The organism is Ideonella sp. sgz306126 (genome assembly GCF_056032705.1).
Window position 1 is genome coordinate 1 of sequence record NZ_JBVYWP010000009.1, and the last position, 56,401, is coordinate 56,401.

Consider the following 56,401-nt stretch of genomic DNA (forward strand, 5'->3'; position numbering starts at 1 on the left):
ATCACGCCCTTGGCGTTCAGGTCGTCGATCGCCATGCGCGCGCCGTTTTCATTGTCCTTGCCCAGGTGGGCAATCGCCCCGCTCGTCGGGCCCACATGACCGATCTTGACGACCAGGTCGTCGGCATACGCCGTACCGGCCAGCACGACGGCCGCGGCCGCAACGATCACATTCAGTTTGATTTGCATGGGTAGAAACCTCCAGTTGGGGGATGTCGAATCGGGGGAACAGCAAGTCTGTCGCTCACGCTCAACGGGCAGAAGATACTCCAAAACAGCCACCGTCCCCATCCGTACCAAACCTGAGCGGCGGTCGCTCGACGGGCCACCGAAAGGCCCCGTCGGACAGGCCGTCGCCGGCTCCTCAACGCATGGCCATCGGCGGGCGATGACGCGGCGCAAGGACCGGGTCACGCGCTCTGCGGCCGATGGACCAGGATGTGGCCCAAGCCCTTGTAGCGCACCCACCTCGCCTGACCCGCCCGGCGCTCGGCATCGTCGGCGGCGACGATCTCGGCGATCCGCTCGTAACCCTCGAACATCTCGACCGCCTCGGCGCCCAGGTTCACCGCGCTCGTGCAGGCCAAGCCGTCCTTGGGGCGATCGAGCAGCCAGATGGGCGTTCGCAGGGCATCGGCCGGCGCCGCCGCATCGCCCTGCAAGCGCAGGTGCGCCATGAAATCCAGCGGCCACTCCGACCACAGCGCCAGATCCAGGCGCGCCAGCACGTCGGGCGGCCCGAACACCGCCATCCGCTCGCCTTCCCGCGACTTCTTTCGCAGCAGCCGGCAGGCAAAGGCCACGGGGTTGTCCACGCCCGTCAAGAACACCACCTCGGCCACGGAACGCCTCGCCGCGGTCAACGCTCGGCGCGGGCCAGCACGAAGTGGGTCAGCAGGCCCACCGGCCGGCCGGTGGCGCCTTTGGCAGCGCCGGAGCGGTGCGCCACCCCGGCGACATCCAGGTGAGCCCATGGGTATTGGCCGGCAAAGCGCTGCAAGAACTTGGCCGCCGTGATCGAGCCGCCCGGGCGGCCGCCGACATTGCCCATGTCCGCGAAATTGCTTTTCAGGGCCTCGTCGTACTCGTCGTCCAGCGGCATCCGCCAGCAGGGATCCAGCGCCGCCCGCGACGCCTCCAGCAGGTCCTCGGCGAGCGCGTCGTCCGACGCGTAGAGTCCGGCGTGATGGTGCCCCAGCGCGATGATGCAGGCGCCGGTCAAGGTGGCCACGTCCACCACGGCCGCCGGCTTGAAGCGTTCTGCATAGGTCAGCGCGTCACACAGGATCAGACGCCCCTCGGCGTCGGTATTGAGCACCTCGATCGTCTTGCCCGACAAGCTGGTGACCACGTCGCCCGGCTTGGTCGCGCGGCCGCTGGGCATGTTCTCGCAGGTCGGGATCAGCGCCACGACGTTGATCTTCGGCTTGATTTCCGCCACCGCGCGCATGGTGCCGAGCACGCTCGCCGCGCCGCCCATGTCGAACTTCATCTCGTCCATCTCCGGCGCCGGCTTGATCGAGATGCCGCCGGTGTCGAAGGTGATGCCCTTGCCCACCAGCACCACCGGCGCCTTCTTGCGCGGCGCGCCCCGGTATTCCATGATGATGAAGCGTGGCGGCTCGTCGGAACCGCGCGACACCGACAGGAACGAGCCCATGCCGATCTTCTCGATCGCCTTGCGATCCAGCACCTTGACCTCGAGTCCGTGCTCCCGGCCCACGCGCTCGGCCTCTTCGCCGAGCCATGTCGGCGTGCAGTGATTGCCGGGCCGGTTGCCGCACTCGCGGGCCTCGGTCACGCCGGCCGCGATCGCCTTGCCCAGTGCCAGGCCGGACTTGGCGCCCGCCAGTTCGCCCGCAACGCACAGCAGGCTGACCCGCGCCGGCGCGTTGGCGGGCTCCGCACTCGGTTTGGTGTGGCGGTAGACGTAATAGGTCTGCTCCAGCGCCAGCGCCAGCATTTCGGCGTGGGGCGCCTCGGTGTCCGCGCCCAGCAGCCGCACGGCCAGGTGCTCGAGCGAGCGGCCCTTCAGCCCGCCGAGAGCCGCGGCCATGGCCTGGCGGAACGACTTGGGCGAGCCGTCTTTGGCCCCCACCAGCAGCACCCGGGCCGCCTTCATGCCGGCCACGCCGTGCAGGTACAGCATCTGGCCGGCCTTGGGTTGGAAATCCCCCTGCTTGATCGCTGCCTTGACGACGGCGTCCAGCGGCTTCTCCGCAGCGGCGCCCGATCCCGTGGCAGGCACCACCACGATCAGCGCATCCGCCGCGAATCCCGCCAATCCGCCGGTCGCCAGCGCGTGAGCATGCAAGTTCATAATCTGTCTCGATGAAAGTGATTTTTTGATGTTATTCGATTCGTCGGTCCGCAAGGAGCTGGCCCGGGGATTCGGGGCCACGCTCGTGGTGATCCTGACCATCGTCTTCACGATGATGCTGATTCGCACCCTGGGCATGGCCGCCGACGGCGTGGTGTCGCCCCAGGACGTGGCGCTGCTGCTCGGATTCACCGCGCTGGGGCAATTGCCGACGATGCTGGCGTTGTCGCTGTTCATCGCGGTCGTCATCACGCTGGGACGGATGTACCGCGACAGCGAGATGGCGGTGTGGTTTTCGAGCGGCATCGGCCTGGCGCGCTTCATTCGGCCGGTCCTGCGCATGGCCTGGCCGGTGCTGGTGCTGGTCGGCGTGCTCGGCCTGTTGATCTGGCCCTGGGGAAATCAGAAAGTGGCCGACATGCGCACCCGCTACGAACAGCGCTCCGACCTGTCCCGCGTGGCGCCGGGCACCTTCCAGACCTCGCGCGACGGCAACCGGGTGTTCTTCGTCGAGCGCAAGGGAGAGACGGCGGGCCTGGGGCGCAACGTGTTCGTCCTGAGCCGCTCCGGCACGCAGGAGTCGGTCACCACGGCCCGTGCCGGCCGCATTGAAACCCAGGGCTCGCAACGCCAACTGGTGCTGGACGGCGGCAACCGCAACGAGCAGGACAGCCGCAACGGCGAACGCGTGCATACCCAGTTCGGCACCTACCGCATGCGGGTCGGCGCCAACGTGGTCAGCGCCGCGCAGGCCCGCTCGCCCAAGACCTTGCAGATGACCGAACTGATCCGGGACCCTTCGCTGTCCAACCAGGGCGAGCTGGTGTGGCGGCTGGGCCTGCTGTTCGGTGCCGCCAACCTGACGCTGCTGGGCATCGGCACCTCGGCCACCAACCCGCGACGGGCCAGCAACTGGAACCTCCTGTTCGCGCTGCTCACCTTCGTCGTCTACTACAACCTGCTCAACCTCAGCCAGGCGTGGGTCGCCTCGGGCCGCCTGGGCATGCCGGCCGCGCTGATCAGCCTTCATGGCGGTGCCTTCGGCCTCGCGCTGCTGCTGATCTGGTGGCGCGACCATGCCGCGGTCTGGGCCCCGGGCGCCGCGTTGAAGGCCGGAGCCGCGCCGACATGAAAACCGTTCGGGCCCTGCTGTACCGGGACGTGGTCTGGTCGGTCGTGTTCGTCTCGCTGGCCTTCATGTCCTTGTTCTTCTTCATCGACTTCCTCGACGAACTCGAGGATGTCGGGCACAACGGCGTGACCATCTGGAGCGCCGCGCTGACGGCGGTGCTCTACATGCCCGGCCGGCTCTACGAGCTGTTCCCGATCTCGGTGCTGATCGGCACCATCTACTCGATGGCGCGCCTGGCGCAGTCCTCCGAATTCACCATCCTGCGCACCGGAGGCCTGGGCCCCGGGCGGGCGTTGTCGCTGCTGCTGACGCTGGGCCTGGCGCTGGCGCTGGTGACGTTCGTCGTCGGCGAGTTCGTGGCCCCGTTCGGCCAGCAGCAGGCCCTGGCGCTGCAGACCCGCCTGCGTGGCGGCCAGGACCTGGGCGGCACCGGCGCCTGGCTCAAGGAACACCGGGAGGTGTCGGGCAGCATGCGATCGTTCTCGATCAACGTGCTGGGCACCGATGGCGACGGCGTGATGCGGCATATCCGGATCTTCGAGCACGACGCCCAGGGCCACCTGGTCTCGCGCATCGAGGCCGCCAGCGGTCGCGCCGCACACACGGCCTCGGGGGCGGTCTGGCACCTGACCCAGGTTCAAGACACCGAATGGCCGGCCGACGACGCCGCCGATGCCGATGCGCCCGTGGTGACCCGCAGCCTGCCCGAGCTGGACTGGCCCACCACCCTGGACGAGCGGGTGGTAGCCGCCGCCGTCTCGCCGATCGAGAGCATGTCGACCCTGGCGCTATGGCGCTACAGCCGCCACCTCAATGACCAGGAACAAACCGCCCAGCGCTATGAGCTGCAGTTCTGGAAACGCGCGCTCTATCCGTTCGCCTGCATCGTGATGATGGCGCTGGCCCTGCCCTTCGCCTACTTGCACGCGCGCTCGGGCGGCGTCAGCCTCAAGGTCTTCGGCGGCATCATGCTGGGCATCTCGTTCGTGCTGCTCAACAACGTGGTCGGGCACCTCGGCCTGTTGCGGGACTGGACCCCCTGGTTCGCCGCGGCCGTCCCCAGCCTTGTCTACCTGGCCATGTCCTTGGCGGCGTTCGCCTGGCTGGTCCGCTTCAGGTGATCCCATGAATGGCATGATCCTCTTCGCCCACGGCGCACGCGATCCCCGCTGGGCCCACCCCTTCGAACGCACGGCCCAGCTGATCCGCGACCAGGCCCCGGGCTTGAAGGTGCTCAATGCGTACCTCGAGTTCATGAGCCCTGACTTGAACGCGGCGGGACGTCAGCTCGCCGATGCGGGCTGCCGTCGCATCGACGTGGTGCCGCTGTTCCTCGGCGCCGGGGGGCATGTCCGCAAGGATTTGCCCGAACGCCTCCAGGTGCTCCGCTCGGAGCGGCCCGACGTGGTGTGGCGGTTGAATGCCGCCGTCGGCGAGCATCCCGAGCTGCTGGCCGCGATGGCGCGCATCGCCATCGATCTGAGCCGCCAGGCGTCGGAGCCCTCGCCGTGAATCTCCACCAGCTGCGCTTCGTGCAGGAGGCGGTCCGCCGCAATCTCAACCTGACCGAGACGGCCAAGGCATTGTTCACGTCGCAGCCCGGCATCTCGAAGGCGATTCTCGAACTCGAGGAAGAACTCGGCATCGACATCTTCGTGCGCCACGGCAAGCGCCTGCGCCGCATCACCGAGCCGGGCCTGCAGGTACTGAAGTCGGTGGACGTGATTCTTCGCGAGATCGCCAACCTCAAGCGCATCGGAGAGGAGTTCTCCAAGCAGGACGCAGGACGCCTGTCGATCGCGACCACCCATTCCCAGGCGCGCTACGTGCTGCCCGAGCCGGTGACGCAGTTGCGCAAGAAGTATCCCAAGGTGCAGGTCAGCCTGCACCAGGGCTCGCCCGAGCAGGTGGCGCAGATGCTGCTCGACGACACGGCGGACATCGGGCTGGCCACCGAGTCGCTGGCCGACATCGACGAGCTGATCACCCTGCCCTGCTACGAATGGCAGCACGTCATCGTGGTGCCGGCCGAGCACCCGTTGGCCGGCGTGGAGCGCATCAGCCTCGAACAACTCGCCGACCATCCGCTGATCTCCTATCAGCCCGCCTTCACCGGTCGGCGCCGTATCGATCAGGCTTTCGCGCTGCGCCGCCTGACCCCCAACATCGCGTTGGAGGCGATCGACTCCGACGTGATCAAGACCTACGTGCGTGCCGGCTTGGGCGTGGGCATCGTGGCCGAGATGGCGATGCAGGGAGAGCCCGCCGGCAGCGGCCTGGTCGCGATGCCGGCCTCGCATCTCTTCGGCCAGAACACGACCCGCGTTGCCTTCCGGCGCGGCGCCTACCTGCGGGGCTACGTGCTGGCCTTCGCCGAGTTGCTGTCGCACCGGCTGACGCGCCACGTGATCGATCGGGCGATGGCGGGCCAGGGAGAGGACTATGAACTCTGACACCTCCGCGGGCGCCGCCCCGCCTCGGCTGGCGAGCCGCCTGCCCGAGGTCGGCACCACGATCTTCAGCGTGATGTCGGCCCTGGCGCAGCAGCACGGCGCGGTCAACCTGGGTCAGGGCTTTCCCGACTTCGACTGCGATCCCCGGCTGATCGACGCGGTGCATGCGGCGATGCGAGAAGGGCTCAACCAATACCCCTCGATGCTGGGTGTGATGCCTCTGCGCCAGGCCGTCTGCGACGGCATCGAAGCCCGGCACGGCCGTCGCTACGACCCCGAGACCGAGATCACGATCACCGCGGGTGCGACACAGGGCATCCTGACCGCCTTGTTGGCGCTGGTGCACCCCGGCGACGAGGTGCTGGTGCTGGACCCATGCTACGACAGCTACGTGCCGGCGATCCGGTTGGCTGGTGGCACGGCGGTCCGCGTGCCCTTGCGCAGCGCCGACCTGCGGCCGGACTTCGCCGCGGTCGAGGCGGCGATCGGCCCGCGCACCCGCGCCCTGATCGTCAACACGCCGCACAACCCGACCGGCACGGTCTGGACCCAGGATGAGCAGCGGCAATTGGCGGCGCTGCTGGACGCCACCGACGTGCTGCTGCTGTCGGACGAGGTCTACGAGCACATGGTGTTCGATGGCCGCGGACACGTCAGCGCCTGCCAGCACCCGGCGCTGGCCGCCCGCAGTGTCGTGATCTCCAGCTTCGGCAAGACCTTTCACGTCACTGGCTGGAAAGTGGGCTACGTGGCCGCGCCGGCGGCGCTGATGGCCGAGTTTCGCAAGGTGCACCAGTTCAACGTCTTCACCGTGAACACCCCGATGCAGCACGGCCTGGCCCGTTTCATGGCCGATGCGTCGACCTGGCAGGGGCTGGGCGCCTTCTATCAGCGCAAGCGCGACCTGTTTCGCAGCCAACTCGCGGCGCGGACCCGATTCAGGCTGCTGCCTTGCGAAGGCAGCTACTTCCAATGCGTCGGCTACGAAGCGATCAGCGGTCTGCCCGATGTCGCGTTCTGCGAGTGGCTGACCCGCGAGGTGGGCGTGGCGGCTATTCCGCTGTCGGCGTTCTACGACCGGGCGCCGGAACAGTCGACGATCCGTTTTTGCTTCGCGAAGCAGGACGCCACGCTGCAAACGGCGCTGGACCGCCTGGCCCGGCTGTGACCCCGTCGCACGCCGGGGCGCGCACGGCCGGGCCGGCGGGTCAACGCTTCGGATCGTGCGGAGGCGTCGGCAGGTCGAGCGAGAACGAGGTCAACTCGTACGGCGCCTTGCCCGCCTCGCCGGTTGCTGGTGCCGCCGCGTCGCCGAGCGCGGCGTGGTCCTGAGACGCGGCCGCGTCATCCAGCGGCAACAGCAGATCGACGTCGGCCGCGGACAGGCCTTCTTGCTGGTACAGGTCCCGCGCGAGCGAATACAGCAGCAGCACGTCCTTGTAGGCCGGCAGATCGAACAGCGCCTGCCGCTCGTCATTGCGGAACAGCATCGCCTCCAGGACGGCCATCGAGTTCAGCGGCGAGGACCATTGCGCCTGCAGGTTGGCCACGACGTCCGGGTAGTCCTCCAGAGACCGTCCATGCAACGGCCCTGTCTCCCAATCGGGTGCATAGGCGTTGAAGCTGCGATTGAACCGGGCACGGATCCGCTCATATGCCGATCGATCGCCCTGGCGGCGATAGATCTCCAGCAGCTTGGTATAGGGCAAGGGGCTTTGCCCCCGCGTGCCGCGCAGGTGCGACATCAGCAGGTCCACTGCGGCATCCTCCTGGCCCAAGGCGATGAAGAAATCGGCCTGCTGTTCCAGATCCAGCAACTCTTCCACCGACACGGCCCGCGCCGGTGCCGCCGTGCCATCGACGATCGATCCGAAGGCGCCGCGATCGGGCAGCTCGGGCGGCGGTCCGGGCAAGGTTTCGGTGCGTTCGCTGGCGGCCAGATCGTCGTCTTCGACAACCTCCGCCAGCCGTGCCGCGGGCGGCGCCGCGCGAAGTGTCCTGGCCAATTCGGCGTCGGGCCGCGGCGGCGGCATCGCCGCGTCGGCCGGCGGCAGGCCGGCCGCCTCCGAGGCGGCCTCGCCGCTCCACCAGACCGGCGCCGCCGAACTCTTCTTGTCGCCACCTTGCCCCACCGACCGCAGGCGCAAGGCCAGCCAGGCGGCCACACCGGCGGCCAGCAGCAGCAGGCCCAGCAACCAAGGCAGCATCCGGCTGCGGGCTTCCGCCGCCGCCAGCCGTGTCCGCAGCCCGCTCTCGCTGGCCTGGGTGGCTTGCGCCTCCCGGGTCAGCGCCGCGAGGGACTTCTCCAGCATCTGCAGGCGATGGGCGTCGACCGCGTCGCCGTCCGCCGCGTCCGAATCGGCGCGGGCAGCCGCGCTGGCCGCATCCGACGGCATAATGACCGGATCGTCCAGATCCATGCGCAGCCGGGGCCCGGCCACGTCCAGCAGCAGCACCGCGACATGCTGATCGCCCGGCACCCCGGCACGCTCGGCTTGCCGGGGCGCTGCACGCGGCACCGCATGCCGGGGCGTCCGGGCAGCGGCATGCGCGAAGGCTCGCCGTGGCTGCCGCGCCGGCACGGGAGTCTCCGCCAGGCTCGCGTCGGCGGCCGTGGGCGCAACCGGTCGGGCCACCGCCACCGGGGCAGCCAGCCCCACGGCCGGCGCAACCGCGGAGGCGGTCAGCGCCATCACCGGCGGATCTGCAAAGACCGTGAACCGGCGCATGAACCGCCTTTCACAGCCGGCACTGACGCTGAACTCGACGATCGGTTCGGTGACCGGCCCGACCGTGCCGATGCGCGCCAGCCACTGGCTGGGGTCCGGAGTCGGCTGGACCGACACCCGGATCTGGTTCGGCAGCAGGACGGTGTCGCCTGCGGTGATCTCGGCCTTGACGCACTCCGCGAACATGCGCTCGCCGCCATCAAGATGGATGGGCACCTGCACGTTCAACGGCTGCCCCAGCACGGCCGACGGTGACACCTGACCGAAGCCAACCGCGCCGACATCGGGCGCCGCCGCCAGGACGGCGCAGCAGAGGAACAGCGTAGGTCGGTGAAAGGCCATGCCTTAGACGGGAGGAAGCGCGCAAAAGTTTCAGTCCACTCTAACACGATTGGATACGATTTCAGGCCGCCGATCGGAGGATGTCGCGCTGGCGCAAGCCCCCATTTCCGCCGTCGATCGACCGCGATCGCCGAGGTCTCTCGACCCCTCGCGCAACGGCTTGCTTCGCCAGCAGGGCCATCCCGCCGCGCCGCCTTCGAGACCGGTCAACGTGGACAATGATCCCGGCGCCAAACCTGCCGCTGTCACGCCCGAGACAAGACATGAACCCCCTGATTCTTACAATCGAAGAACGACAAAACATCGACCACGGTGCATGGTTCTGTTCCCTCTCACCCGCCCTGCGCAGCGCCATCCTGGCGCGCGCCAGCGTGCGACGGCTGAGCGATGGCACCTCCCTGGCGGCGCGGGGTTCGCCGGCCGAAGACTGGATCGGCGTCGCCCGAGGCGCGGTGCGGGTCAGCTCGGTGTCGCTGGCGGGCAAGCAGGTCAGCCTGACCTATGTCGAACCCGGCACCTGGTTCGGCGACATCGCCCTGTTCGATGGCCTGCCGCGCACGCACGACGCGACCGCGCATGGCGCGACCACCTTGCTCAATGTGCGCAAGGCCGACTTCAAGGACTTGCTGTCACAGCATGTGGAGTTGTACGAAGCCTTGCTGCGCCTCAATTGCCGGCGCCTGCGGCTCATGTTCAACCTGATCGAAGACTTGAACACGCGCCCGCTGGCCGCGCGGCTGGCCAAGCAGTTGCTGCTGCTGGCCAAGAGCTACGGCATCAGCCAGGGCGAGGAAATCCGCATCGGGCTGCAACTGGCGCAGGAAGATCTGGCGCAGTTGCTGGGCGCATCGCGCCAGCGCGTGAACCAGGAACTGAAGGAACTCGAGCGCGACGGCGTGCTTCGGGTCGAACCGACCCGCCTGGTCGTGCTGTCGCGCGACAAGCTGCTCGCGGCGGCCGAACGCTAGGCGCAGGCGTGGGCGACAGCCCCGAACGAGGATGAACGCGATGGACCATTTCACCGGCACCCGCGCCGTTTCGACCAGCCACCAGTTCAGCGTGGCCGCGTTGCAGGCCTATCTGGAGCAGCACCTCGAGGGCTTCTCCGCGCCCTTGACCGTCGAGCAATTCAAGGGCGGCCAATCCAACCCGACCTACAAGCTGATCACGCCCGGCTGCGCCTACGTGATGCGCACCAAGCCCGGCCCGGCCACCCAACTGCTGCCGTCCGCCCATGCGATCGAGCGCGAGTTCCGCGTCATGCGAGCCTTGCACGGCAGCGGCGTGCCGGTGGCGCGGATGCACCTGCTGTGCGAAGACGAAACGGTCATCGGCCGGGCGTTCTACGTGATGGAGTTCGTCGATGGCCGCGTGCTGTGGGATCAGTCCCTGCCCGGCATGACCCCGTCCCAGCGCGCCGCCGTCTACGACGAAATGAACCGCGTCATCGCCGCGCTGCACAGCGTCGATCCGGTGGCCGTCGGCCTGGGAGACTACGGCAAGCCGGGCAACTACTTCGAGCGCCAGATCGGTCGCTGGAGCAAACAGTACCTGGCCTCGGTGACCGGTGCGAACCCGGCGATGGACCGGCTGCTGGCGTGGCTTCCCGCGAACATCCCCCCCGGTGCGCGCAATGAATCCGAGGTCGCGATCGTGCACGGCGACTACCGGATGGACAACCTGATGTTCCATCCCGACCAGCCGAAAGTCATGGCCGTGCTCGACTGGGAGTTGTCCACGATCGGCCACCCGCTGGCGGACTTCAGCTACCACTGCATGTCCTGGCACATCCCGCCGGGCACATTCCGCGGCATCGCCGGGCTGGACCATGCGGCACTGGGCATCCCTGCCGAGCAGGACTACGTGCAGCGCTACTGCGAACGCACGGGCCGCACCGATGCCGCCCAGTTGGCGCAGGACTGGAATTTCTACCTCGCCTACAACCTGTTCCGCATCGCCGCCATCGCGCAAGGCATCGCCAAGCGGGTTGAAAACGGCACCGCCGCCAGCGCGCAGGCCAAAGCCACCGGAGCAGCCGCCCCCGCGCTGTCCGATCTGGCCTGGCGCTTCGCGCAACAAGCCTCGTCTTGAACACCCCCAGCCCACCAGGAGACACCATGGACTTCGGCTACTCACCCCGCACGCAGGAACTCCAGGCCGCCGTCAAGGCGTTCATGGCCGAGCACGTCTATCCGGCGGAAGCGCGCTTCCTCGCCGAACTGGAGGCCAACACCCAGGCCGGCAGGCGCTGGACGCCGCTGCCGGTGATCGAGGAGCTCAAGCCCAAGGCCCGGGCTGCCGGCCTGTGGAACCTGTTCCTGCCCGAGAGCGAGCTCGGTGCCGGGCTGCTGAACCAGGAATACGCGCCGCTGGCCGAGATCATGGGCCGGGTGCCCTGGGCCAGCGAAGTCTTCAATTGCTCGGCACCCGACACCGGCAACATGGAAGTGCTGGTGCGCTACGGCAGCGCCGAGCACAAGAAGCAATGGCTGGAGCCGCTGCTGGCCGGCCAGATCCGATCGGGCTTCGCCATGACCGAACCGGCGGTGGCCTCGGCCGACGCCACCAACATCGAAGCCCGCATCGAGCGCCAGGGCGACGACTACGTGATCAACGGCCGCAAGTGGTGGACCAGCGGCGCCGGCGATCCGCGCTGCAAGGTGCTGATCTTCATGGGCAAGACCGATCCGGACGCGCCGCGCCACTCGCAGCAGTCGATGATCCTCGTGCCGATCGACGCGCCCGGAGTGACCGTGATCCGGCCGCTGTCGGTGATGGGCTACGACGACGCGCCGCACGGCCACATGGAGATCGATTTCGTCAACGTCCGGGTGCCGGCGAGCAACATCCTGCTGGGTGAAGGGCGCGGCTTCGAGATCGCCCAGGGTCGGCTGGGCCCGGGCCGCATCCACCACTGCATGCGCCTGATCGGCCTGGCCGAACGCTCGCTCGAACTGATGTGCCAGCGCGCCACCCGGCGCGTGGCCTTCGGCCGCCCGATCGCCCAGCAAGGTGTGACCCAGGAGCGGATCGCGGAAGCCCGCTGCATGATCGACCAGGCCCGGCTGCTGACGCTGAAGGCCGCGTGGATGATGGACGTGGCGGGCAACAAGGCCGCCAAGGCCGAGATCGCGATGATCAAGGTGGTGGCACCCCAGATGGCGTGCCAGGTCATCGACTGGGCGATCCAGGTTCACGGCGGTGCCGGCATGAGCCAGGACTTCCCGCTCGCGTACTTCTACACCCTGGCCCGCACGCTGCGCTTCGCCGACGGCCCCGACGAGGTCCACCGCAACGCGATCGCCAAGCTCGAACTCGGCAAGCACGCCGCCTGACGCGACAAGTTCAGGGCCCGGGCACCTGCGCCGAGAGGCGCGCCTGGGCCAACGCCGTGTCGAACAGGCGAACGGCGGCGGCCAGCACCGGCACCTCGGGCCTGGCCACCGCCAGACGCAGTACCAGCTGGCCGTGCCGCACCACCAGCGAGAAACAGCTCAACGCATCGGCCAGTTCGGCCGACCGCATCGCCTGCAGGGCCGCCCCGGTCGGTCCGGCGAGCCACTGCTGCAGCCACTGCGGTACGTTGCCGGTGGCGGCCAGGTGCTCCCTCAGGGCGCCCATCTCCTGACCGTTCAGGCGGGCGGCCATCGCCAGCCACCGCACTTCTTCCGGTGTGGCGTCGTCGAGGCGGGTCTCGACGCCGCGGGTGAATTCGCCGAACAGCTCGCGCTCCAGCGCGTCCATCAGCGGCCGCGGCATGACCACCGCATAGCTCATCGGGTCGATGCCGGTCTCGGCGCGCAGACGCAGTTCGTGCGATCCGATGTAGCGCCGCTGGGCAGGGCCCCACTCCAGCCGCCAGCCGCCTGGAGGCCCCTCGATCACGAAGCCGTCGTGCTCGCGCGTGGGCTTGAACACCCAGCCGCCCTCACGGGCCCAGGCCTCCACCGCCGGCCCGCTGTACGGTGCTCCATGGCGGCCCAGCCAGCGCTGCAACAACTCGAACATGGTTGGTTTAGAGTCGGGCCTCGCCTCAAGCCCTTGGAGACAAGATCATGCTGGAAGTGTATTCGTGGGCCACGCCGAACGGCCACAAGGTTCACATCATGCTGGAGGAATGCGGCCTGCCCTACCGCGTGCATGCCATCGACATCGGCGCTGGCGACCAGTTCAAGCCCGAGTTCCTGAAGATCAGCCCGAACAACAAGATCCCGGCGCTGATCGATCCGGACGGGCCGGACGGCCAACCGATCTCGCTGTTCGAGTCGGGTGCCATCCTGCTCTATCTGGCCGGCAAGACCGGCCGCTTCCTGCCGCAGAGCACGCGCGCCAAGTACGAGGTGCTGGAATGGCTGATGTTCCAGATGGGCGGCGTCGGCCCGATGCTGGGCCAGGCCCATCACTTCCGCATCTACGCGCCCGAGAAGATTCCCTACGCCATCGAGCGCTACACCAACGAGGCCAGGCGCCTGTACAAGGTAATGGACACCCGGCTGGCCAAGTCCACCTATCTGGGCGGGCCCGATTACAGCATCGCGGACATCGCAGTGTTTCCGTGGCTGAGGAGTTGGAAGAACCAGGGCATCGACTGGAACGACTACCCGCACCTCAAAGGCTGGTTCGACGAGATCGCCGCGCGCCCCGCCGTGATGCGCGGCGTCGAGGTCCTGGCCGACCGGCGCAAGCCGATCACCGGCGACGCCGAGCGCGAGATCCTGTTCGGCAAGCGCCAGGCCCGCCAGCAATAGCCGCCTAGAATCCGCGCCGCGACTGCCCGTAGCTCAACTGGATAGAGCAGCTGCCTTCTAAGCAGCAGGTCGGGGGTTCGAGTCCCTCCGGGCAGGCCACGCACTCCCATCGGTCCGACAAGAGTGGGCGCGGCGGCGCCTCGCGGACTCAACTCTGCCGCCATGGTGCCGAAATCAGGTCAGGCCCGGCCGCATCGACGCGGCCGGCCGCCCCTGCCATGTCGCCCCCCGAAATGCCTGGATCTGCAACGCCCGCCGCCGCAGGCCCGACCTTGCTCCTGGTGGACGACGAGCCTTCGGTGCTGAGCGCGCTGCGGCGCCTGTTCAGGCCGACGGGCTACCGGATCCTGCAATCCACGCGCGCGTCCGACGCCCTGGGCTTGCTGCAGACCCAGGCGGTGGATCTGGTGATTTCCGACATGCGGATGCCGGAGATGGACGGCGCGCGCTTCCTGGAGGCCGTCCGGGCGCACGACCCCGGCGTGGTGCGCATTCTGCTGACCGGCTTCTCGGACATCAGCGCCACCATCGCGGCCATCAACCGCGGCGAGATCCACCGCTACATCGCCAAACCCTGGGACGACCAGGCGCTGCTGCTGACGGTGCGCGACGCGCTGGCGCAACGCGACCTGCTGCAAGAAAACACCCGGCTGCAGGCACTGACCCAGGCCCAGAACGCCGAATTGCGCGAGCTGAACCTGCACCTGGAGCGACGCGTGGCGTCGCGCACGGCCGAGCTGGAGCAGGTCAACGCGATGCTCAACAAGACCTACGAGGAGCTGCGCGGCAACTTCGAGACTGCCGTGCTGGTGTTCTCCAGCCTGATCGAAATGCGCCAGAACGGCATGGCCGGTCACTCGCGCCGCGTCGCGCTGCTGGCCCAGCGCGTCGCCGAGCGGCTCCAGCTCGACCCGCGCTCGGTGCGCGACATCTACTTCGCGGCCTTGTTGCACGACATCGGCAAGATCGGCTTCCCGGACCGCATGCTGGGACAGGCGGTGTCGACCTACGGACCCGATTCGCTGTCGCGCTACCGGCATCACCCCATCGATGGCGAGGCCGCGCTGCAACCGCTGCCGCAGATGCGCGGCATCGCGCAGATCATTCGCCAGCACCACGAGCGGCTGGATGGCCAGGGGTTCCCGAGCGGCCTGGCCGGCGACGAGATCGTGATCGGGGCGCGCATCGTCAGCGCCGCCAGCGACTACGACGACCTGCTTCACGGCACCTTCGGCCTGGAGCACCAGACGCCGGACTCGGCGCAGAAGATGCTGCGCGGCGGCGTCGGAACACACTACGACGCGCCGGTCGTCGCGGCCTTGCTGGAGGTGCTGGCGGAGATGGCGGAGGAGGCCGCAGCCGAGCTGATGCTGGGCCCCGACGAACTCCGGAACGGCATGGTCCTGGCCCAGGACCTGGCGACGCCCAAAGGCCTGGTGCTGCTGCGCTGCGGCCTGTGTTTCGACGACGTCACGATCCGCCAGGTGAAGAACTTCGCGCAGCGCGCCGGACAGGCGCTGCGCCTGCCGATCCGTCGCGACTCCCTGCCCCGCCCGGCAGCGTCGCCCGCGCCGACCCACCGGAGCGCAGCATGACCGACGCGCCGAGTCGCACGCTGCTGCTGGTGGACGACGAGGACAGCGTGCTGTCCGCGCTGCGCCGCCTGTTCCGGCGCGACGGCTACCGCATCCTGACCGCGCCCAGCGGCGCCGACGCGCTGGCGCTGCTGGCCGACCACGACGTGGACGTCATCGTCTCCGACCAGCGCATGCCGGGCATGGACGGGGTCGACTTCCTGCGTCAGGCCAAGCGGATGCGGCCAGGCAGCATCCGCATGACCTTGTCGGGCTACACCGATCTGCAATCGATCATCGACGCGGTGAACGAAGGCGCGGTGTTCAAGTTCCTGACCAAACCCTGGGACGACGACCGCCTGCGCGACCATGTCGCCAAGGCCTTCCGGCACAAGGAGATGGCGGACGAAAACCGTCGCCTGACGGCCGCGCTGGAGCGCGCCAACGCCGATCTGGCCGATGTGAACCACCGGCTCGAACACCATCTCGCACGGCAACAGCAGCAGGCCAGCCTGGTGCAGGCCAGCGCCGGCAGCCTGCGCGACATGGTGGACCTGCTGCCTGCGGCGCTGTTCGGCATCGACCCCGAGGGCACGCTGGTCTTCATGAACCACCGCGCCGGCGACCTGATGCCCGCCGCGCTCGCCAGCCTGGGCGGCGCCCCGGCCCCAGACCTCGCGGCGCTGTGGCAAAGCCTGCCGTGCCAGGGCGGCGCGGGGCCCGGCCCGGCGCACTGGGTGCCGCTGGGCCCGCACGGCGCCTGGGCCTGGCGCCAGGCGATGCCGGACGCCTCCGTCAGCCGAGGCGAACTGCTGACGCTGCTGCCGTGCAACGCGGAGACCCGTCCATGACGCTCCTCAGCGCCCCCGATCCGCTGCTCGCCCTGGCCCGCCAGGTCACCGACTTGCCGCCGCTGCCGCAGGTCCTGGTCGATCTGATGCGCCTGCTGCAGACGCCGGACTACTCCGAACGGCAATGCGTGGCGCTCATCGAGCACGACCAGGCCTTGGCGGCCCGCCTGCTGCGCCTGGCCAATTCGGCCTTCTACGGCGTGCCGGGCCGGGTCGGCAGCATCGGCGACGCCTTGCGCATCCTCGGCGTGCGGACCGTCTCGGGGGCACTGACCGCGGTGGCGCTGCGCAAGCACCTGCGGGTCGAGGCCTGCCCGGCGTTCGACATGGACGGCTACTGGCGCCACACCATGGCCACCGCCATGGCCGCCCGGGCCCTGGCGCTGCGCCTCGACCGCGATGCCGACGAGGCGTTCCTGGCCGGCTTGCTGCACGACGTCGGGCAACTGGTGCTGGCCGCGTTCAGCCCCGAGGCCGCCGAGCGAGCGATCGCGCGGGCCCGCCATGATGGCCTGGACGCCGACGAGGCCGAGCGGCGGGAGCTGGGCTTCTCACACCCGCAGCTCGGCGCGCAGGTGGCCCGGCACTGGCACTTTCCGGACGCCATCTGCCGGGCCATCGAGTGGCACCACCGGCCGCGCGAAGCGGCTGGCGGCGAGCGCATCAGCGTCTCCGGGCTGGTCTGCTGCGCCGACCGGCTGGCCCATGCCATGCAGCTCGACGGCAGTCTTCCCGCCGCCGCGCTAGGTCAGGTCGTGGCATGCCCAGACCTGGGCCTGGACGACGACACCCTGAGGCAGCTCATGGCCGAGACCAAGCAAGCCGTACATGATCTGTGCGCGGAAATGCACGCCCCCTGAGACCGGTCAAGGCCGCCCTACCCGACGAGGATCCGATGACAACCCTGCTTCTGGTGGACGATGAACTGTCCGTTCTGGCGGCCTTGAAGCGCAGCCTGCGGGCCCGCTTCGGCAGCGACATCCGCATGGAGTTGTGCAGCGATGCCGCAGCCGGCCTGCAGCGCGCGATGGAACGCCCGTTCGACATCGTGGTGTCCGACCTGCGCATGCCCGGCATGGACGGCCTCACCTTCCTGGCCCGGTTCGCCGAGATCCAGCCGCACAGCGTGAAGCTGATGCTGACCGGCAGCGCCGACTTCGGCACGGCGCAGCGCGCGGTCAACGAGATCGGCATCTTCCGTTATCTGACCAAACCCTGGCAGGACGCCGAGCTGGCCGAGCACATCCAGGTTTCGATCGACCATGCACGCCAGAGCGCGCAACAGCGGGACCGCGCGGTGGCCTGGGCGGCCAGCCAGGGCCAGATCAGCCCGCAGGAGCTTGAGCGCCGCCGACTGGAGCAGATCGAACCCGGGCTGACCCGGGTCGAATGGGGGCCCGACGGCGCGGTGATCATGCCGCCGCTGCGCTAGCGGCGGCCGTCAGAACGCCACAGGCATGCGCGGCAGCCAGACCTTGAAGCGCGAACCGCGGCCCAGCTCGCTGCTCACCTCGATGCGGCCGCCGTGTTTCTTGTGCACGATGTCCCACGAGATCGACAGGCCCAGGCCGGTGCCCTTGCCCACCGGCTTGGTGGTGAAGAAGGGCTCGAACAGCCGGTCGAGGTTCTCGGGGGCGATGCCGCGGCCGGTGTCGGCGATCTCGACCCAGACGCCGGCGTCGTCGTGGCCGCTGCGCAGCGTGATCACGCCGTGCTCGTCCATGGCCTGCGCGGCATTGACCAGCAGGTTCATGAAAACCTGGTTGATCTGACCTGGAATGCAGCGCACCGGCGGCAAGGGGGCCAGCTCGCGCCGCACGTCGGCCTTGTACTTCAGCTCGTTGGCGGCCACCTTGAGGGTGCTGTCCAGCCCCTTGATCAGGTCGGCGTCCACCATCTCCACCGAATCGGCATGGGCGAAGTCCTTCAGCGCCTGGACGATGTTGCCGACCCGCAGCAAGCCCTCCTGGGACTCGTCCAGCAGCGTCGCCAGGTCGCCGCGGATGTAGGCCAGGTCCTCTGCCTGGGCCAGCGCCTCGAAGCGCGCCCGGGTCTCGGGCGCGGCGGCCAGCATTACCTCGCAGCCGTCGACCAGGCGCAGCAGCTGGTGGCTGTAGGCGCCCAGCGTGCCCAGGTTGGACTTGACGAAGCCAATCGGGTTGTTGATCTCGTGCGCCACGCCGGCAGCCAGCTGGCCGATCGCGGCCATCTTCTCCGATTGCAGCAGGTTGCGGGTGCGCTCGGTGACCTCCGCCTCCAGGCGGTCATTGGTCTGCCGCAGCGCCTTGTTCTGCTGCGACAGCACCTGGTAGAGCTGGCCCATCGCGGTCAGCAGCACCGCGCTGCCGGTGTCCTGCGGCGACTGTTCCGCCGCCAGGGCTTGGTCGGCCGTCGCCCCGGCAGCGATGGCGGCCACCTGCCGGGCCATCGCCAGATCCTCGTCCAGGATGTGGAAGGTCAGCCACGACGACAGAAATCCGTGCAGCACCTCGGGCGCGTTCGGCACCGACGCACGGCTCTTCCACAGACCGCCGAGCTGCTCGACGAACTGGCGGTGGTGCAGGCAATGCTCGGCCACGTGGCGGGGGCTCACGCCGGCGGCCGCCATCACCCGCTCTTCGTCCGCGAAGTGGAATTGGGCGTAGGCCGCCAGGTCGTCGAACAGTGCCAGGATGCCGGCCTGGGTGGCGCTGCCGTCGATCAAGGCCTCGCCCAGGCGGTTGATGATGCCCACCAGGCGCCGGTGCTGCTCGTCGACGGACGCGATGCCCGATTCGAACTGCGGCCCCCATTCGAATGCCTTCATGATGTGCCCTTGCTCTGCGCAGCGCCGCCCCGCGCAGGCCGGCGCCGATCTGTCGATCGTCCTCCCGGACGCGCCGATCCGAGCGCCGGAAAAGCCGGGCCCGGCACCGGCAAATCCGCTGCATCCGCGCCGCCGAGACGGCGGCCGCGATCAAGCCAGCGCCGAACGATCGACCTTGACACAGCCCGGTGACACCATGTGCCCGCCCCAGCCCGCACCTCGCCGAGGGCGCGGCATCCGAGCCTGGTCTTGCCGGTTCGCCCTTACCGCTGGCGCGCGGCGCCCGTGCCGGCATCGGGCGCCTGGGTGATGGGACAGGCTTCGGCCTGGCCCCAGGAGCCGGCGCAGAGGCGACGTCGGCACCGCAGGGCCTGCGGACCACCAAGTCGCCGACACCGTCGGACCAGGCTGGCGATCGACGGCATGTCGGCGTCCGAACCGGCGCGCGCCGGGTGGGCTCGCAGCGCGCCCGCAGGGCCGTCCGAGTGTCGCAACAGGGCAGCGATGACGTCCACGTCGGCATCGTCCGATGGAGCACCACCGGCCCGCACCGCCGTGCCTCCGTGTCGGCGAGCGGCCGGTGCTGCGCCGCGATGGATCTTCGCCACGGCGGATGCCGGCGCGGTCCCCGCAGCAGGGTGGCCAGCGGCAGCCTCAGCCGCGGCAAACGATCGCTCGGGTCTGCCGGCCCCGCTCGCCGCGGGGATCTTGCCGACCGGCTCGGCCGCGATGCCAACCGCTTCGGCCGGCGGCTCGATGGTCTCGATCGGTGCCGGCGTCGCCGCGGCCGGCGGTGCCGCCGCCGTGGCGGCGGCCGTTGGCGAACCCGGCCTGTGGAGAGGCGGCGGTGGGGCGGAGGCCTTGGACACCGAAGAACCGCCGCCGGGCCACCAGAACGCCACCGCCCCCGTCATCGCCGCGGCAACCCCCAGGGTCCAGGCCACACCGGTCCAGCCCGGCGACGATGCGGCTCTTGGGCGCTCCCTTGCGCGACCTTCGATCGCAGACATGATCGACGGATGGGCGGCGCCACTCGCATGCTCGCGGACCGGCGAGGAGAGCAGCGAAGGCCGCTGCGCGGACGCGGCGCTGCCCGTGGCGCCGCCACCGTGAGGTGCGGAAGCGGTCAAGAGCGACTCCCTGTCGTATTTTCTTTGACGCGGACATTCTAGGTCGGGCCAGTCCGCCGACCCGTTCCCCCGTAAGGGGGCTACTCAGCCCCTGGTGGGCTCGGCACACTGCGGCCTGCCATTTGCGCGCCGTCTTCCCTTCCGTGTTGCTTCTCGCCGTCCTCGCCTACTTCCTGCTGGTTTGTGCCGCGCTGGCCCTGATCGCGTTGCCTGCCGCACGGGCTCAGGTTCGCGTCCGCCTGGGGGACCTGCGACACCAAAGCCGGGCCTGGCTGCTTCTGGTGGCCGCCCGCGGTTGTCGCTGCGCCAACGCCGCTGTCGCACCGGTGGTCGATGGCGCGCGGCAGGCGACGGTGTGGGCCGCGGCCTATCGCTGGCATGTCGGTGCCGCCGTGCTGCTGCTGGCGCTCGCACCAGGCAGCGCCCTGGTATGGCGTCAGAGGCATGCCTTCGATGGCTACGACGACACGGCCAGCCATGACGTGGACCCCCGCATCGCCGGGCTGCTGAGCGGCGAGCAGTTGGTTCCTCCTCCTGCGTTGCCACCGGACTGGTTCATGACCACAGAAGTGGAGCAGGCCCACCCGATGGCCGGAGGTGCCAGCCGGCAGTGGGAATTGCTGGATGCGGAGTTTCGCCAACGGGTGTTGGCCGTGTTCCAGCTGATGCACCAGCAACACGGCTACGACATGGTGTTGATCGAGGGTTATCGAAGCCCGCAGCGCCAGGCCCAGCTGGCCGCCATGGGCGCGTCGGTCACGCTGGCCGCAGTCGACCAGAGCTATCACCAATATGGCTTGGCCGCCGACTGTGCGTTCCTGCGCAACGGCCACATCGTGATCTCGGAACGCGACCCTTGGGCGGCGCGAGCCTACGAAGTTTACGGCCAGGTCGCGGCCTCGGTGGGCCTGAACTGGGGTGGCCAGTGGCGCAGGCTCAAGGATCTGGGCCACATCGAATTGCAGCGCCCCCATGTGCTGGGGCGGCGTTGAAGATCAGCGGACCGGTCCCGCGCCGTCGCGGCGGCGCAGAACAACGACAGCGAAGACCGCACAGAGACAACACCAGGGAGTGAGCGCATGGCACAGCCATTCATCGTCGTCGGCGACAAGACCGACCACGGCGGACAGGTCATTGCAGGGGATCCCACGTCGACCGTCGGCGGCAGGCCCATCGCCCGCGTGGGTGACGCCGTCACCTGCCCGCGACGCGGTCACGGCGGCACCACGGTGATCGCCACCGGCGATCCAACCTGCCTGATCGCCGGCCTGCCTGCGGCGCGCCATGGCGACAGGACGGCCTGCGGCGCGACGCTGCTGTCCTCCCAAGCCAGCACGACGGACTGAGCGTTGGCGTCGCACGCCTCGGCCAGGTCCCTCATGAGCGCCATCTTCCGGGCTGCCGCCCTGTTCGTGGCCACCTGCAGCCTGGTCTGGCTGGCGGTGCTGTGGCATTGGCAAAGCAGCCATCGCGTGATGTCGACCACCGACATCGCGGCCTACCTGGGTGGCTTGCCGCTGACCGTCTTCGCGTTGCTGTTGCTGATGCGCTGGGCGTGGCGTTCGGCATCGCGTCGAGCAGCCACCCGGACGGCCGCTGCCGCGGCACCGTCGGGCGCCGCGCCGCAGCATCCCGCCGGTCGCGGCGGCGGCGCGGACGCCTCGGTCCGCCCGCCGCTGCAGGTGCTGAGCGCGCAGCTGTGCTGCAGCGTCGGCGACAGCGTGGACGCCTTGCTGGAGGCCACCGCCGCCGGCGAGCCGCGCCCCATGCCGGACCCGCTGCTGCGCGACGACCTCGGCTTGCCGGTGATGTGCGCGCGGATTGCCGCGATCGACCTGGGCGACACCGAGGATCTGTGGCAACAGGCGCTTCGGACCGCCGCGGCCGCCTTGGCTGGGCCGGCCCAGACGCATGTCGACGAATCGGTGCATCGCGCCGTCGCGGCGCTGGCCAGCCCGCTTCAACGCGCGCTGCAGGACCTGGCACCCTGGGCCGGCCGTCTGGATGCGCCCGCCGGGCAAGCGAGGGCGTCCGCCGCGCACTCCGCCGAGCCCGGATCGGGGACGTCGATGCTACGCATCCTGCCTTGCTGGCCTGCGCATTGGGGAGCGCTGGAGCGCACGGCCGCCCGCGCCATGCTTCAACACTGGATTCAGCAAGGTCCACCGCCGTGGGGGCCGTCCAGCGTCATCTGGATGGCCGATGTAGAAAACGGCGAAGAAGCGCTGTGGCCCCGAATCGATCACCTGTTTCAGGCCATGGAGCGGGACCGGTGCGCCGACCTGCTCCTGGTGACTGCTTGCCATAGCGACCTGAGCGAGAGCCGAATCGCGGTCCTGCGCGATCAAGCCAGCCTCTACACGGCCGCATCGCCCCGTGCGCCGATACCGGGCGAAGCCGCGGCGGTCATGGTGCTGGCGGGTCCCGCCTGGCGGACCGACGGCCAGACCGTCCTGGCACAGCTGCTCGGCGCGGCCGTACGGCAACGCGACCACCCCGTCGATGCGCCCGGCCGAGTCGACCACAGCGCGCTGGTCGCCACGTTGCAGCAGGCGCTGGACGCGAGTTCGGTGCAGCCAGACGCCGTGCTGTGCCTGTGCAGCGATGCCGACCAGCACACGGCTCGGGCGACCGAATTGCTGGGGTCGATGCTGGACCGATTGCCGCAGCTGGACGCCGCGCAAGACACCCATCTTGCCGGCGCCTTGCTGGGTCAGATCGGTGTCGCAGGCGCCGTGCTGGTGCCGGTCCTCGCCGCCCGCCTGGCCCTGCTGCGCGATGGCCCCTGCCTCGGGCTGTGCGTTGGTGCGCCACGCACACGTCTGGCGGTCGTGGCCCGGCCCTCGCCGTCGGCGGCGTGATCTCCCGCCGCCTGCCCCTCCTTGTTCGCTGCCGCCACGGTCCCTCTCATCGGAACCACTTCATGACCCGCTTCTGGACCCTGTTGTTCGACACCCGCGTGCTGGGCGTGCTCGGTCTGGCGGCCCTGGCCACCTTTCTCTTTCTCGGCGCCGACGCGCTGCAGGTCGCCGCCCTCTGGGCCGGCCTGGCCCTGCTGGCGGCCCTGGCGTTGTGGGGTGCGTTCTGGCTGCTCCGCCGCCATCGCGCCATCCGGTCCGCCCGGGCACTTGAACAAGCCATCGACGAGCAGGCCGATCGAACGGCCGCCGCCGGCACGGCACCGAAGCGGGAAGAGCTCGCGGCGCTGCGCGAACGCATGGCCGACGCGGTCAGGACCATCAAGAGTTCCAAGCTCGGACAAGCTCGCGGCCGTGCCGCGCTGTACGAGCTGCCCTGGTACATGGTGATCGGCAACCCGGCAGCGGGCAAGAGCACGGCCGTCGTCAAGTCGGGGCTCACCTTCCCGTTCGCCGACGCCAGCGGCAGCATCATCCAGGGCATCGGTGGCACACGCGACTGCGACTGGTTCTTCACCAACCAAGGCATCCTGCTCGACACCGCCGGACGCTACTCGGTGCACGAGGAGGATCGCAGTGAATGGTTGGGGTTCCTTTCGCTGCTGAAGAAGCACCGGCCCAAAGCCCCGATCAACGGGATCGTGATCGCCGCCAGCCTGGCCGAGCTGTCCGCCAGCAAGCCAGAACAGGCGATCCAGTTGGCCAAGAACCTTCGCCAGCGCGTGCAGGAACTGACCGAGAACCTCGAGGTCTTCGCGCCGGTCTACCTGGTGTTCACCAAGACCGACTTGATCGCCGGCTTTGCGGAATTCTTCGAAGACCAGGACCGCGACGAGCGCGAACGCGTCTGGGGCGCCACGCTGCCCTACGAGAAGGCCACGCGCGATGACGCGGTCACAGCTTTCGACAAGCACTTCGACGAGTTGCACGAAGGCCTGAAGGAACTGTCGCTGGCCCGCATGTCGCTGGGCCGGGGTCAGTCCCTGCCGCCGGGCGTGCTGACCTTTCCGATGGAGTTCTCCGCGCTCAAGCCCTCGCTGCGCGCCTTCGTGGCCACGCTGTTCGAGGAGAACCCCTATCAGTTCCAGCCGATCTTCCGCGGCTTCTACTTCACCAGTGCCCTGCAGGAAGGCGGCTCCACCAGCCGCGCCAGCGACCGGTTGGCACGGCAGTTCGCCCTCGAGCCCCGGACCGAACACCCGACCGCGATGCTGATGGCCGACAACGGCTTCTTCCTGAAGGACTTGTTCGCCAAAGTCATCTTCGGCGACAGCGGCTTGGTACGGCAGTACGCGAGCCGCGCCAAGCAGCGGTGGCGCCTCGGGGCGCTGGCTGGCGGCGTGCTGCTGCTGGCCACGATGCTGGCCGCCTGGAGCGCGTCCTACCTCGGCAATCGCCAGTTGACGGCGCATGTGCAGGCCGATCTCGACCAGATCGTCAAGATGCAGCAGGACCAACCCGACCTGTCGTCGCGCCTGCAGGCGCTGGAGCTGCTGCAGGACCGGATCGAGCAGCTGGAACGCTATCGGGAGGCCCGTCCCCTGAACATCGGCCTGGGTCTGTACCAGGGCGATGCGATCGATGCGCGTCTGCGCGCCGAGTACTTCAGCGGCATTCGACAGCTGATGCTGGAGCCGGTGTCGCAGGCGATCGAAACCTATCTGGGCGAGGTCAACGCCGCGCCGGACCGGATCAAGCCGATGGGAGAAGCACCGGCCTCTGCCGCCCGATCCAGCGCCGATCCGTCGGCCGCGCCAGGGGACGTCAAGCGCTTCGTCAACGCCTCGCCCGACGACGCGAGCGACGCCTACAACGCGCTCAAGACCTATCTGATGCTGGGCGACCGGGAGCATCTCGAAGCCGGCCACCTGGCAGACCAGATCACCCGCTTCTGGCGCGGCTGGCTGGACGCCCATCGCGGCGCGATGCCCCGCGAGCAGATGATACGCAGCGCCGAACGCCTGATCTCGTTCACCACCCGCCATCTTCAGGATCCCGACTTCCCGCAACTGCAGAACAAGCTGGCGCTGGTCGACCAGACCCGCGACAACCTGCGCGAAGTCGTTCGCGGCATGAAGGGGATCGAGCGCGTCTACGCCGACGTCAAGGCCCGCGCCGCCACACGGTTCGCTCCGGTCACCGTGGCCGGCCTGATCGACGATCGCGACAAGAACCTCGTGGCCGGCAGCGACACCGTGCCAGGCACCTTCACCAGAGAAGCCTGGGATGGCTACGTCCTGCAGGCGTTCAAGGACGCCGCCAGCAAGGAATTGCAGAGTTCGGACTGGGTGCTCAAGACCGCGGCTCGCGACGATCTGAGCCTGGAAGGCAGCCCGGAGCAGATCCGCAAGCAGCTGACCGAACGCTACAAGACCGATTATGTCCAGGCGTGGCGCCGCTTCATGCAAGGCGTTTCGGTCACCGATTTCGGCAGTTTCGATCAGGCGGTCGAACGCATGAACCGCTTCGGCGATCCGGCCGACTCGCCGATCCGCAAGCTGCTGACCAAGCTCTTCGACGAAACCTCCTGGGACAACCCTTCGCTGCTCAACGAGCGCCTGGGCAAGGCGCAGCACGGCGTGCTCGACTGGATCAGGCAATCCCTGTTGCGCATGAGTCCGTCGCCCGTGCAGATCGACGTCAAGCTGGAGGCCGGCGAGGCGAAAGTCCCGATGGGGCCGATCGGCAAGGAATTCGCGTCGCTGTCGCGCCTGATGGTGTCGCGCGAGGACAGCCCGCCGTTGATCAACGGCTATCTGCAGGCCTTGTCCAAGCTGCGCACCCGGTTCAACGAGATCAAGAACCAGGGGGACCCCGGACCAGGCGCACGCAGCTTGATGGCCGGCACGCTGAGCGGCAGCGGGTCGGAGCTGGCCGACGCCTTGAAGTACGTCGACGAACAGATGCTGGTCGGCATGCCCGACACGGCCCGCGCAGCCTTGCGGCCCCTGCTGGTGCGCCCGCTGATCCAGGCTATGGGCGTGGTGGTGCCACCGACCGAGACCGAGATCAACCGGATCTGGTCCGCGCAGGTGAACGACCCGTTCCAGCGCACGCTGGCCGACAAATACCCGTTCGACACCCGCTCGCGCCTCGAGGCCGGCCCGCAGGAGATTGCGAAGATCTTCGGCCCCGACGGCGCGATCGCCAAGTTCGCCGGCGACAGCCTGGGGCCGTTGGTGCTGCGTCGCGGCGACGTGCTGAGCGCCCGCACCTGGGCCGACCTCGGTCTTCACCTGCGACCCGAATTCACCGACCGCTTCGGCGCCTGGGTGGCGCCGCTGAATGGCGCGGCCGCCGCGACCAGCGGCCCGGCGACCGAGGCCACGGGCGGTGGGTCCGCGCCGGACCAGACGGTGTTCCAGATGCTGCCTCAGGGATCGCCCGGCATCGCCGAATACAGCATCACGATCGACGGTCAGACCTTGCGCTACCGGAACGCGGCTCCGGACTGGGTGAACATGGTCTGGCCCAGCGCCACCGCCAACCCGGGTGCGCGGATCACCGCCCTCACGAACGACGGTCAGTCGATCGAACTGCTCAATGAGCCAGGCCGGTTCGGCTTGAACAAGCTGATCCAGCTCGCCCAGGTGCGCAAGCTGGAAGGCCGGCTCAATGAACTCACCTGGAGCCACGGCCTCTATCACGTGGTCGTCCACCTGCGGCTGATCCGCCTGCCGGGCGAGGCCCCCGGCGCCGCCAGCACCGCGGCCGCAGCCAACCCCTTGCCCAGCGGTGCCGGCCGATTGCAGGGGCTGCGCCTGCCGGCCTTGGTGGTCGGAACGGCCTTCGCCGGATCCTCGCCCGCGGCGACCCCGGCCGCGGCCTCCGGAGTCTCGCCATGACCGCCAGCACCCCGGCCCCGCTGCTCTACTTCGGCAAGCTGCCATCGCGCGGCGACTTCGTGCGCTGCTCCCACGCGCCTGGCCTGATCCAGACGCTGGATCGCTGGCTCAGCGGCAGCATCGAGGCGCTGGCGACCGATCCCCGCTGGAAGCTGCTGTACGACCGCGCAACGCCGATCGATTTCGCCTTCCTGGGCTCCCGTGGCACCCGCTGCATGGCGGGTCACCTGATCGCCAGCAACGACGAATCCGGCCGTCGCTTTCCCTTCATCACGGCAGGCGTGCTCGACAACCTCGAACCCGGCGGCTTCCTGCGCCATTGTCCGATGGCGCTGTCCAGGTCGTGGCAGGAACTCCGGCAGATCGCGCAGCACGCGCACGCCACACGGGATGCCGGGCCGCTGCTCAATGAACTGGCCCAACGACAGATCGACCTCGCCGTCGACCGCGCGGTGCACGACGCGGCCTTCGAGTCCTTTCTGGACCATCAGACGGTGGGCTCGCTGGAGACCCAGTTGAGACATGCCGGTCACCAGATCTCGCTTCGGGGCACGCTGCTGGGGTTGGGCTTGCTACTGCATCCCGTACCGGCCAGCGGCGCGCACCGCCTGGACAAGGGGTTGACGCTGCCCCTGCCCGCCGACCCCTTGCTGCAGCCCCTGGCGAGCAGCCTGTGGCTGGACCTGATCGCCGGCTTTCTCACTCGAGCCGACTTCGAGCTCGCGCTGTTCGTCCCCCGCGCCAGCCCACCGCCCCCCTCGTTGTCGATCGGCTTCGACGGCGCCGCCCCGACGTCCCTGCGCGCACTGATGGACCGCGATGCCAGCGGTGACGCCTTCATCGACGCGTGCCAGTCCGACTGGGTCGAAGCGTTCGTCGAACAGGATTACGCGGTCAAGAAGCTGTCCAGCTACCTCAAGCAGGCCGGCTTGTCCCTGCGTCAGGCCCGCGACACCTTCAACGAAGCCTTTCTCGGAAGCTGAACATCATGCCGATCCTTCACGTCATCGGTCGTGCCGCCCGACACTGCCTGCTGGCCGGAGCCAGTGTCTCGCTGGCGCCCGCGTGGAGTGCGACGCCTCCCGCAGCGATGGCCAGCGCTCCCGGCGAGGCAAGCGCCCAGGGTGCGCCCGTGGTTCTGGCCGGCACCGTGCCCGACGAAGCCACCCACCAGGCGATCCTGGCGCGGATGCGCGAGCTGTACCCGGACGCCCCGGTGATCGACCAGATGGGCGTGGATCGACTGGTGGCGCCGCCGAACTGGTCGCAAGACGTTCAGCGCCTGCTGCGACCCGGCCTGCGACAGGTGCATGGCGGCCGGCTGAGCATCGATGGCAACGTGGTCGAGATCACCGGCGAGGTGGCCACCGAAGTCGCCCGACAGCAGTTGGTCCGCGATCTGGCGACCCAGCTCAACAACCCCACCTACACCGTGCGCAATGGCCTGCGCGTGACCGCCACCGGCCAGGACAGGGTGGACGCCGCGCTGGCGCATCGAATCGTCGAATTCGAGCCCGGCAGCGCGGTGCTGTCGAACCAGGGCGTCGCCGTGCTCGACCAGCTCGCCCCCGTCCTGCTGACGCTGTCAGGTCGCCAGTTCGAGGTGGTCGGCCACACCGACTCGCAAGGCGTGCGCGCTCAAAACATCGCCCTGTCGGCGGCCCGCGCCGAGGCCGTCAAGACCTATCTGGTCCGCAAGGGGGTCGCTGCAGATAGCGTCACGACCTCGGGCAAGGGGCCCGACCAGCCGGTCGCCGACAACCTCACCGAGGCGGGCCGGGCGCGCAACCGGCGCATCGAATTTCGCGTCATCACCCCGCCGTGAACGGTGCCCATCGCCGACCCCCGTGCCGGCCATCGCGTTTCCCATCGACGACGCCGACTAGCGCGAAGCGGCCGAGACTGGCATCGATGCCGCCACCGCCGCGGTCGCCGGCTCGGTCGCGTCCTGGCCCCATTGCTGCCAGTCCTCGCCGAAGAGCTCGATCGGATGCGGTGTGCGGTCGCTTCCGTTGCCGCAGCGCATGTCGTCGGCCGCGCAATAAGCATCACAGCCCCAGCAAATTCGGTGCGGCTGGACCGGATGGATCGGGAATTTCTTGGCCACGGCTCGGCGAGCATAGGCGGATCACGCGCTCGCGCCTTGACCCGAGTCAAGCCAACACGATGCCGCCGCGGCCAAGCGCCTGCTCAACGGCCCGCAATCAGTTTGAACGCCATCCCGCACATCGTCAGGCCCACCAGCACATCAAGCGCCCGCCACGCCGTGGCCCGCGCGAACAGCGGCGACAACAGCCGCGCGCCAAATCCCAGCGACGCGAACCAGACCGCACTCGCCAGGCACGCGCCGGCGAGAAACGCGCCCTGCGTTCCCGCCGGCTGCCGGGCGCCGACGGTGCCGACCAGCACCACCGTGTCCAGGTAGACATGTGGATTGAGCAGACTCAGGCCGAGGGTCTGCGCGACCACCCGACCGGCGGTCTGCGGCGCACCCGACAGCTCGGCCCGCAGCGCGTGCGCGCCCAGCGCCCGGCGAAATGCCGCCAGTCCATACCAGGCCAGCGCGAGCGCTCCGCCGACGGTCACGGCATCGACCAGGCGGGGATGGGTGTCGACGACCACGCCCAGGCCGCCGACGCCGGCGCTCATCAACGCCATGTCCAGCACGCCGCACACGAGGACCACCACGGCGACCTGTTCGCGCCGCAAGCCTTGCCGCAGCACGTAGGCATTCTGGGCCCCGATGGCCACGATGAGGGACGCGGACAGCGTGAGACCGGACGTGAAACTGACGAGGAAGGCGTGGTCAAGCATGGCACCAGTGTCGCGGGGTGCGTCGGTGGTTGAAAGTGAAACATGCTAATGTCGATGCACATTCACTCATGTCGATGCGATCGATGAGCTTGGACGCCAACTTGCTCCGGACCGTGGCGACCGTGGTCCGGGAAGGCAGCTTCGAACGGGCGGCGCGGGTGCTTCACGTGTCGCCATCGGCGGTGTCTCAGCGCATCCGCCTGATCGAGGAACGGGTGGGCACGGTGCTCGTCGTGCGCGGCCAACCCTGCCTGGCCACCGAGGCCGGCGCGCGCCTGTGCCGCCACGCAGAAACCGTCGCGCTGCTGGAGGACCACCTGCGCCGCGACCTGCCGGCACTGGGGCCGGAATTGGCCGGCACCGCACGGGCGACGATCCGCGTGGCCGTCAATGCCGACAGCCTGGGCACCTGGTTCGTCGACGCGCTGGCCTCGTTCGCACGGGAGGACGACGCCTTGATCGACGTGCTGATCGACGACCAGGACCACACCAGCAGCTGGCTGCGGCGAGGCCACGTGCTGGCCGCCGTGACCTCGGTGGCCCAGCCCGTGCAAGGCTGCAAGAGCCGCCGCCTCGGCGCGCTGCGCTATTGCGCAACGGCCAGTCCGGCCTTTGTCGCCAGGTGGTTCCCGACCGGTTTCAGCGCCGACGCCGCGGCGCGCGCGCCAAGCCTGGTGTTCGACCAGAACGACCGGCTGCAGGAGACCTGGGTGCGCCGGGTGCTGCGTCGGGACGTGATGTTGCCGGCCCACCGGCTGCCGTCATCGCAGGCCTTCGTCAGCGCCGCCGTGGCCGGGATCGGCTGGGGCATGAACCCGCTGCCGCTGGTGCACGACCATCTGGTGGCCGGTCGCCTGGTGGAAGTGGTGCCGGGGCGCCCGCTGGATGTGATGCTGTACTGGCAGGTCGCGAACCTGCCGATCCCGCTGCTGGAAACCCTGACCCGGCACGTCCTGCAGGTCTCACCCAACCCGCTGCTGCGCTAGCGCGCGACGGCAGCCGGGCTCAAGCCAGGCGCGCGCGCAGCCACTCCGGCATCGGCACCGAGCGCCCGGTCTGGATGTCGATCCAGACCGTCGTCGCACCGCCTTCGGCGCAGATCACGCCGGGCTGGTCGCATCGCTCCAGCGTGATGAAGGTGTCGAAGCTGCTGCGCCCCGGGTTGGCCACGTAGTGACGAGCCAGCACCTCGCCCGGATAGGCCAGCTGCTGAAGAAAGTTGCAGAAGGCGTTGACGATCACCGGGCCCTGGCCCAACGGATTGGGCGCCGCGCCGATCGAATGCAGCCACTCGACCCGGACCGTTTCGAGATAGCGGAAATACACCGCGTTGTTGACGTGACCCATCATGTCCATGTCGCCCCAACGGATCGGAATGCGCATCTCGTAGCAAAGCGTCTTGTCGGCCGGCAACTCAAACCGCATCGCTACCTCCTTGCGGCGGGCTCATGCCCAGCTCGCGCTTGACCCCCTCCAGCTCGGCGCGCAGCGCGCCCAGCTCCGTCGCCAGGCGAATCACCTCGCTGCTCAGCCAGGCCAGTTCGCCGGGCGTCTCGCCGGCCAGCGAAGCCACGACGCGGGGCCCGGTCGACTGCGGCGGCTCGCCGCACAGCAACTGGGCCCAGCGCGCCTCGCGCTCACCCGGAGCACGGGGCAGCTTCACCACCTTGGGCGGATCACTGGCGGCCAGCTCGTCGAGAAAGGCATCGACCGACGAGACATCCGCGAAGTGATGCAGCCGGTCGCTGTTGAGCCGCAACTCGGCAGCCGTCTGCGGACCGCGCAACAGCAGGGTCGCGAGCAATGCCGCCGACTGGCTGGGCACGCCGACGCCGCGTGGCAGGTTGTGCTCGTAGCGCAGCACCCGGCTGCCGCTGACCTCGAACAGCAGGTGGAGCTGTTTGAGGCCCTCGGCGGCGGTCAGCACATCGCCCTCGGCGAGCTCCATCACCGGCTGGCGCGCGGTCTTCTGGTTGCAGCCGGCCAGCAAGGCGTTGAGCGACAACGGATAGGTATCGGGCACGGTGTGCTGCTTTTCCACCAGCACGCCCAATACGCGGCCCTCGGCGGGCGTCAAGGCTCGCAGACCCATGCTGGATCAGAGTCCGAAACCGTCGTCGGCCTGGATCACCGCGCCGTTGATGAAATGGCTCTCGTTGGCGCACAGCATCAGCAGCGACGTGTCCAGGTCCGCGGGCTGGCCGACTCGCTTGCGCGGCAGCATCTGCACGAGCTTCTGGCCCGAATCGGTCTGCCAATGGTGATGGTTGATCTCGGTGTCGATGTAGCCCGGGCAGATCGCGTTGACGTTGATGCCGTAGCGCCCCCATTCCAGGGCCATCGCGCGGGTCATGTGGATCACGGCCGCCTTGCTCATCGCATAGACGCCGATCTGCCCCAGCGGCCGCAAGCCGGCCATCGACGCGATGTTGACGATGCGCCCGCCGGTGAAGGTGCCGGGGGCGGCGCCGCGCGAGCGGGCGATCATGCGCTTGCCCACTTCCTGCGCCACGAAGAAGGCACCGCGGGTGTTGGTGTCCATCACGAAGTCATAGTCCTCGCCCGACACGTCGACCAGCCGCTGCGTCGTGCTGACGCCGGAGTTGTTGACCAGAATGTCCAGGGTGCCGGTCTCGGTTTCTGCATGGGCCACGGCGGACTTGATGCTGTCGAGGTCGGTGACGTCCAGCGTCACCACATGGGCATCGCCGCCCGCGCCTTCGATTTCGGCGCGCAGCGTCTTCAGCCGCTCGATGCGTCGGCCGGCCAGCACGACCGCTGCGCCCGCCTTGGCCAGCGTGCGGGCGAATTGGGCACCCAGACCGCTGGAGGCGCCGGTGACGAGGGCCACGCGGCCCGACAAATCGATGGAATAGCTCATGTGGAAATGGCCTTTGAGGCTGACGAAGTGACTGAGCCGCTTGCCTCCGGCGCCTGGGACGCCGAATCGGCAAGTGCCTTCGCAGACAATAGCATGCGGCCCGCGCCGGTCTGGTCGCGGACCTCGGAACGGGCGGGCGTGGCAGGGCACCGGCACCGGGCCTTCGAGCGCCATGTCACGGCCGATGAACAAAATAGCACGATCGTTCTATTTTCATGCACCTCCCGATAGAATGCCCGAGCAGCCCCGACCCGGCTGTCGCCGGCGGCGGCGACCTCCCCTGACAAGACAAGGATCCCTTCCATGACCTCCGATGAATTGCTGGCCCAGTTCGGTCCGCGTGAATCCATGGACTACGACGTCGTCGTCGTCGGTGGCGGGCCGGGCGGACTGGCCACCGCCATCCGCCTGAAGCAACTGGCGGCTGCCCGTGGCAGCGAGTTGAGCGTCGTGGTGCTTGAAAAGGGCTCCGAGCCGGGCGCTCACATCCTCTCCGGTGCGGTGATGGACCCGATCGCGATGAACGAGCTGTTCCCCGATTGGCGCGAACGCGGCGCGCCGCTGAACCAGCCCGTCACCGGCGATGAGTTGCTGGTGCTGGGGGAGACCGGCGCGTTCAAATCGCCGGTGGTGCCCGACTGCTTCCACAACGAAGGCAATTACGTCGTCAGCCTGGGCGCGGTCACCAAATGGCTGGCCGAGCAGGCCGAAGCGCTGGGCGTGGAGATCTTCCCCGGCTTCGCCGCCGCCGAGTTGCTGTTCGACGACCAGGGCCGGGTACGCGGCGTGGCCACCGGCAACCTGGGCGTGGGCAAGGACGGCCAACCGCACGATGGATTCCAGCTCGGCATGGAACTGTGCGGCAAGTACACCGTGTTCGCCGAAGGCGCCCGAGGCCACCTGGGAAAGCAATTGATCGCACGCTACCAGCTTGACGCCGGGCGCGACCCGCAAGGCTATGCGATCGGCATCAAGGAATTGTGGGAAGTGCCGGCCGACCAGGCCCGGCCCGGCCTGGTCGTGCACACCGCCGGCTGGCCCATGGCCACCGACACCTACGGTGGCGGCTTCCTCTATCACCTCGAGGGCAACCGGGTCACGCTGGGCTTCGTCACCGGGCTGGACTACAAGAACCCCTGGCTCAGCCCGTTCGAAGAGATGCAGCGCTGGAAGACCCACCCGGCCATCCGCAAGCACATCGAAGGCGGCAAACGCCTGGGCTATGGCGCACGGGCCATCACCGCCGGCGGCATCCTCTCGCTGCCCAAGCTGGTGTTCCCGGGGGGTGCGCTGGTGGGCTGCGACGCCGGCACGCTCAACGCGGCCCGCATCAAGGGCAGCCACGCCGCGATCAAGACCGGCATGCTGGCCGCCGAAGCGGCGTTCGAGGCGCTGGCCGCCGGCCGCGCGCAGGACGAGCTGAGCGCCTATCCGCAGGCCTTCGAGCAAAGCTGGCTGCACGCCGAGTTGCAGCGCTCGAAGAACTTCAAGCAGTGGTTCAAGAAGGGGTTTTACGTCGGCTCCGTGATGACCGGCGTCGAGCACTGGCTGCTGCCGCGCCTGGGCGTCAAGGTGCCGCCATGGACCCTGCATCGCAGCACGCCGGACCACCTCGCGCTCAAGCCCGCCAGCGAATGCGCGCAGATCAGCTACCCCAAGCCCGACGGCGTGCTGACCTTCGACCGCCTCTCCTCGGTGTTCATCAGCAACACCAACCACGAAGAAAACCAGCCGGCCCATCTGACGCTGAAGGACCCCGGCGTGCCGGTGCGCATCAACCTGGCCACCTACGCGGGCCCCGAAAGCCGCTACTGCCCGGCCGGCGTCTACGAATTCGTCAAGAACGACGACCAGAGCGAACGCCTGCAGATCAACGCGCAGAACTGCGTGCACTGCAAGACCTGCGACATCAAGGATCCGACCCAGAACATCGTCTGGGTCACCCCCGAGGGGGGCGGCGGACCGAACTACGCCGGCATGTGAGGCGGCGGCAGGTCAGCAGGGCGGCGGCGGTCTGGCCCAGTCCGGACGCACCGGCGTGCCGGAGTCGATGATCACCAGGTAGCGCCCCGGCCAGGGTGCCGGCGTGCGGTCGGCACGCAGCATCCACAGCGACTGGCCCGCCGCCGCGGCCTGCAAATAGTCGGCATCGAGGATGCCGAACTTGTCCAGCCAGGTGTTCAAGCTGGCGGGAATGCGCACGCAGCCCTTGGAATCCGGTCGGCCGAGACGCGGTGCCAGCACGTCCGGATCGGTGGCATGCATCTGCAGGCGCATCGGACTCTCGCCGCCGGCACCCCAACCCCGCTCCGCCTGCACCCAGCCGAAGTCGAACACCCGCATGCCACGCAGGCCATAGCCGCGGATGTGGTTCTCGTTGTACGTGCCTTCGGCGCGGAAATCGGGGTTGGCCAGGCTGTGCTCGAACACGCCCAGCGGCGTGCGGAAATGGTCGAAGCGGCCGACCTGGCCGGTCGAGATCGGCGCGGCCCCCAGCCACTGCCAGTCGCCCTGCGGCGTGCGCAGCAGCGCGAACACCGCCTGCACCTGCGGGCTGCGGTCGACCAGCAACAGATGCTGCGGCGGCAGGTCCTGCAGGCCGGCCGCCGCCAGCGCGGCGTCCAGCGCGGCCAGATAGCGGGCCTGGGCGTCCGCGGGCACGCTCAGGTGCGGCTGCACGGCGGCATCGAACGCGCCCGGCGCATCGGCCTCCACCCCCGGACCCGGTGGCGACGATGCCGAAGAGGCCGGGGACACAGGCGACGGCGGCGCAGCGGCGCGGGCCGCTGCCAGCCCCAGGGTCATCACGATCGCCGCGACGACGGCCACCCCGCGCTCAGTCCGCCGCGATGGATCGCGGGTCGGGTTCATCGTCGATCTCCGCCAGCGGTTGCACCGTCACCGCCACCCTCGGCTGGGCGCGGCCCCCGCCGCGAATCACGCCGCGCAGCGGCGCCACGTCGGCGTAGTCACGGCCCCAGGCCAGCGTGACATGGTCGAGTCCGGCCGGCACGTCGTTGGTCGGGTCCAGCGCCAGCCATCCCTGCTCGGGACACCAGATCGCGGCCCAGGCATGCGACGCATCGGCGCCGAGCAGCCGCGGCTGGCCGGCCGGCGGGTGGGTCAGCAGATAACCGCTGACGTAGCGCGCCGCCAGCCCCAGCGAGCGACAGGCGCCGATCATCACGTGCGCGAAATCCTGGCAGACGCCGCGCCGCTGGGCCAGCGCCTCGGTGGCCCGGGTGTCGACCTGGGTCGCCAGCGGCTGGTAGGAAAACTGCTCGTGCACCTGGTGCATCAGCGCCAACGCACCGTCGGCCAGCGATCGGCCGGGCGTGAAGGCCTCGCGCGCGAACGCGGCCAGCGCCGGGTCGCGCGGCGCGAAGCTGGACGGCAGCGTGAACTCGACCGCTTCCGAGCTGACCGCACCGGCGTGATAGCGCAGGGATTCGGCCACCGCTTCCCAATCGGGGCTGGCTTGGCGGTCCGGCGGGGCCACCGGGGTCAGGCCGGCATCGAACACGCTGGTCACCGACAGCCGCTCGTGCACCCTCGCGTGGCTGAACACCAGGCGGGCATTGCCCCAGGCGTCCTCGCTCATCTGGCTGGGCGGTGCGCCGCGGCCCTCAGGCTGGTGGGCCAGTTCCACCCATTCGTCGGGCGACGGATCGATCGCCAGCGACCAGTGGCGCACCAACTGCGACTCGGTGGTGCGCGGACTCAGGTAGGCCATGTGATGCGCCAGTTCGACCGGGGCGTCGTAGTCGTAGACCGTCTGGTGCCGCACGCGCAGCCAGCGCAGCGCGGTCGGTGCTTGCTCGTGCGCGAGGCCGGCGCTCATTGCCACACCATGTGATCGCCGGGGCCGACATGCGAGAACAGGCGCCGCCCCAGCGCATCGGACAAGGCCAGGGCCTGCGCGCTGCAATCTCGCAGCAGCGACACCAGCAGCGGGTGTTCGCCGTCGGGTCCGGTGGACTCGCTGAGCGCCTCCAGCGACCAGCGCTCGGGTCGCGGCAACGCCGCCGCCACGTCGGTCGCCCAGAGCGCCTCGTGACGCGACAGCTTCAGAAAGCGGTCGTGCAGCGTGCGCGCCACCCAGGCCAGCGAGCGCGGGTTGTCGGTGTCGTGCACCAGCAGGTGAAGCAGCGCGGGCACCTCCCGCCGGGCCTGGAACTGCGCGCGATAGGTGATCGTGGAATCGAACAGGCCCAGCAGCAGCGCGAAGCCGTCATCGCGTCGATGCAGTCCGTGTTCGAAGCCGGTGGCCAGCGCGTTGGCGAGGAAATCCAGGCGCTCGATCTGGCGTCCGACGCTCAGCAGGCGCCAGCCGTCGTCGCGGGTCATGCGGTCGGTCTGCGCCCCGGTGATGGCGGCGAGGTGCGTGCCGGCACGCGCCAGCACACCCAGCACATCGGCCAGCGGCTCGACCGTGCCGGTCTCGAACACCGCATCCAGGTGCTGGCGGAAATGATCGCCCACCTCGTGGATCAGCTTCCAGTGCTCCGGCGACAGGCGTTCGCGGAGCGCCTGGGCACAGTTCATCAGGGCCTGCAGATTGGAGGCGACGCTGCCGGCGCCGAGATCGCCCAGGGCATGCACCAGCGAGCGCTCGAAGACCCTCAGCGACTGCTCGGGCGAAGGCACGCCGGCCCCCACCAGGCCATGCCGGCGTGCCAGTGCGTCCAGCACCTTCAGCACCGCCGGCGACGCGCCGGTGAGCATCGAGCCGGTCAGCGACTCCAGCGTCAGCCGGGCCAGGCGCACCGCGTTCTCGGCCCGCTCCGTATAGCGACCGAGCCAGAACAGGTTCTCGGCCGACCGGCTGGTGACGCTGCGGTGCCAGCCTGCCAGATCGGCGGCGCTGAGCGGCTTGGGCAACAGGCTGGTGGCATCGACCTCGCCGTCGGTCAGCACCCAGGTGTCGGCGCTGGCGCTGCCGTGCTGCATCGACAGCCAGGGGTCGTTGCCGCCGTCCCGGCGATTGGCCACGCGCGTCAGCCCGCCGGGCAGCACCTGCCAGCCGCCCTGGCCGTCGGACAGCGCGAAGACCCGCAGCACGGCCGGGCGGGGCTCGAGCGTGCCGTCGCGCCAGACCGGCAGCTCGGACGGGCGCACCCGCGCCTGCAAGGTGTACGCGGCCGGATCGGACTCGATCCGCGCGGCCAGGGCGGCGCGCGCGCTGGTCGACAGGCTGGCCGCCAGCACGGGGCCGAAGTCGCGCGTGCGGTCGCTGGCCGGAAAGGTCGGCGCCACGACGAACTCGGCCAGCCGCGACTGGTTGGCGCGCCACACCGCCTCCTCGCCGCACCACCAGCTGGTCGTGGCTGGCATCAGCAGTTCCTCGCCCAGCAGACGGCGCGAAACCGCGGGCCAGAACGCCGACAGGCCCGGGCTTTCGAGCCAGCCTGCGCCGGGCGCATTGGCAAGCACCACCTCGCCCGCGCGCAGCGACTGCAGCAGGCCCGGCACGCCCAGCGCCGAATCGGGACGCAGCTCCAGCGGATCGAGGTAGTCGTCGTCGACCCGGCGCAGCATCACGTGCACCCGCTCCAGCCCGTGCAAGGTCTTCAGGAAGACCTTGTTGGCGCGCACCGTGAGGTCGCTGCCCTCGACCAGCGTGATGCCCAGGTAGCGGGCCAGGAAAATCTGTTCGAAATAGGTTTCGTTGCGCGGGCCGGGGGTCAGCAGCACCACGCGCGAACGCTCCCCCGCGGGCGACAGCCTCAGCAACCCCTGCAGCAGTGACTGGAACGCCGCTGCGACCCGCTGCACCCGCAGATCGCGGAACGCCTCGGGAAACTGCTGGCCCACGATCAGCCGGTTCTCCAGCAGGTAGCCCAGGCCGGACGGGGCCTGGGTGCGCTGGCCCGCCACCCACCAGGTTCCGGCCGCCCCGCGCACGAGGTCGAAGGCCGCCACGTGCAGGTGCACGCCCCCCGGCGGCACGCAGCCGTGCAAGGGTCGGAGGTACTGTGGATGGCCGAACACCAGCGACGGAGGCAGCAGCCCCTCGTCGAGCAGGCGGCGCTCGCCATAGACGTCGGCCAAGGCCGCGTTGAGCAGGCGGGTGCGTTGCACCACGCCGCGTTCGATCTGCGCCCACTCGGCGCTGCCGAGCAGCATCGGCAAGGTTTCCAGCGGCCAGACGCGCGCGGTCTGGCCGCCGTCGTCGTAGACGTTGTAGGTGGCACCGTCCTCCTGCACGCGGCGCTCGATGCGCTTGGCGCGGTGCGCCATGTCCTGCCAGCCGGAGGTGCCGTTGGCGCTGAAGAAGCGCTGCCAGATCGGCGCCAGCGCCGATCGCGGTGTGGCGGTGTCGACCAGGCGGCCGTGGAGTTCGCTGTAGTGACCATCGCTGCCGCGCTGGGTGGCCGCCGAGGCCAGGGCCACCGGATCGGGCACGGACTCCGGCAGCAGGCTGGTTTGCAAAGGCATGGCGCCATCATGCCTTGAGCCCGGCACCGCCGGTATGGGGGGCGGCCCGCTGGCCATGGCCCTAGGTCACGCTTTCGCGTCGGGGCTGCACCTTTCAGCGCCCTGCACGCCGCAAATCCAGCGTGAACGGGAATTCGAGGCTGCGTTCGGCCTCGCCCGCGTCCATCCGCCCCGAGGTGTGTCCCATCGCGAAGAAGCGCGCGAGCCGGCGGCTTTCGGCCTCGTAGGCATTGACCGGGAAGGTCACGTAGTTTCGCCCCCCCGGATGGGCCACGTGGTACTGACAGCCGGCGATCGCACGCTTCATCCAGGTGTCGACGAGGTCGATCGTCAGCGGCGCGTGCACGCCGATCGTGGGATGCAGCGACGACGACGCGGACCAGGCCCGGTAGCGCACCCCGGCGACGAATTCGCCGACCCGCCCGGTGGGCTGCAGCGGCACCGTCCGGCCGTTGACCGTGACGCGGTGGCGCGGGTCGATCAGGCCGCTGACCTTGAGCTCGATGCGTTCCAGCGACGAATCGACATAGCGCACCGTCCCGCCGGCGGCGCCTTCCTCGCCCATCACGTGCCAGGGTTCGAGCGCGTTGCGCAGCGTCAGGTGCACGCCCATCGCGGCCAGTTCGCCGACCTTGGGGAAGCGGAACTCGAAGTGCGGCGCGAACCAGGCCGATTCGAAGCCGTAGCCTTCGCGCTGCATCTCCTCCATCACGTCGTCGAAGTCCATCTGCACGAAGGTCGGCAGCAGGAAGCGGTCGTGCAGCTCGGTGCCCCAGCGCACCAGCGGCGCGCGGTACGGCGTCTTCCAGAAACGCGCCACCAGCGCCCGCAGCAACAACTGCTGAACGATGCTCATGCGCGCATGCGGCGGCATCTCGAAGGCCCGCAACTCCAGCAGGCCCAGGCGACCGGTCGACGAATCGGGCGAGTAGAGCTTGTCGATGCAGAACTCGCTGCGGTGGGTGTTGCCGGTGACGTCGACCAGCACGTTGCGCAGTGTGCGGTCGACCAGCCAAGGCGGCAGGTCGGCCCCATGCAGGCGCTTGTTGCGCTCGATCTCGCCCAGCGCGATCTCGAGTTCGCGGAGTTGGTCGTTGCGCGCTTCGTCGACCCGCGGCGCCTGGCTGGTCGGGCCGATGAACAGGCCGCTGAACAAATAGCTCAGGCTGGGATGGTTGTGCCAGTACGCCAGCAGCGAGGCGAGCAGCTCGGGCCGACGCAGGAACGGCGAATCCGCCGGCGTCGCGCCGCCCAGCACCATGTGGTTGCCGCCGCCCGTGCCGGTGTGGCGGCCGTCGAGCAGGAATTTCTCGGTCGACAGGCGCGACTTCCAGGCCGCCTCGTACAGGAACTCGGTGTGCTGAACCAGCTCGGCCCAGTTGTGGGCCGGATGGATGTTGACCTCGATGACGCCGGGATCCGGCGTGACCGAGAGCATCTTCAGGCGCGGATCGCGCGGCGGCGGATAGCCTTCGAGCACGATCCTGACCGTCAGCTCGGCCGCCGTGGCCTCGACCGCTGCCAGCAGTTCGAGGTAATCCTCCAGCCGCTGCAGCGGCGGCATGAACACGTACAGCACGCCGCTGGCTTCGCCCTGGGCCTCGGCCTTGGGGCCGTTGGCCCGACGCGGGTCGCGCGCCTCCACGCAGAGCGCGGTGCGGGTGATCCAGGTGGCGCTCTGGAAGCGGTCCGGGCGCTGGTCGAGCGGCGTCGCGGGCGTGCCGGCCGATCCGGCGCCAGCAGCGGCGTCCGGGCCTTCGGCCGCGCCGAAGCCACCAGCTTGCACGCCCACCATACCGCCTTCCGCAAATCCGCCCCCCACCGCATGCGCGGCGTAGCCGGCGCCGGACGGCCCGGCCGCCTGAGCCCGCAACCGGGCGGCGGCGGGCAGCGCGTCGCGCGGCGCGAACGGGTCGTGCTCGATGTGGAACGGGTAGTCGCCGGCGCTGACCCAGGGCAGCGAATCGAGCGGCAGGCGGTAGCCCATCGGCGAGTCGCCCGGGTGGAGGTACATGCGCTCGTCGCGGAAGAACCAGGGGCCGGTGACCCAGCGCGGACCGCCCAGCGACGGGCCTTCGGCGCGCTTGATCGGCAGCACGTAGCCGACCTCGTGCGCCAGGCCCTGACCGAAGACGCGGCGCAGCCGGATCCGCTCCTGCTCGTCGTCGAGCCGGGATTCGAACGGGTCGACGTTGACCGGCAGGCGGCGCTCGCGCCACAGGTAGTACCAGGTGTCCTCGTGGCCGGGCAGCACGTACTGCGGATCCAGCCCGAGCCGGCGGGTCAGCGCGGTGATGAAGCGCCGCGCATCCTCGCTGGTGTAGGCGTGGCCTTCGCGTTCATCGGCGAACAGCGAAGCATCCTGCCAGCAGGGCTGGCCGTCGGCGCGCCAGTAGATCGACAGGGCCCAGCGCGGCAACTGTTCGCCCGGATACCACTTGCCCTGGCCGAAATGCAGGAAGCCGCCCTGGCCGTATTCGCTGCGCAGGCGGTGCACCAGGTCCTGCGCGTACAGGCGCTTGGTCGGCCCCAGCGCGTCGGTGTTCCATTCGGCACCGTCGCGGTCGTCGACCGACACGAAGGTCGGCTCGCCGCCCATGGTCAGACGCACGTCGCCCGCGTCCAGGTCGGCATCGACCTGTGCGCCCAGCGCCAGCACGTCGGACCATTGGTCCTCTGAATAGGGCTTGGTGACGCGGGGCGACTCCCAGATCCGGGTGATGCCCATCTCGTGGCCGAACGTCACCTCGCATTCGTCGACGGCGCCGCTGATCGGCGCGGCGCTGCCGGGCTGCGGCGTGCAGGCCAGCGGAATGTGGCCTTCGCCGGCCAGCAGGCCCGAAGTCGGGTCCAGCCCGATCCAGCCGGCGCCGGGAAGGAAGACCTCGCACCAGGCGTGCAGATCGGTGAAATCGACCTCGGTGCCGCTGGGGCCGTCAAGCGCCTTCTGGTCCGGTGCGAGCTGGATCAGGTAGCCCGAGACGAAGCGCGCTGCCAGCCCCAGGTGGCGCAGCATCTGCACCAGCAGCCAACCCGAATCGCGGCACGAGCCGCTGCGCTTGCCCAGCGTTTCCTCGGCGGTCTGCACCCCGGGCTCCATGCGGATCAGGTACGAGATGTCCTGGTGCAGTTGCTGGTTCAGGCCGACCATGAAATCGATGGTCCGGGTCTCGGCGAGGGACACCTTGGCGAGGTAGGCCGCCAACAGTGGCGTCGCCGGCTCGACCACCCGGTAAGGCGCCAGTTCAGCCTGCAAGGCTGGGTCATAGCGGAACGGGAAGGTCTGCGCGCCGGGTTCGAGGAAGAAGTCGAACGGGTTGTAGACCGACATCTCGGCCACCAGGTCGATCGTGACCTTGAACTCGCGGGTCGGCTCCGGGAAGACCAGCCGGGCGAGGTAGTTGGCGAACGGGTCCTGCTGCCAGTTGATGAAGTGCCCCTCGGGCTCGACCTTCAGCGAATACGACAGGATGGGCGTGCGGCAGTGAGGCGCCGGCCGCAGCCGCACCACCTGTGGCGACAGGTTGACCCGGCGGTCGTAGCGGTACTGGGTGACGTGCCTGAGCGCAACGTGGATGGACAAGGCGCTTCCTTCGATGGTTCAAGTGATTCGGACGCCGGCACGAGCATCGCCCGGCCGTGTGACAGGCGTGTCAATGGGCCGGCACGAGGAAGTCGCGGCTGATGCCCACCCCCAGATCGCCGACCCGGTCCAGGAACTGGGTGAGGTAGGCGTGCAGGCCGGTGGAAAGGATCTCGTCGATGCGGGCAAAGTCCAGGTCGCAGCGCAGCCGGCCGGCACGGCGCAAGGTCTCGGACGACTGCTCGTTGGCCACCAGCTTCAGGTTGCCTACCACCTTGCTGATGCAGTGCGCCAGCGAGCGGGGCATGTCCGGCCGCAGGATCAGCAGCTCGGCCACCTTCTCGGGCTGGATCACGTTGCGGTAGACCTTGCGGTAGATCTCGAAACCCGAGACCGAACGCAGGATCGCCGACCAGTGGTAGAAGTCGTACTCGCTGTCGCGCTCGTCGGCCGCACCGTAGAAGTCGCTCTCCACCGCATGGAACTTGACGTCCAGCAGGCGCGCGGTGTTGTCGGCCCGCTCCAGGAACGAGCCGATGCGGATGAAGTGAAAGGCCTCGTCCTGCAGCATCGTGCCCACCGTCACGCCGCGCGACAGGTGCGAGCGGAACTTGACCCACTCGAACACGGCCGCCGGGTCGCGTTGCAGCAGCCCGCCGGACAGCAGGCGGTTGAATTCCAGCCAGGTCTGGTTCTGCGTTTCCCAGACTTCGGTGGTGAGCGTGCCCCGCACGGCGCGGGCGTTCTCGCGGGCGGCGCGCAGGCAACTGAGGATGGACGACGGGTTGCGCTCGTCGCGCACCATGAATTCCTTGACCTGACGGGCATCGATCGCGCCGTAGCGGGTCTGGTAGTCGTGCGTCAGCTCCGAGATCGACAGCAGGCCCCGCCAGCCCTGCTCGGCCACGGCCGCCGATTGCGGCACCAGCGAGGTCTGGTAGTTGACGTCCAGCATGCGCGCGGTGTTCTCCGCACGCTCCATGTATCGGGCCATCCAGAAGAGGTGGTCGGCGGTTCGTGAGAGCATGGTTCCGGTTCCCAAGGTGTGCTTTGCGGGCACGCGGTCAATCTTCCAGCACCCAGGTGTCCTTGGTGCCGCCGCCCTGGCTGCTGTTGACCACCAGCGAGCCTTCCTTCAGCGCGACCCGGGTCAACCCGCCGGGCACCATCTGCACCTCGGCGCCCGACAGCACGAAGGGCCGCAGGTCGATGTGGCGCGGCGCGATGCCCGACTCGACGAAGGTCGGACAGGTCGACAGGCTCAACGTCGGCTGCGCGATGTAGTTGCTCGGGTTGGCGATCAGGTGGCGGCGGAAATCGGCCACCTCCTGCGTCGTCGCGGCGGGCCCCACCAGCATGCCGTAGCCGCCGGCGCCGTGGACTTCCTTGACCACCAGTTCGGGCAGGTGGTCCAGCACGTACTGCAGATCGGCCTTGTCCCGGCACAGGTAGGTCGGCACGTTGTGCAGGATCGGCTTCTCGCCCAGGTAGAACTCGATCATCCTGGGCACGTAGGGGTAGATCGACTTGTCGTCGGCGATGCCGGTGCCGATCGCGTTCGACAAGGTGACGTTGCCCGCCTTGTACGCGTCCACCAGCCCGGCGCAGCCCAGCGTGGAGTCCTTGCGGAAGACGAGCGGGTCGAGGTAGTCGTCGTCCAGCCGGCGGTAGATCACGTCGACCCGCTTCGGGCCCTGCGTGGTGCGCATGAACACGAAATGGTCCTTGACGAACAGGTCCTGCCCCTCGACCAGCTCGACCCCCATCTGCTGCGCCAGAAAGGCATGCTCGAAATAGGCGGAGTTGTACATGCCCGGCGTCAGCACCACGACGGTGGGCTCGTTGACACCACCGGGGGCCACGCTGCGCAGGGTTTCGAGCAGCAGGTCGGGGTAATGCGCCACCGGCGCCACGCGGTGCCGGGAGAACAGCTCGGGAAACAGCCGCATCATCATCTTGCGGTTTTCGAGCATGTAGCTGACGCCGCTGGGCACGCGCAGGTTGTCTTCCAGCACATAGTAGTTGCCGCTGCCGTCAGGGTTGGCCGCACGCACGATGTCCACGCCCGAGATGTGCGAATAGACCTGGTGCGGCACGTCCACGCCCATCATCTCGGGCCGGAATTGCGCGTTGTGGGTGATCTGCTCGGCCGGCACCAGGCCGGCCTTCAGGATCTCCTGGTCGTGGTAGATGTCGTGGATGAAGCGGTTGAGCGCCGTCACCCGCTGGCGCAGGCCCCTCTCCAGGTCGCGCCATTCCTGCGCCGGAATCACGCGCGGAATCAGGTCGAACGGGATCAGGCGCTCGGTGCCCTCGCCCGAATCCTTGTCGCCGTAGACCGCGAAGGTGATGCCGACGCGGCGGAAGATCACCTCGGCCTCCTCGCGCCGCGAGCGCATCATGTCGCCCGGCTGCCGGGCCAACCACTGGTCGTAGGTCCGGTAGTGCTCGCGCACGGTGGCGCCGTCGGCATGCATCTCGTCGAAGCTGGGTCTCATGCGTTCTCTCCTGCCCTACGGTTTAGCAACAACCGCACCAGCTTCAGGGCCGCGAAACAGCCGGCTGCCAGTGCCAGTAACGGCGGCGCACGGCCCGCGTGCATCGTGCGCCCTGATCATCCCACCACCACGCACCGCATTGGTCCGTCCGCACCACATTGATGCCCAGGGCCCGGTAGCGCGCCAGCACCTCGGCATGAGGGTGGCCGAAGCGGCTGCGGTAGCCGACCTGAATCACGGCCACGCGGGGCCGCACCGCTTCGAGGAACGCCTGCGACGACGAGGTGTGGCTGCCGTGGTGCGGCACCACCAGCACGTCGGTGCGCAAGGCAGCGCCCAGCCGCGATACCAGGTCGGCCTCCTGTGCGGCCTCGATGTCGCCGGTCAGCAAGGCACTGCGGCCATCTCCACCCTGCACCCGCAGCACGCAACTGAGACTGTTCGATCGCCCACCCGCCGCCACCGCGCCGACACGCGGATGCAAGACCTCGAAATGCACGCCATCCCAGTCCCAGTGCTGCCCGGCCGCGCACTCGGTCTGCGCGACGCCGCGGTGGCGCAGCGGGTGGGCCGCAGCCAGCGAACTGCGAAGGTGCAGCACCTGCATCCGCTCGAACAGCGCCGGCGCCCCGCCGACGTGATCGGTGTCGCTGTGGCTGAGCACCAGTTCGTCGATCCGGCGCTCGCCCAGCGCCTGCATCAACGGCAACAGCACACGGCGTCCGGCGTCGCTGTCGCGTGCGTACTGCGGTCCGGCGTCGTGCACGAGCAAATGATGCGCCGTGCGCACCAGCACCGCACTGCCCTGCCCCACGTCGGCAGCGAGCAGTTCGAAGTGCCCGGGTGACGGGCGCGCCAGCGCAGGCCAGAGCAAGGGCAGCAGCAGGGGCAGCCCCAGGACCCGCGACCAGGGCGGCAGCGGCATCACCAGCACCGCGCCGCCCAGCAGCGCCAGCACCACCGCCGGCCAGGACGCCTCGGGCACCGGCCAGGAGGCCCAGGACAGCGCCCCCAGCCAGGCCAGCCCGTGCATCAGCGGCATCAGGGCGACGCCCGCCAGCGTGAGCAATGGATGCCAGATCATGCCCGCCAAGGCCAGGGGCGTGACGACGAAGGTCACCACCGGCACGGCGACCAGATTGGCCAGGAAGCCCACCAGCGACACCTGCTGGAAGAACACCATGCCGAGCGGCGCCAGCCCCAGCGTCGCCACCGCCTGCGCGCGGACGCCCTCCCCCAGGGCCTGGCGCAACCACGCCAAGCGCCAGCGCTGCGGCACAGCCGGTGCCGGCTGAGCCGCCGGCTGCGGCTCGGACGCCATCAACAGCGCCACCGCCATGAAGGACAGCCAGAAGCCCGGTTGCAGCAGGGCCCACGGATCGGCCAGGCCGACGGCCGCACCCGCCACCAGACAGACCAGCAACGGCGGCCAGCGCAGGCCCAGGCTGAGCAGCCCCACGGTGACGCCCAGCATCAGCACCGTGCGCTGCGCCGGCACCCCCCAGCCCGCCAACGCGCTGTAGCCCAGCGCCAGCGCCAGCCCACCCCAGCGCGCGGCGGTCGGCGCGGGCAGCCGGTACATCAGCCGCGCCGAGCGCCGCCACAAGGCACCGACGGCCCGCGCCGCAAGCCATGCGAACAGCGTGATGTGCAGGCCGCTGATGCTCATCAGATGGGCGACGCCGGTGGTTCGGAAGAGGTCCCAGTCGCGGCTGTCGATCGCCGACTGGTCGCCCACCGCCAGCGCCGCCAGCACGCCTTCGACGCGGCCGTCTCCCGGATGCAGCAGGATGGCGTCGCGCAGCCGCTGCCGAAGCGCGGACACGAGGTCGGACGGCGCCCAGCCGCGGGGCCCGGCCAACCAGCGCGGCGCGACCCGGGCGGCCGGTCGCACCGAGCCCACCGCGCCGATGCCCTGCTCGAACAGCCACAACTCCGCGTCGAAGCCCCCTGGGTTCATCGTGCCATGCGGCCGGCGCAGCCGCACCGGCAATTGCCACGCCTGGCCACCGGCCAAGGGTGGCGGCGGCCCGGCGTCGGGCACATCGTCCTGCCAGCCGCGCCCCCAGCCCAGCCACAAGCGGCCCGGCAGGGCAACCGGCCGGCCATCGCACCAGGCCCGAGTCACATCGAAGGGGAAGCGCAGGCCGTCGGCATCGACCTGCGGCATGTCGGCCACTCGGCCTTCGACCACCAGGTCGATCCCTTCGAGCGACGGCGCCAGGACATCGGACATGCGCCCAACGGCGCGCACGCCGGTGCTGCCAAACCCGGCGGCGGCCAGGCCCAGGGCCAGCAGGCCCGGACCCAGCAGGCCGCGCGCAGCCCAGGCCCAACGAGCCGCGACCAGCACCGCCAGGGCCAGGCCCACGATGGCGCCGTATCGAGACGACGGCCACAGCGCAGGCTGCTGCAATTGCAGGCCCACACCGGCCATCCAGGCCCCGGCTGCAACGGCGATGACTCCTCCCTGAGCGCGTTGCATGCCTCAGTGTAGGATGACCGGATTCCTTGTTGTCGACCGGAGAAACCCATGTCTGTCGCTGAGCGCCTGAAGGCGCTGGGGCTTGAACTGCCGCCCCTGGCCATCCCCGCCGCCGCCTATGTCCCGTTCGTCCAGACGGGCTCGCTGGTCTTCCTGTCCGGTCACATTGCCAAGCAGGGCGGCAAGCCCTGGATGGGTCAGCTGGGACGGGACATGAGCACCGAGCAGGGCCAGGCCGCCGCCCGCGCCGTGGCCATCGACCTGCTGGGCACGCTGCAGGCGGCCTGCGGCGATCTGCAGCGCGTCGCCCGCATCGTCAAGGTGATGAGCCTGGTCAACAGCACCCCGCTCTTCACCGAACAGCACCTGGTCACCAACGGCTGCTCCGAACTGCTGGGCGAGGTCTTCGGTCCGACCGTCGGCGCCCACGCGCGCAGCGCGTTCGGCGTGGCCCAGTTGCCGATGGGCGCCTGCGTCGAGATCGAACTGATCGCCGAGTTGAAGGCCTGATCATGAACGCCTGGTTCGGACAGCCGCGGCCGGCGCTGGTGACGGTGGCGGTGCTGTGCGTGGCGGCGGTGACCGCTGCGCTGGTGTCGCAGTACCAGTTCGGCATGCTGCCCTGCCCCTGGTGCACCTTGCAGCGGCTGATCTTCCTGGTGGTGGCGGTCCTCGCGCTGACCGCCGCGGCGCTGCCGTCGATCACGCTGCGCCGCACGCTGGCGGCCGCCGGCGCGCTGTTCGCGCTCAGCGGCATCGCCAGCGCGCTGTGGCAGCAACTGGTGGCGGCCGCCAGCCCGTCCTGCCACTTGACCTTGGCCGATCGCATTCTTGGCGATTTAGGGCTGCTCGATCTGGCGCCCGCCATTTTCGAGCCCCAGGTGTCGTGTGCCGACGCGGCGGTGAGCGTGCTGGGCGTGCCCTACGCTTACTGGAGTGCAGCCTTGTTCGCGCTGTGTGCGCTGGTCTGCCTGCGGGTCGCCACGCGCCGTCGCTGAGGCGCAAAGACTGCGAAAGCTGACACGGGTCAAGCCCGCGGCGGTCGCGGGCCGCGACACTGCCGGCTCCCCAAGCCGGCCCCGTCGGGTCGGCCAAGAGCTTACCGATGACCCCATCGACTTCTTTCTCCACCGACGTCCTGATCGTCGGCGCCGGCCCGGCGGGCCTGGCCTTGGCGTGTGCACTGGCCGACGCCGGTCTGCGTGCCCATGTGCTGGAACAGGCGCCGCGTGAATCGCTGGCAGCGCCGCTGGAAGACGGCCGCGACATCGCGCTGACCCACCGCTCGCGCCGCATTCTGACCACGTTGGGCCTGTGGGATCTCCTGCCTGCCGACGAGATCGCCCCGCTGAAGAAGGCGCAGGTCACCAACGGCAGCTCGCCGCTGGTGCTGCCTTTCGACGCTCGCGACCAAGGACACGACGCGCTGGGCTGGCTGGTCCCCAACCATCGCATCCGCCAGGCCTGTTTTGCCGGCGCCAACGCCCGCGCCGGGCAGGTCACGATCGAAGGTGACGCCCGTGTCGTCGCGCTGCTGCGCGACCGCGACCGCGCCAGCGTCACGCTGGCCGACGGTCGCGCCCTGGAGGCGCCGCTGGTCGTCGCCGCCGACAGCCGGTTTTCGACGCTGCGGCGCCTGGCCGGCATCGGCGCGCGACATCTGGATTTCGGTCGCACCGCGATCGTCTGCCGCATGGGCCACGAGCGCGATCACGAGGGCATCGCCCACGAGTGCTTTTTGCACGGCCACACCTTGGCCATGCTGCCCATGGCCGGACGCCAGTCGTCGGCGGTCTGGACCGTCGGCAGCGAAGGCGCCGCGGCGCTGATGGCGCTGAGCGACACCGACTTCGCCGCCGCGGTCGAGCGCGAGTTCGGACACCGGCTGGGCGCGATGCAGCGGGCCGGCGCGCGCCACAGCTACCCGCTGGTGGCCGTCTACGCCCAACGCTTCACCGCGGCCCGGTTCGCCCTCATCGGCGACGCCGCGGTGGGCATGCACCCGGTCACCGCCCACGGCTACAACTTCGGCCTTTACGGCATCGAGACGCTGGCCGGCGAACTCGCGCGGGCGCGGCAGGCCGGCGCGGACCTGGGCGATGCCCCGGCGCTCGAGGCCTACGCCGCCACGCACCGTCGCGTGACCCTGCCCATCTACCTGGGCACCAATGCCATCGTGCAGTTGTTCACCGACGACCGCCCGATGGCGCAGACTGCGCGCAGCGTGGTGGTGGAGCTGGCTCGCCGCCTGCCACCGTTGAAGGCGGCGATCACGCGGCAGCTGACCGGCCATCGCCCGGCCCCGCTGCTGCGCTGGCCACCGTTCGCGGCAGACTCCTGATCGGGGTGGCGGGTCGACTCAGGGAAACACCGGCATCGTCAGGTCGATGCCGCGATCGACCGCCTCGGGGTTGCGATAGGCCAGCAGGCGCTGAATTTCCACCAGCCGGGCCACCGGCACGTCGACCATCAACAGGATGCGGCCCGCCGCCAGATCGGCGTCGAACCGGCGCAGCTTGACGTTCGGCGTCGACACGCCGATCAAGGTGGCGCCCCAGGCCCCGAGCACGGCCCCTCCCAGCACGCACAGCATCAGGGTGCCAACATCGAACACCTGACCCCACAGCGGCGTGAGCTTGAGGTACACGCCCAGCATCGCGCCGCCCACCACCCCCAGGCCGCCGCCCAGGAAGAAGGCGTGCCGCAAATCCGTCTTCTGCAGGACGCCGGCTTCGTGAAGCGGCGCCAGCGCCTGATCGCGGCGGCTGAGAAAGTGCATGTGGCGGTCGTCGATCCGGGCCAGCAACAACTCATCCGCCACGCGGCGGGCACTGGCCTGATCCGGCAACACGACATAAAGGCGTCTGCGCATGGTGTCTCCTCGGCCGCCCTCGCCTCCGGTGATCGTGCCGACCCGCCGCCGGCGCCGACTCGCGCCCAGCCCGGACCGGGGCGGTCCGGCACGCGGGCTGACGCGCAAGTGCGAACGGGTTTACGCCGCCCTGGCGGGGCTGTCAACGGGGCGGCGATGCCCCTGCTGCCAGCAGCGTCTCCCGCCGGGCGCGCCGCTCACGCCGCGAGCACCCGCGCCACCTTCATCACGCCTTCGACCTGGTGTCCTTTGCGGGCCCGCTTGCCCGCATGGCCGGCCAGCGCGGCCCCCTTGACGAGTTCATCCTTCTCCTTGCCGCCACGGCCGCTGCCGAGCACGCGCAGCTGCTGGGTGAACGTTGCCACAGAAATCAGCGGGTCCTTGGCATCCACGTCCATCAGGGTCAGGCCCCGCCCCCCGTTGGGCTGGCGCTTCAGATCGGACAGCGGGAAGACCAGCAGCCGGCCGCTCTGGGCCAGGCAGGCCACCTGGGTGTGCTCCGGCAGCACCGTCACCGGCGGCAACAGGCGGTCGCCGGCGTCGAACGTGAGAAAGCTCTTGCCCGCCTTCTGGCGGCTGCCCAGGTCGGACAGCTGGGCCAGCAAACCGAAGCCGCCGCTGTTGGCCAGCAGCAGGATCTGCTCGGCCGGCCCGGCGACGCAATGCGCCACCTGGGTGCCGGCTTCCAGATCGATCAGGCTGGTGATGGGCTGGCCGTCGCCCCGCCCGCCGGGCAGCCCGGCCACCGCGACGCTGTAGACGCGCCCGCCGGAGCCGAACACGTACAGCGTGTCGACACGGCGGCACGCGAAGGTGCCATAGAGGCCATCGCCGGCCTTGAAGCTCAGCGTGCTGGCGTCGACCTCGTGGCCCTTGAGCGCGCGCGCCCAGCCCTTCAGGCTGACCACCACGGTGACCGGCTCATCAACGATCTTCAGCTCGGCCACCGCCCGCTTTTCTGCCTGGATCAGCGTGCGGCGCTCGTCGCCATGTTGCTTGGCATCGGCCTCGATCTCCTTGATCAGCGTGCGCTTGAGCGCCGCCGGGCTGCCCAGGATCTCGTCCAGTTTCTGCTGCTCCTCGCGCAGGCCCTTCAGCTCCTGTTCGATCTTGATCGCCTCCAGCCTCGCCAGCTGGCGCAGGCGGATTTCGAGGATGTCCTCGGCCTGCCGATCGCTGAGCTTGAAGCGTTCGATCAGCGCCGGCTTGGGCTCGTCGGCGTGGCGGATGATGCGGATCACCTCGTCGATGTTCAGCAGCACCAGCTGCCGGCCTTCGAGGATGTGGATGCGGTCCAGCACCTTCTGCAGCCGGTGCTGGGTGCGGCGCTGCACCGTGGTCTGGCGGAAGGCCACCCATTCGCTCAGCATCTGGCGCAGGCTCTTCTGCGTGGGCCGGCCGTCCAGCCCGACCAGGGTCAGGTTGATCGGCGCGCTGGTCTCCAGGCTGGTGTGGGCCAGCAGCGTGGTGATCAGCTCGGGCTGCTCCACGGTGCGGCTCTTGGGCTCGAACACCAGGCGCACCGGCGCGTCCTTGCTCGATTCGTCGCGCACGGCATCCAGCACCGCCAGCACGCTCGCCTTGAGCTGCACCTGTTCGCTGCCGAGCGCCTTCTTGCCGGCCTTGACCTTGGGGTTGGTCAGCTCCTCGATTTCTTCCAGCACGCGCTGCGAGCTGCAGCCCGGCGGCAGCTCGGTCACCACCAGCTGCCACTGGCCGCGCGCCAGGTCTTCTATCTTCCAGCGCGCCCGCACCTTCAGACTGCCGCGGCCACCGGCGTAGGCGTCGCGGATCTCGGCCGCGCTGGAAATGATCTGGCCGCCGCCCGGATAGTCGGGGCCCGGCAGCAGCGCGAACAGTTCCTCGTCGTCGAGTTTGTCGTTGCGGATCAGCGCCACCGCCGCCGCCGCCACCTCGCGCAGGTTGTGGCTGGGGATCTCGGTGGCCAGGCCCACGGCGATGCCGCTGGCGCCGTTGAGCAGCACGAAGGGCAGGCGCGCCGGCAGCTGGCGCGGCTCGTCGAACGAGCCGTCGTAGTTGGGCACGAAATCGACCGTGCCTTCGTCGAGCTCGTCCAGCAGCAACCGGGCGATGGGCGCCAGGCGCGCTTCGGTGTAGCGCATCGCGGCCGCGCCGTCGCCGTCGCGGCTGCCGAAGTTGCCCTGGCCGTCGATCAGCGGATAGCGCAGCGCGAAGTCCTGCGCCATGCGCACCATCGCGTCGTAGGCCGCGGTGTCGCCATGCGGGTGGAACTTGCCCAGCACGTCGCCCACCACCCGGGCGCTCTTGACCGGCTTGGGCGCGCCGCCCGAGCCACCATGGCCCAGGCCCATGCGCTGCATCGCGTACAGGATGCGGCGCTGCACCGGCTTGGCGCCATCGCACACGTCGGGCAGGGCGCGGCCCTTGACCACGCTGAGCGCGTATTCCAGGTAGGCGCGTTCGGCGTAGTGGGCCAGGGTGATCGCGTTGTCGTTCCCGCCGTCGGGCGGAGCGAATGAAAGCGTGGTTTGTTCCATGGATCGATTCAAGCGTGTCGGCCGCGCTTCAGCGCAGCGCGATCGAAGGGGTGGCCGGGGTCGGCACCAGACTCACCGCGTGGGCGCGGCCCTGCTGGCGTTGCTGAAGCAAGGCCCAGTAAAGCTCCAGCACCAGATGCACGTGGGCCTGGGTTTCGGCGATGTCGGGCACCGTGCGCCCAGCCCTGCGCACCGCGGCCTCGCCGGCGTTCCAGGCGGCCAACGCGACGGCGATGCTGCGGTAGCGGCGGGTCAGGTCGGCCAGCATGCGGGCGCCCGTCATCACGTTCATCGCGGGATCGTGCAGGCGCTGCACGGCCGACATGGCGCTCCGCTCGGCCGGCGTGGCGTAGCGGTCGCCGGTGTCGGGGGTGATCTGCATCAGGCCGATCGCACCATGCGCCGAGGTCAGGTCGTTGCGGTAGCCGGATTCGACGGCGATCACCGCCTTCAGCAGTTCGGTGTCGACCCCGGTGGCGCGGGACGCGCGTTCCAGCCACGGGTCAGCGGCACGGACTTCGGGTGCGAATTCCAGCCAGGTCAGCAGCGTGGCCGGCTGCATGGTCTTGTCCACGACGTGCGATGCGTCGTCGCGCCGATTCGCCAGCACCGGGGCATAGCGGCCGTCGACGCGGTGGTCCGCGAAATGCGCCACGCCGGCACCATCGACGTAGCCGTACAGCGCGAGCGCATGGCCCCAGGCGAACGCGCTGAGGCCGACCAGCCAGCCGCCTGCCAGGACGGCCCGCAGCCGGGACGCCAGACTGGCGGCGTTCAGGCCCATCGGCGGGCGGCGGTGATCGTCGCTTGCCATCGCATCCGCTCAGACATCGACATCGACCGAGTCGCCGTGCAGTTCCATCAGGTCGCGCCGGGCCTGGGCCTCGCCCTTGCCCATCAGCTTGCCCATGCTGTCCACGGTCGCGCCGAAGTCCAGCGCGCCGTATTCGACCCGCAGCAGACGCCTCGTGTCCGGGTTGAGCGTGGTGTCCCACAGTTGCTCGGCGCTCATTTCTCCCAGGCCCTTGAAGCGGCTGATGCTCCAGCTGCCGTCGCGCGCGCCTTCCTTGCGCAGTTTGTCGAGCGCCGCCTCCAGCTCGCCCTCGTCCAGCGCATAGATCTTGGCCGCGGGTTTCTTGCCGCGCGCCGGCGCGTCCACGCGGAACAGCGGCGGCTTGGCGACGAAGATGTGGCCGGTCTCGATGACCTTGGGGAAATGGCGGAAAAACAGCGTCAGCAGCAGCACCTGGATGTGCGAGCCATCGACGTCGGCGTCGCTGAGGATGCAGATCTTTCCGTAGCGCAGCCCGGACAGGTCCGGCGTGTCGCCGGGACCGTGCGGATCGACGCCGATGGCCACCGAGATGTCATGGATCTCGTTGTTCGCAAACAGCCGGTCGCGCTCCACCTCCCACGAGTTCAGGACCTTGCCGCGCAACGGCAGAATGGCCTGAGTCTCCTTGTCGCGGCCCATCTTGGCGCTGCCGCCGGCCGAATCGCCCTCGACCAGGAACAACTCGTTGAGCGCGATGTCCTTGCTTTCGCAATCGGTGAGCTTGCCCGGCAGCACGGCCACGCCCGAGCCCTTGCGCTTCTCGACCTTCTGGCTGGCGCGCTGGCGGGTCTGGGCCTGCTTGATCACCAGCTCGGCCAGCTTCTTGCCGTGCTCGACGTGCTGGTTGAGCCACAGCTCCAGCGCGGGCTTGACGTAGCCGGAGACCAGGCGCAGCGCGTCGCGACTGTTGAGCCGCTCCTTGGTCTGGCCCTGGAACTGCGGGTCCAGCACCTTGGCGCTGAGCACGAAGCTGGCGCGCGAGAAGACGTCCTCGGGCATCAGCTTGACGCCCTTGGGCAGCAAGGAATGCAGGTCGATGAAGCCCTTGACGGCGCCGAACAGGCCGTCCTTCAGTCCGGCCTCGTGGGTGCCGCCGGCGACGGTGGGGATCAGGTTCACGTAGCTTTCGCGCAGCAGCGTGCCGTCTTCGGTGAAGGCCACGCACCAGGCCGCTCCCTCGCCCTCGGCGAAGTTCTCGGTCTCGCCGTCGGCGGCGTAATGCTCGCCTTCGAACAGCGGGATCATCGGCTCGGCGGGCAGCGACTGCTGCAGGTAGTCGCGCAGCCCGCCCTTGTAGGTCCAGGTCTGGCGCTCTTCCTCATTGCGGCCGGTCTTTTCGGTCGTCAGCGAGACGATCACCCCCGGCATCAGCACCGCCTTGCTGCGCAGCAGGTGCATCAGCTCGTTCCTGGGCAGTTCGGCCGACTCGAAGTACTTGGCGTCGGGCCAGACGCGCACCGACGTGCCGTGCCTGCGCTCGCCCGGCGCACTGGCGCGCACCGCCAGCGCTTCGATCACGTCGCCGCCGGAGAAGGCCAGCGAGGCCATCTGCCCATCGCGCCACACGCTGACCTGCAGGCGCCTGGCCAGCGCGTTGGTGACGCTGACGCCCACGCCGTGCAGGCCGCCGGAAAAGCTGTAGGCGCCGCCCGAGCCCTTGTCGAACTTGCCGCCCGCGTGCAGCCGCGTGAACACGATCTCGACCACCGGCACCTGCTCCTCCGGGTGCAGGCCGAAGGGGATGCCGCGGCCATCGTCGTCGACGCTGACCGAACCGTCGGCGTGCAGCGTCACGGCGATGCGCTTGCCGAAGCCGGCCAGGGCCTCGTCGGCCGCGTTGTCGATGACCTCCTGCACGGTGTGCAAGGGGTTGTCGGTGCGGGTGTACATGCCAGGCCGCTGCTTGACGGGCTCCAGGCCCTTGAGCACGCGGATCGAGGCTTCGCCATAGGCCGGCGCTGCTGCGGTGGAGGAAGTGGAACGGGTCGCCATGGGCGGCGATTGTAGGGACGCCGCCAGTCCGGGCTGTGGTTGCATCCAGTTCGCCGCCTGTTGGCAGCGCCGAGTGCCCCGGGCTCCACGCCCCTGAACGCCATCCGCTACAGTGCCACCATGGACGCCCAGGCCTCTGTGAAACCCCTGTCGATGAACCAGGTCCTGCTCTGCGGCGCCCTGATCGTGACGCTGTCGATGGGGATACGCCACGGCTTCGGCCTGTGGTTGCAGCCGATGACGATGGATCGCGGCTGGAGTCGCGAGAACTTCGCGTTCGCCCTGGCCGTGCAGAACATCGCGTGGGGCCTGGCAGGCCCGTTCGCCGGCATGCTGGCCGACCGATTCGGTGCGTTCCGGGTGCTGATCGTCGGCTCGCTGCTGTATGCGCTGGGGCTGGTGCTGATGGCCCTGTCCACCTCCGGCCTCGCCTTCACCGGCAGCGCCGGCGTGATGCTGGGCATGGCGCAATCGGGCACGACCTATGCCGTCATCTACGGCGTGATCAGCCGCAACGTGGCCGCAGATCGGCGCTCCTGGGCGATGGGTGTGGCCGCCGCCGCGGGATCGTTCGGCCAGTTCCTGATGGTGCCGGTGGAGAACTGGCTGATCAGCCACTGGGGCTGGCAGGACGCCT

At 69.4% G+C, this 56,401-nt stretch carries 47 protein-coding genes, 1 tRNA gene and 1 pseudogene (1 of these 49 cut by a window edge); 26 read left to right on the forward strand and 23 right to left on the reverse strand.

The features are described 5' to 3' along the window. From AC0N04_RS17775 to AC0N04_RS17785, 3 genes and pseudogenes are all read right to left on the reverse strand, one after another. Positions 1 to 188: pseudogene (locus tag AC0N04_RS17775) on the reverse strand (branched-chain amino acid ABC transporter substrate-binding protein); the annotation flags it as partial. A gap of 221 nt (positions 189 to 409) precedes the next feature. Then, positions 410 to 973, reverse strand: coding sequence for a DNA polymerase III subunit chi (locus AC0N04_RS17780; RefSeq protein WP_474283840.1), 564 nt, complete (start codon positions 971 to 973; stop codon positions 410 to 412). Continuing rightward, the gene (locus tag AC0N04_RS17785; RefSeq protein ID WP_474283842.1) at positions 859 to 2,319 is read right to left on the reverse strand and encodes a leucyl aminopeptidase; all 1,461 of its coding nucleotides are present in this window, start codon (positions 2,317 to 2,319) and stop codon (positions 859 to 861) included. The genes AC0N04_RS17780 and AC0N04_RS17785 overlap by 115 nt, the downstream gene beginning before the upstream one ends. A gap of 28 nt (positions 2,320 to 2,347) precedes the next feature. Here AC0N04_RS17785 and lptF point away from each other — a divergent pair, with 28 nt between their 5' ends. Genes lptF through AC0N04_RS17810 form a run of 5 tightly spaced genes read left to right on the forward strand, consistent with a single transcriptional unit; the run spans position 2,348 to position 7,072 of the window. After that, a complete protein-coding gene (lptF, locus tag AC0N04_RS17790) occupies positions 2,348 to 3,451 on the forward strand; it encodes an LPS export ABC transporter permease LptF (protein ID WP_474283844.1) in 1,104 nt (367 codons plus the stop codon). Beyond that, on the forward strand, positions 3,448 to 4,572 hold the full coding sequence (gene lptG, locus AC0N04_RS17795; RefSeq protein ID WP_474283845.1) for an LPS export ABC transporter permease LptG: 1,125 nt from the start codon (positions 3,448 to 3,450) through the stop codon (positions 4,570 to 4,572). The genes lptF and lptG overlap by 4 nt, the downstream gene beginning before the upstream one ends. Positions 4,573 to 4,576: 4 nt before the next feature. Next, complete coding sequence (locus AC0N04_RS17800; protein WP_474283847.1) at positions 4,577 to 4,963, forward strand: sirohydrochlorin chelatase; 387 nt, start codon at positions 4,577 to 4,579, stop codon at positions 4,961 to 4,963. Continuing rightward, positions 4,960 to 5,904: a CysB family HTH-type transcriptional regulator gene (locus tag AC0N04_RS17805; RefSeq protein WP_474283848.1), complete on the forward strand. Its 945-nt coding sequence runs from the start codon at positions 4,960 to 4,962 to the stop codon at positions 5,902 to 5,904. Before AC0N04_RS17800 ends, AC0N04_RS17805 begins: the two co-directional genes overlap by 4 nt. Next, positions 5,894 to 7,072 (forward strand): pyridoxal phosphate-dependent aminotransferase, encoded by a 1,179-nt coding sequence (locus tag AC0N04_RS17810; protein WP_474283850.1) that lies wholly within the window; start codon positions 5,894 to 5,896, stop codon positions 7,070 to 7,072. Before AC0N04_RS17805 ends, AC0N04_RS17810 begins: the two co-directional genes overlap by 11 nt. Before the next feature lie 40 nt (positions 7,073 to 7,112). Here AC0N04_RS17810 and AC0N04_RS17815 read toward each other — a convergent pair whose 3' ends face one another. After that, positions 7,113 to 8,975: a type IV pilus assembly protein FimV gene (locus AC0N04_RS17815; RefSeq protein ID WP_474283851.1), complete on the reverse strand. Its 1,863-nt coding sequence runs from the start codon at positions 8,973 to 8,975 to the stop codon at positions 7,113 to 7,115. A gap of 263 nt (positions 8,976 to 9,238) precedes the next feature. Between AC0N04_RS17815 and AC0N04_RS17820 the strand changes: the two genes are divergently transcribed. From AC0N04_RS17820 to AC0N04_RS17830, 3 genes are read left to right on the forward strand one after another with little or no spacing between them, the layout of a single operon-like run. Further along, positions 9,239 to 9,943, forward strand: a complete 705-nt coding sequence (locus AC0N04_RS17820) for a Crp/Fnr family transcriptional regulator (protein ID WP_474283853.1) — start codon at positions 9,239 to 9,241, stop codon at positions 9,941 to 9,943. 31 nt (positions 9,944 to 9,974) lie between these two features. After that, positions 9,975 to 11,066: a phosphotransferase family protein gene (locus AC0N04_RS17825; RefSeq protein ID WP_474283854.1), complete on the forward strand. Its 1,092-nt coding sequence runs from the start codon at positions 9,975 to 9,977 to the stop codon at positions 11,064 to 11,066. A 26-nt stretch (positions 11,067 to 11,092) separates the two neighbouring features. Then, a complete protein-coding gene (locus tag AC0N04_RS17830; protein ID WP_474283856.1) occupies positions 11,093 to 12,310 on the forward strand; it encodes an acyl-CoA dehydrogenase family protein in 1,218 nt (405 codons plus the stop codon). Positions 12,311 to 12,320: 10 nt separating this feature from the next. Here AC0N04_RS17830 and AC0N04_RS17835 read toward each other — a convergent pair whose 3' ends face one another. Continuing rightward, positions 12,321 to 12,983, reverse strand: a complete 663-nt coding sequence (locus tag AC0N04_RS17835; protein WP_474283858.1) for a hypothetical protein — start codon at positions 12,981 to 12,983, stop codon at positions 12,321 to 12,323. Positions 12,984 to 13,030: 47 nt separating this feature from the next. Between AC0N04_RS17835 and AC0N04_RS17840 the strand changes: the two genes are divergently transcribed. The 6 genes from AC0N04_RS17840 (at position 13,031) to AC0N04_RS17865 (ending at position 17,580) form a co-directional block, all read left to right on the forward strand. Continuing rightward, positions 13,031 to 13,723, forward strand: coding sequence for a glutathione S-transferase N-terminal domain-containing protein (locus AC0N04_RS17840; protein ID WP_474283860.1), 693 nt, complete (start codon positions 13,031 to 13,033; stop codon positions 13,721 to 13,723). Positions 13,724 to 13,745: 22 nt separating this feature from the next. After that, positions 13,746 to 13,822, forward strand: a tRNA-Arg gene (locus AC0N04_RS17845). Between the two features lie 119 nt (positions 13,823 to 13,941). Then, positions 13,942 to 15,318: a response regulator c-di-GMP phosphodiesterase, NosR family gene (nosR, locus tag AC0N04_RS17850; protein WP_474283861.1), complete on the forward strand. Its 1,377-nt coding sequence runs from the start codon at positions 13,942 to 13,944 to the stop codon at positions 15,316 to 15,318. Then, positions 15,315 to 16,148 carry a response regulator gene (locus tag AC0N04_RS17855; protein WP_474283863.1) on the forward strand — a complete coding sequence of 278 codons (834 nt, stop codon included), beginning with the start codon at positions 15,315 to 15,317 and terminating at the stop codon, positions 16,146 to 16,148. Before nosR ends, AC0N04_RS17855 begins: the two co-directional genes overlap by 4 nt. Next, positions 16,145 to 17,008, forward strand: a complete 864-nt coding sequence (locus tag AC0N04_RS17860; RefSeq protein WP_474283865.1) for an HDOD domain-containing protein — start codon at positions 16,145 to 16,147, stop codon at positions 17,006 to 17,008. Before AC0N04_RS17855 ends, AC0N04_RS17860 begins: the two co-directional genes overlap by 4 nt. A gap of 35 nt (positions 17,009 to 17,043) precedes the next feature. Beyond that, positions 17,044 to 17,580 (forward strand): response regulator, encoded by a 537-nt coding sequence (locus AC0N04_RS17865; RefSeq protein ID WP_474283867.1) that lies wholly within the window; start codon positions 17,044 to 17,046, stop codon positions 17,578 to 17,580. 9 nt (positions 17,581 to 17,589) lie between these two features. On the opposite strand, the gene AC0N04_RS17870 is transcribed toward AC0N04_RS17865, so the two are convergent. Next, positions 17,590 to 18,954, reverse strand: a complete 1,365-nt coding sequence (locus AC0N04_RS17870) for a hemerythrin domain-containing protein (RefSeq protein WP_474283869.1) — start codon at positions 18,952 to 18,954, stop codon at positions 17,590 to 17,592. A 263-nt stretch (positions 18,955 to 19,217) separates the two neighbouring features. Beyond that, positions 19,218 to 20,084, reverse strand: a complete 867-nt coding sequence (locus tag AC0N04_RS17875) for a hypothetical protein (protein WP_474283871.1) — start codon at positions 20,082 to 20,084, stop codon at positions 19,218 to 19,220. Positions 20,085 to 20,227: 143 nt separating this feature from the next. Between AC0N04_RS17875 and AC0N04_RS17880 the strand changes: the two genes are divergently transcribed. The 6 genes from AC0N04_RS17880 (at position 20,228) to AC0N04_RS17905 (ending at position 28,672) form a co-directional block, all read left to right on the forward strand. After that, entirely contained in the window at positions 20,228 to 21,076 is an 849-nt protein-coding gene (locus tag AC0N04_RS17880; RefSeq protein ID WP_474283873.1) for a M15 family metallopeptidase, read from the forward strand. An 87-nt stretch (positions 21,077 to 21,163) separates the two neighbouring features. After that, positions 21,164 to 21,430, forward strand: a complete 267-nt coding sequence (locus tag AC0N04_RS17885; RefSeq protein WP_474283875.1) for a PAAR domain-containing protein — start codon at positions 21,164 to 21,166, stop codon at positions 21,428 to 21,430. Positions 21,431 to 21,463: 33 nt separating this feature from the next. After that, positions 21,464 to 22,945, forward strand: a complete 1,482-nt coding sequence (locus AC0N04_RS17890; protein WP_474283877.1) for a hypothetical protein — start codon at positions 21,464 to 21,466, stop codon at positions 22,943 to 22,945. A gap of 62 nt (positions 22,946 to 23,007) precedes the next feature. Further along, positions 23,008 to 26,847 (forward strand): type VI secretion system membrane subunit TssM, encoded by a 3,840-nt coding sequence (gene tssM / locus AC0N04_RS17895; RefSeq protein WP_474283879.1) that lies wholly within the window; start codon positions 23,008 to 23,010, stop codon positions 26,845 to 26,847. Further along, positions 26,844 to 27,830 carry a type VI secretion system-associated protein TagF gene (tagF, locus tag AC0N04_RS17900; protein ID WP_474283881.1) on the forward strand — a complete coding sequence of 329 codons (987 nt, stop codon included), beginning with the start codon at positions 26,844 to 26,846 and terminating at the stop codon, positions 27,828 to 27,830. The genes tssM and tagF overlap by 4 nt, the downstream gene beginning before the upstream one ends. Before the next feature lie 5 nt (positions 27,831 to 27,835). After that, complete coding sequence (locus tag AC0N04_RS17905) at positions 27,836 to 28,672, forward strand: OmpA family protein (RefSeq protein WP_474283883.1); 837 nt, start codon at positions 27,836 to 27,838, stop codon at positions 28,670 to 28,672. Positions 28,673 to 28,729: 57 nt separating this feature from the next. Here the strand turns inward: AC0N04_RS17905 and AC0N04_RS17910 are convergent, their stop codons facing one another. Then, a complete protein-coding gene (locus tag AC0N04_RS17910) occupies positions 28,730 to 28,954 on the reverse strand; it encodes a DUF3079 domain-containing protein (protein ID WP_474283885.1) in 225 nt (74 codons plus the stop codon). Between the two features lie 83 nt (positions 28,955 to 29,037). Then, positions 29,038 to 29,661, reverse strand: coding sequence for a LysE/ArgO family amino acid transporter (locus AC0N04_RS17915; RefSeq protein WP_474283887.1), 624 nt, complete (start codon positions 29,659 to 29,661; stop codon positions 29,038 to 29,040). Between the two features lie 83 nt (positions 29,662 to 29,744). Between AC0N04_RS17915 and AC0N04_RS17920 the strand changes: the two genes are divergently transcribed. Then, positions 29,745 to 30,647, forward strand: a complete 903-nt coding sequence (locus AC0N04_RS17920; protein WP_474283889.1) for a LysR family transcriptional regulator ArgP — start codon at positions 29,745 to 29,747, stop codon at positions 30,645 to 30,647. A 19-nt stretch (positions 30,648 to 30,666) separates the two neighbouring features. Here the strand turns inward: AC0N04_RS17920 and AC0N04_RS17925 are convergent, their stop codons facing one another. Genes AC0N04_RS17925 through AC0N04_RS17935 form a run of 3 tightly spaced genes read right to left on the reverse strand, consistent with a single transcriptional unit; the run spans position 30,667 to position 32,542 of the window. Beyond that, positions 30,667 to 31,086 (reverse strand): acyl-CoA thioesterase, encoded by a 420-nt coding sequence (locus AC0N04_RS17925; protein ID WP_474283891.1) that lies wholly within the window; start codon positions 31,084 to 31,086, stop codon positions 30,667 to 30,669. Beyond that, positions 31,076 to 31,753 (reverse strand): YceH family protein, encoded by a 678-nt coding sequence (locus AC0N04_RS17930; RefSeq protein WP_474283893.1) that lies wholly within the window; start codon positions 31,751 to 31,753, stop codon positions 31,076 to 31,078. The genes AC0N04_RS17925 and AC0N04_RS17930 overlap by 11 nt, the downstream gene beginning before the upstream one ends. A 6-nt stretch (positions 31,754 to 31,759) precedes the next feature. Beyond that, entirely contained in the window at positions 31,760 to 32,542 is a 783-nt protein-coding gene (locus AC0N04_RS17935) for an SDR family oxidoreductase (RefSeq protein ID WP_474283895.1), read from the reverse strand. A 303-nt stretch (positions 32,543 to 32,845) separates the two neighbouring features. Here AC0N04_RS17935 and AC0N04_RS17940 point away from each other — a divergent pair, with 303 nt between their 5' ends. Then, positions 32,846 to 34,525, forward strand: a complete 1,680-nt coding sequence (locus tag AC0N04_RS17940) for an electron transfer flavoprotein-ubiquinone oxidoreductase (protein ID WP_474283897.1) — start codon at positions 32,846 to 32,848, stop codon at positions 34,523 to 34,525. A 12-nt stretch (positions 34,526 to 34,537) separates the two neighbouring features. Here AC0N04_RS17940 and AC0N04_RS17945 read toward each other — a convergent pair whose 3' ends face one another. The 7 genes from AC0N04_RS17945 to AC0N04_RS17975 all read right to left on the reverse strand — a co-directional run bounded on the left by AC0N04_RS17945 (position 34,538) and on the right by AC0N04_RS17975 (position 47,546). Next, positions 34,538 to 35,413, reverse strand: coding sequence for a murein L,D-transpeptidase (locus AC0N04_RS17945; RefSeq protein ID WP_474283899.1), 876 nt, complete (start codon positions 35,411 to 35,413; stop codon positions 34,538 to 34,540). Then, positions 35,379 to 36,383 carry a transglutaminase family protein gene (locus AC0N04_RS17950; RefSeq protein WP_474283900.1) on the reverse strand — a complete coding sequence of 335 codons (1,005 nt, stop codon included), beginning with the start codon at positions 36,381 to 36,383 and terminating at the stop codon, positions 35,379 to 35,381. Before AC0N04_RS17950 ends, AC0N04_RS17945 begins: the two co-directional genes overlap by 35 nt. Continuing rightward, a complete protein-coding gene (locus AC0N04_RS17955; RefSeq protein WP_474283902.1) occupies positions 36,380 to 38,980 on the reverse strand; it encodes a circularly permuted type 2 ATP-grasp protein in 2,601 nt (866 codons plus the stop codon). Before AC0N04_RS17955 ends, AC0N04_RS17950 begins: the two co-directional genes overlap by 4 nt. Positions 38,981 to 39,074: 94 nt before the next feature. Further along, a complete protein-coding gene (locus tag AC0N04_RS17960; RefSeq protein ID WP_474283904.1) occupies positions 39,075 to 42,563 on the reverse strand; it encodes a transglutaminase family protein in 3,489 nt (1,162 codons plus the stop codon). A gap of 70 nt (positions 42,564 to 42,633) precedes the next feature. Continuing rightward, positions 42,634 to 43,590 carry an alpha-E domain-containing protein gene (locus AC0N04_RS17965; RefSeq protein ID WP_474283906.1) on the reverse strand — a complete coding sequence of 319 codons (957 nt, stop codon included), beginning with the start codon at positions 43,588 to 43,590 and terminating at the stop codon, positions 42,634 to 42,636. A gap of 37 nt (positions 43,591 to 43,627) precedes the next feature. Beyond that, complete coding sequence (locus AC0N04_RS17970) at positions 43,628 to 45,061, reverse strand: circularly permuted type 2 ATP-grasp protein (RefSeq protein WP_474283908.1); 1,434 nt, start codon at positions 45,059 to 45,061, stop codon at positions 43,628 to 43,630. Between the two features lie 43 nt (positions 45,062 to 45,104). Then, positions 45,105 to 47,546 carry a DNA internalization-related competence protein ComEC/Rec2 gene (locus AC0N04_RS17975; protein WP_474283910.1) on the reverse strand — a complete coding sequence of 814 codons (2,442 nt, stop codon included), beginning with the start codon at positions 47,544 to 47,546 and terminating at the stop codon, positions 45,105 to 45,107. Between the two features lie 48 nt (positions 47,547 to 47,594). Between AC0N04_RS17975 and AC0N04_RS17980 the strand changes: the two genes are divergently transcribed. From AC0N04_RS17980 to ubiM, 3 genes are all read left to right on the forward strand, one after another. Then, a complete protein-coding gene (locus AC0N04_RS17980; RefSeq protein ID WP_474283911.1) occupies positions 47,595 to 48,056 on the forward strand; it encodes a RidA family protein in 462 nt (153 codons plus the stop codon). A gap of 2 nt (positions 48,057 to 48,058) precedes the next feature. Next, positions 48,059 to 48,544: a disulfide bond formation protein B gene (locus AC0N04_RS17985; protein WP_474283912.1), complete on the forward strand. Its 486-nt coding sequence runs from the start codon at positions 48,059 to 48,061 to the stop codon at positions 48,542 to 48,544. 107 nt (positions 48,545 to 48,651) lie between these two features. Beyond that, complete coding sequence (ubiM, locus tag AC0N04_RS17990) at positions 48,652 to 49,887, forward strand: 5-demethoxyubiquinol-8 5-hydroxylase UbiM (protein ID WP_474283914.1); 1,236 nt, start codon at positions 48,652 to 48,654, stop codon at positions 49,885 to 49,887. 18 nt (positions 49,888 to 49,905) lie between these two features. Here the strand turns inward: ubiM and AC0N04_RS17995 are convergent, their stop codons facing one another. The 4 genes from AC0N04_RS17995 to AC0N04_RS18010 all read right to left on the reverse strand — a co-directional run bounded on the left by AC0N04_RS17995 (position 49,906) and on the right by AC0N04_RS18010 (position 55,764). Next, the gene (locus AC0N04_RS17995; RefSeq protein WP_474283916.1) at positions 49,906 to 50,418 is read right to left on the reverse strand and encodes a DUF1269 domain-containing protein; all 513 of its coding nucleotides are present in this window, start codon (positions 50,416 to 50,418) and stop codon (positions 49,906 to 49,908) included. A gap of 197 nt (positions 50,419 to 50,615) precedes the next feature. Further along, on the reverse strand, positions 50,616 to 52,937 hold the full coding sequence (gene parC, locus AC0N04_RS18000; protein ID WP_474283917.1) for a DNA topoisomerase IV subunit A: 2,322 nt from the start codon (positions 52,935 to 52,937) through the stop codon (positions 50,616 to 50,618). Positions 52,938 to 52,965: 28 nt separating this feature from the next. Further along, entirely contained in the window at positions 52,966 to 53,751 is a 786-nt protein-coding gene (locus AC0N04_RS18005) for a lytic transglycosylase domain-containing protein (RefSeq protein ID WP_474283919.1), read from the reverse strand. 9 nt (positions 53,752 to 53,760) lie between these two features. Next, positions 53,761 to 55,764 carry a DNA topoisomerase IV subunit B gene (locus AC0N04_RS18010; RefSeq protein WP_474283921.1) on the reverse strand — a complete coding sequence of 668 codons (2,004 nt, stop codon included), beginning with the start codon at positions 55,762 to 55,764 and terminating at the stop codon, positions 53,761 to 53,763. A gap of 120 nt (positions 55,765 to 55,884) precedes the next feature. Between AC0N04_RS18010 and AC0N04_RS18015 the strand changes: the two genes are divergently transcribed. After that, a protein-coding gene (locus tag AC0N04_RS18015; protein ID WP_474283923.1) for an MFS transporter crosses the window boundary here: on the forward strand, positions 55,885 to 56,401 show its start. 704 nt of this gene lie beyond the right edge of the window; the window shows 517 of its 1,221 coding nt (coding positions 1-517); it begins with the start codon at positions 55,885 to 55,887; the stop codon falls past the right edge of the window.

Excerpts from the sequence above, each read along its gene's own strand:
- AC0N04_RS17915 (WP_474283887.1), bottom strand. The coding sequence starts at position 29,661 with ATGCTTGACCACGCCTTCCTCGTCAGTTTCACGTCCGGTCTCACGCTG.
- AC0N04_RS17945 (WP_474283899.1), bottom strand. The coding sequence starts at position 35,413 with ATGAACCCGACCCGCGATCCATCGCGGCGGACTGAGCGCGGGGTGGCC.
- AC0N04_RS17815 (WP_474283851.1), bottom strand. The coding sequence starts at position 8,975 with ATGGCCTTTCACCGACCTACGCTGTTCCTCTGCTGCGCCGTCCTGGCG.
- lptG (WP_474283845.1), top strand. The coding sequence starts at position 3,448 with ATGAAAACCGTTCGGGCCCTGCTGTACCGGGACGTGGTCTGGTCGGTC.
- AC0N04_RS17800 (WP_474283847.1), top strand. The coding sequence starts at position 4,577 with ATGAATGGCATGATCCTCTTCGCCCACGGCGCACGCGATCCCCGCTGG.
- AC0N04_RS18010 (WP_474283921.1), bottom strand. The coding sequence starts at position 55,764 with ATGGCGACCCGTTCCACTTCCTCCACCGCAGCAGCGCCGGCCTATGGC.
- AC0N04_RS17810 (WP_474283850.1), top strand. The coding sequence starts at position 5,894 with ATGAACTCTGACACCTCCGCGGGCGCCGCCCCGCCTCGGCTGGCGAGC.
- AC0N04_RS17825 (WP_474283854.1), top strand. The coding sequence starts at position 9,975 with ATGAACGCGATGGACCATTTCACCGGCACCCGCGCCGTTTCGACCAGC.
- AC0N04_RS17870 (WP_474283869.1), bottom strand. The coding sequence starts at position 18,954 with ATGAAGGCATTCGAATGGGGGCCGCAGTTCGAATCGGGCATCGCGTCC.
- AC0N04_RS17780 (WP_474283840.1), bottom strand. The coding sequence starts at position 973 with ATGGGCTCACCTGGATGTCGCCGGGGTGGCGCACCGCTCCGGCGCTGC.
- AC0N04_RS17785 (WP_474283842.1), bottom strand. The coding sequence starts at position 2,319 with ATGAACTTGCATGCTCACGCGCTGGCGACCGGCGGATTGGCGGGATTC.
- AC0N04_RS17820 (WP_474283853.1), top strand. The coding sequence starts at position 9,239 with ATGAACCCCCTGATTCTTACAATCGAAGAACGACAAAACATCGACCAC.
- nosR (WP_474283861.1), top strand. The coding sequence starts at position 13,942 with ATGTCGCCCCCCGAAATGCCTGGATCTGCAACGCCCGCCGCCGCAGGC.
- lptF (WP_474283844.1), top strand. The coding sequence starts at position 2,348 with ATGTTATTCGATTCGTCGGTCCGCAAGGAGCTGGCCCGGGGATTCGGG.
- AC0N04_RS17885 (WP_474283875.1), top strand. The coding sequence starts at position 21,164 with ATGGCACAGCCATTCATCGTCGTCGGCGACAAGACCGACCACGGCGGA.
- AC0N04_RS18005 (WP_474283919.1), bottom strand. The coding sequence starts at position 53,751 with ATGGCAAGCGACGATCACCGCCGCCCGCCGATGGGCCTGAACGCCGCC.
- AC0N04_RS17855 (WP_474283863.1), top strand. The coding sequence starts at position 15,315 with ATGACCGACGCGCCGAGTCGCACGCTGCTGCTGGTGGACGACGAGGAC.
- AC0N04_RS17840 (WP_474283860.1), top strand. The coding sequence starts at position 13,031 with ATGCTGGAAGTGTATTCGTGGGCCACGCCGAACGGCCACAAGGTTCAC.
- AC0N04_RS17905 (WP_474283883.1), top strand. The coding sequence starts at position 27,836 with ATGCCGATCCTTCACGTCATCGGTCGTGCCGCCCGACACTGCCTGCTG.
- AC0N04_RS17965 (WP_474283906.1), bottom strand. The coding sequence starts at position 43,590 with ATGCTCTCACGAACCGCCGACCACCTCTTCTGGATGGCCCGATACATG.
- AC0N04_RS17935 (WP_474283895.1), bottom strand. The coding sequence starts at position 32,542 with ATGAGCTATTCCATCGATTTGTCGGGCCGCGTGGCCCTCGTCACCGGC.
- parC (WP_474283917.1), bottom strand. The coding sequence starts at position 52,937 with ATGGAACAAACCACGCTTTCATTCGCTCCGCCCGACGGCGGGAACGAC.
- AC0N04_RS17975 (WP_474283910.1), bottom strand. The coding sequence starts at position 47,546 with ATGCAACGCGCTCAGGGAGGAGTCATCGCCGTTGCAGCCGGGGCCTGG.
- AC0N04_RS17865 (WP_474283867.1), top strand. The coding sequence starts at position 17,044 with ATGACAACCCTGCTTCTGGTGGACGATGAACTGTCCGTTCTGGCGGCC.
- AC0N04_RS17980 (WP_474283911.1), top strand. The coding sequence starts at position 47,595 with ATGTCTGTCGCTGAGCGCCTGAAGGCGCTGGGGCTTGAACTGCCGCCC.
- tssM (WP_474283879.1), top strand. The coding sequence starts at position 23,008 with ATGACCCGCTTCTGGACCCTGTTGTTCGACACCCGCGTGCTGGGCGTG.
- AC0N04_RS17930 (WP_474283893.1), bottom strand. The coding sequence starts at position 31,753 with ATGGGTCTGCGAGCCTTGACGCCCGCCGAGGGCCGCGTATTGGGCGTG.
- AC0N04_RS17940 (WP_474283897.1), top strand. The coding sequence starts at position 32,846 with ATGACCTCCGATGAATTGCTGGCCCAGTTCGGTCCGCGTGAATCCATG.
- AC0N04_RS17920 (WP_474283889.1), top strand. The coding sequence starts at position 29,745 with ATGAGCTTGGACGCCAACTTGCTCCGGACCGTGGCGACCGTGGTCCGG.
- AC0N04_RS17955 (WP_474283902.1), bottom strand. The coding sequence starts at position 38,980 with ATGCCTTTGCAAACCAGCCTGCTGCCGGAGTCCGTGCCCGATCCGGTG.
- AC0N04_RS17830 (WP_474283856.1), top strand. The coding sequence starts at position 11,093 with ATGGACTTCGGCTACTCACCCCGCACGCAGGAACTCCAGGCCGCCGTC.
- AC0N04_RS17970 (WP_474283908.1), bottom strand. The coding sequence starts at position 45,061 with ATGAGACCCAGCTTCGACGAGATGCATGCCGACGGCGCCACCGTGCGC.
- AC0N04_RS17950 (WP_474283900.1), bottom strand. The coding sequence starts at position 36,383 with ATGAGCGCCGGCCTCGCGCACGAGCAAGCACCGACCGCGCTGCGCTGG.
- ubiM (WP_474283914.1), top strand. The coding sequence starts at position 48,652 with ATGACCCCATCGACTTCTTTCTCCACCGACGTCCTGATCGTCGGCGCC.
- tagF (WP_474283881.1), top strand. The coding sequence starts at position 26,844 with ATGACCGCCAGCACCCCGGCCCCGCTGCTCTACTTCGGCAAGCTGCCA.
- AC0N04_RS17890 (WP_474283877.1), top strand. The coding sequence starts at position 21,464 with ATGAGCGCCATCTTCCGGGCTGCCGCCCTGTTCGTGGCCACCTGCAGC.
- AC0N04_RS17835 (WP_474283858.1), bottom strand. The coding sequence starts at position 12,983 with ATGTTCGAGTTGTTGCAGCGCTGGCTGGGCCGCCATGGAGCACCGTAC.
- AC0N04_RS17985 (WP_474283912.1), top strand. The coding sequence starts at position 48,059 with ATGAACGCCTGGTTCGGACAGCCGCGGCCGGCGCTGGTGACGGTGGCG.
- AC0N04_RS17995 (WP_474283916.1), bottom strand. The coding sequence starts at position 50,418 with ATGCGCAGACGCCTTTATGTCGTGTTGCCGGATCAGGCCAGTGCCCGC.
- AC0N04_RS17860 (WP_474283865.1), top strand. The coding sequence starts at position 16,145 with ATGACGCTCCTCAGCGCCCCCGATCCGCTGCTCGCCCTGGCCCGCCAG.
- AC0N04_RS17925 (WP_474283891.1), bottom strand. The coding sequence starts at position 31,086 with ATGCGGTTTGAGTTGCCGGCCGACAAGACGCTTTGCTACGAGATGCGC.